Source organism: Salipaludibacillus sp. CF4.18, from assembly GCF_051262595.1.
GTDB lineage: Bacteria > Bacillota > Bacilli > Bacillales > Salisediminibacteriaceae > Salipaludibacillus > Salipaludibacillus neizhouensis.
In genome coordinates, this window is sequence record NZ_JBIMEV010000025.1 from 1 (window position 1) to 57,671 (window position 57,671).

The window sequence follows — 57,671 nt, forward strand, 5'->3', positions numbered from 1 at the left end:
CTTCCAAATAGACAAATGATACCTTTAACGTATTCTAAGTGTGAGAAGACATGCGTATGCTTTGGTGTATGATCTTTTTGTACTGATATTTTTTTAATCTCCCTACCTCTTCACTTATCACCCTTGATCACCAAGGATTACACCCATCATCCAAGCAAGCAGTTAGAATGATGCAGAGAACCGTCCCTTCGCTTCCAATCAAACAAGAGGAGGAAAAGATTTGGAACAAAACATGGAAAAGGATAAGAGGGAAATGCCTTTTTTACTCGCCATTCTTCCAGTGATCATTATGATTACGGCGATGCTTATTACGATTGTGGTGTTAGAGGGTGCCCCTCATATGCCTTTAATTCTCGGTACGGTTGTTGCTGCTTTTATTGCATGGAGAACGGGCTATACCTGGGATGAAATCCAGTCCAGCCTTTACAAAGGAATTAATTTAGCTCTGCCTGCAGTAGTTATTATTTTGATGGTTGGGATCATTATTGGTGCTTGGATAGGTGGCGGGGTTGTCGCGACAATGGTTTACTATGGCTTGCAATTAATTACCCCATCTCTATTTTTAGTGACGATTACCCTTCTTTGTATCATTGTATCGCTTTCGATAGGAAGCTCTTGGTCAACGATGGGCACCATTGGGGTTGCTGGCATGGGAATTGCTTTAAGTATGGGGATACCTGCTCCAATGGCTGCCGGGGCAATCATCTCTGGTTCCTACTTTGGCGATAAAATGTCTCCACTGTCTGATACAACGAATCTCGCGTCAGGACTGACGGGAACAGATTTATTTGCACATATTCGAAATATGCTTTATACGACCATTCCAGGGATTGTGATTGCACTTATTGTTTATTGGATGTTGGGAAGGAGATTCGGGGAAGGATCGATAGACTTACAGAGTATTGAGGAAACGATGAGCGCCATGCAAGCGAATTTCATTATTTCTCCTTGGCTGCTCTTAGTTCCCGCCATTGTTATCCTCCTTATCGCACTAAAGGTCCAGGCAATACCTGCACTCACTGTAGGAATTATCGCCGGATTTTTAAGTCATATTTTCATCCAGTCAGGTTCTGTCGCTGATGCGGTTAGCACATTGCAAGCAGGGTATGTACTTGAAAGTGGGAATGAAACCGTAGACTCGCTTTTTAATCGTGGTGGGCTTGAATCGATGATGTATACGGTTTCCCTTACAATTGTGGCGATGACTTTTGCGGGAGTAATGGAAAACACAGGTATGTTACGCGCTATTGTCAGTCGAATCTTAGCATTTGCCAGGACGAGTAGGAAGCTGGTTGCAGCCACGGTCCTATCTTCCTTTTTCACGAATGTTACAGCTTCAGAGCAATATATCTCTGTCATCGTCCCTGCTAGAATGTATGCCAAGGCATTTCAGGATATGAAACTTCATCCGAAAAATTTATCACGCGCCATTGAAGATGGAGGCACACTAACCTCTGTTTTTGTCCCATGGAATACATGTGGTGTATTTATCTTTGGAACGTTAGGTGTCCATGCGTTTGATTACGGTCCATATGCGATTTTAAACTTTGCCGTTCCTATTATTGCGATTATTTATGCCACGATCGGGTTTAATATAATTAAATTAACGGATACTCCAGCTAGTGAAAAAGGGGACGTGACAAGAACGATATAAATGAACGTTAAATACCTGCGTTATGATTTCTGGCGCAGGTATTTTATTTGTTCTGATGAATGGGCCCTCGGAACGCACCACCTCTGTCATGTACCGCACTTACCAAGGAATTACATGATCTTTTTTAGCTAGAACCTTACAACCATGTGCCTATAACATTTGCTCTCGTTTTTAAAAACAGATAAAGTTTATTTGGTTGTATTAAAAGAAACCTGTGTTGTATCCTAATCTAAAGGTGGTGATTACATGAGTGAACCAATCGAATTAACCGAAATAACAATACTCCAAAAGGATACTGCAAATAAAATACGTGAAGCAACTATCAGCGGATTTGATGAACCAGTATTGTATGGCGTGCATGGGGGAGTAAAGAAATTTTATGGGGTTGAACCTGAAATTGAATATCCTTCCACGCTTGATCATATTGTATCTGCTGCTGGAGGTTGACTAGTTGGAACCCTTTCTGGCGCGCTGGAAGCGCGTAAAATCCCAACAACAAATAATGTTTCAGCAAAAGTTCAAGGTACAATAGAAGCACCTGAAGGCGTATTAAAAATAACAAAAATCAGCTGTCATTACGATGTCAAAGTTCCAAGTGGAAAAAAGGATGCAGCTGAAAGAGCTTTGTCAGTTTTTGAACAATATTGCCCTGTAGCTCAGACCCTTAAAGGCGCTGTAGAATTTAAACACACATGGGTAGTTGAGGAATATTAATCAATTTCAAAAAGAGATTTACCTTATTAGAAGGTAAATCTCTTTTTTTGCCTTTAGATATTCACAATTAATATAACTCTTCTTCAAACTCTTTTATTTTAGCATTTGGATGTAAAAATTTTTCTGGATTAAATTCGTTTATTGTTCCATCCTTTTGCACTTTATTGACCCAATCAGGATTAACTAATGCTCCTGTACCTAGTGTAATAAGATCTGCTTCACCCTTTTTAATAATTTCTTCTGCTTTTTCAGGTTCATGTAAATTACCGTTAGCAAAGATTGGCACGTCTCCATACTTTTTGGCAAAAGCAGCTAAAGTTTTCCCATTTTCTTCAAAAGCAGGATTCATTGCATCATTTTCTGTGACATGAATAAAATCTGCTCCAGCTTTAGATATACTACTAAAAATAATTTCAGCGTCACTTTCCCCATTTGCCCATTTGTGGTCATAGTCGTTTACTTTCCCTTGCGAAATACGGATACCAACAGGGAATTCAGCTCCAACTTGCTCACGAACTGCTTGTAAAACTTCTACTAATAGACGAACACGATTTTCGATCGATCCACCATATTGGTCTGTTCTTTTATTTGTATAATCCGTTAAAAACTGGTCCAAGATATATCCGTTTGCACCATGAATCTCTATGCCATCAAACCCTGCTTGTTTTGCTCGCACTGCCGAATTGGCAAAGCTTTGGACCACTTCTTTTATATCTTCACTGGTCATTTCTTTAGGAATGGAAAATTCACCGCTACCACCATAAAAGCCCAGTTGTTCTCCTTTAGGTTTTACCGCAGAGGGACCTATCGTTTCGTTCTTATATCTATTCCCCTGTGATAACGCACCTGCATGCATAATCTGACAAAAGATTTTCGCTCCATTTTCGTGTACAGACTTAATCACTTTTTTCCATTCCTCAACTTGTTTATCATTTGCTATTCCAGGTTGATCATTATATCCTTGGCTATACTGTTCATCAGGATATGTACCTTCCGTAATGATTAAACCAAATCCACCTTTTGTAAACTTCGTATAATAATTTGCCATTTGGTTGGTGACCAATCCATCTTCTGTTGCACTTGTTCTCGTCATAGGTGCTAATCCTACTCTATTTTCAAGATCAACACTAGATATATTTAATGATTTTAATACATGTCTTTCCGTCATATTTACCACCTTCTCATCTATGTTGATTTAAATTTTTAAAATTTATTGACGCGTTTTTCCAAGAGTACCTAAACAAATAATTCTTCACCCCCCACCAATCTTTTTACCCATTTTTAATACCGCTAAATCATAGCCTTTTAACACCACCGCTATTTACATTTATTTTCTTCCTAAATCCATTTTTTAGTCATTTATTGATATGATTGAGAGTACTTTGGTAAATAGGAAATAGGAATATCCTATTTCCTTAGTATAAAAAATTCTCCGATTGATGGTGGAAGAAAGGATATAAATTTCGTAGTTCCACCGCATTACCATTCTTATAGATAATGAAATTTACGGGCTTATACAACACATGAAAAACGACCTATTATCACGTTTAGGTCTTTTTATTTGTCAAAAAGTCCGATTCCCTCCCCTTTAAGAATCCTCCTCTTCCAATGAAGCAGAGAACCGTCCCTATGCTTCTCGGAGTGTTTTAGCCATGATAGAGTCGGTTTGTTCTTCGTCCCCCATATAAAACGAGTGCGCTCCTGTTTGGACAAACCCCATTTTCTTATAAAAAGCAATGGCATTTTCATTTTTTTCCCAAACGCCTAGCCAGATTTTCTTTTTATTTCGTTCCACTGCAATGTCCATTGCTTTATTTAGCAGATATTTACCAAGCCCAAGTTTTTGAAAGTTGTTCTTAATATAAATCCTCTCGATTTCAAGCGTTTCCTCCCCCATTTCTTCAGACTGGGCATCATCGGTATTGACCTTTAAATATCCAGCTACTTCATTATTCACATAAACAAAAAAGAATTCCGAGGAGAATATAAACAATTCCTTTTCCAGCTGTTTTAAGTTAAACGCTTCTTCTATATAGGCTTTCATATTTTCAGGTGAATTCTGATCTTTAAATGTATCGTTGAACGTGTCGATACTTATTTCTTGGAGTAGTTGTAAATAGTCAATATTGCCCTTTTTTATATCTATAGTCATGTTTTCTCGCTCCTTTTATCCTCAATAAGTTCTCTTGTTCCCCTTTTTTACAAACTCCCAGTCTTTTTCTATATTTTTTCTTACTCTTTGAAGAAGGTTGAAAAGGCTTTCTGTTTCTCTTTCGGAAAAATCCGCTAATGCGACACTATTTGAATGCTCATTTTCTCTTATTATTAAAGGATAAACAGTTTTCCCTTTCTCCGTTGGAAAGAGTTTTTTATTTTTTTTGTTATGGTTATCTTCTTTCTTTTCAATAAAGCCATTCATCTCAAGTTTTTTTATCGCACGAGCTGCTGATGTTCGATCTACTTTTATCATCTCTGCTAATTTTTCTTGAATGATTCCTGGATTTTCACATATTCGCACAAGGTACGAATACTGTCCTTTTGTAAGGTCAAATTCTTTAAATTCTATATTACTTATAGAATCTAAGGCCCTTGCTATCATTCCAATTTCACGTAGGATTTCCTTCATCGTGACCCTCCTTTGTACATAATTTATTGTAAATGCAACAAAAAAGCACATATTAAATTTAACTTATTTTTATTGCATTTGCAACAAAAAGTAATCGGTATATATAGGAGAAACTAGTAAGTAAGCATAGAGATAATTCTCGAAATCCAGTCCATTTTCGATGATTGTTTATAAGAAAAACGACCTAAACATGAGTAATCATCACGTTTAAGTCGTTTTTATATAGCGAAACTTCCGATGGATCTTTTAAGAACGGGCCCTTTGCTTCGAATGAAGCAGAGAACCGTCCCTATGTATCCTAAAAACTAGTCAGTACCTGTATTCCCAATCCGTTGAAAAAGAAGCACAATCTATGGCTTCCTATTTTATTGTTGGGGCCAATTCTATTGCAGATTTAATTGCTTCTAGGAGACTTCTTTCATCAGCTATGTTTTTCCCGGCGATATCAAAGGCGGTACCATGATCTACAGATGTTCGGATCACTCCACCATTTAGTCCAACGGTAATATTAACACCCGCTTCAAGACCCATGACTTTAATCGGTCCATGACCTTGATCATGATAACAAGCTACAACCATATCGAAATCTCCTCTACCAGCACGGAAAAATAGCGTGTCTGCTGGATGTGGACCAGAAGCGTTGATCCCTTCCTCTTTCGCTCTTTCAATTCCAGGGATTAGTTTTGTTTCTTCTTCTCCATTACCGAAAAGTCCATTTTCACCGGCGTGAGGATTGATACCACAGACGGCAATACTCGGGTTAACAATTCCGGCTCTTGTTAATGTTTCGTGAGCAAGCTTTATAACATTATACGTTCTCTCCGGATTAATCATTTCAATTGCTTTAATTATCCCTACATGGGTCGTTAAGTGAATGACCTTAAGCTTTGGTGACGTAAGCATCATCGCAAAATCTTCTGTTTCTGTTAAAGTTGCAAGAATTTCCGTGTGACCTGGATACATATGCCCCCCTTTATGCAGAGCTGCTTTGTTTAATGGAGCAGTACATATAGCTTGAATTTTATTCTCTTTTGCTAAATCGATCGCTGTCTTAATATATTGAAAAGCTGCATTTCCCGCTTCCGCCGAAATCTCCCCAAACTTTAAATCACTAGACAGGAGGTCAAGGTCCATGCAATCGATCGTGCCAAACTGGAATTCAGCCTCTTCCAATTGATTAATGGAACGAATCGTAACATTTGAATCTGTGATTATGGCAGCTCGCTTAAGCATTTTTGAGTCTCCAATGACAAGGGGATGGCAATTGCCATATACTTCTTCCGTTGATAAACTTTTCACAATGATTTCTGGACCTATTCCAGCTGCATCACCCATGGTTATCCCAATTATTGGTTTCATTCACTTTCAACTCCTTGCAAAATTTTTGTTGATTTCATAAAGGTATCTTCTGTCCCAAATGCACCAGCCTTTGTAACGGCATAAATATTATTACGTCCGATTAATTTACCGATTGGAACACCCGTTTCTATTTCATCAATAAGTTGTATCCCGTTGACTTCGATGCTTTGACAAACTTGTTTTGCTGTATCTCCACCAGTCAAAATGATTCCTTTTATCGAAGTATCTTGGATCAATTTATCTGTTAAATAACCGAGTCGTTTAACAATTAAATTACTCACTTCTGTATTTGTTAGCCCTGCATTTTCTCCTATCAATTGCGCCTCTTTTATAGCTTCACTATCACCTGTTGAAAAAAGAGCAACGTGCTTACCTTTGCGAAAAATAGTCTTCGCTTTTTGATAGGCTATCTCTATTTCCTTTTCCCAACTTTGTTCTGAAATGAGCAAAGGAGCTGTTAATTCTACCCCTTCAACCAACTCATGACCTAAGAAGACTTCTAATTGTTTTCTTGTAATAGAACTAACACTACCCACAACTAGTAAAACAGGGTGATTGTTTTTTTCAATCGTATGATTTACTACTTTTTCTTCTATGTTATAAATTTCTGGTAGATAATTTGCAAGACCTGCAGATCCTAACCAGATAACGTTATATTCACAGTCATGAACAAACCTCGCAACTTTCTCTAAATCTTCTTCTGTTTCACTATCAAATACAAGATATGGAATATTTTTTTTTGCATATTCATCCATTTTCGCTTTTACACTACTAAAACCATTTCTTATTTCTTCATTTCTAATGTAACCAAAAGGACGATTTGTCTGTTTTTGAAAAACATGGCCAATATGTGAATCTTCTACAGGACATTTTGGATCATTGGCAATTTCTGATTCATTTACTGGAACATCATGTAAATATAAATGTCCCGATTTAATTTTTCTCCCATTTTTCGGATAAGCCGGCGCAATGATGACGAAATCAGGTTGGAACTCATCATAAACTGCATCCACCTCAATACCAAGATTTCCTCTAAGCGTCGAATCTATTTTTTTATAAATAACATCAAATTTGTTTTCTTTCAAAAAACCAGCTGCTTTTCGGACCCTGTCATATGCCTTATTTTGATCTATGGACCTACTATCCGTATCAATGACTATCGCATCATCTGTCCTCGTATCCGTATTCGATAAGTTAAAACGGACAGATGTTTGTAGACCGTATCGGGAAAGTTGTACACCGCTATCATTTGCACCCGTTAAATCATCTGCGATTATTCCTATACGCATGTCATTCACCTCTTATAGAAAAGCCCCAGTCAAGCAACTAGGGCATTCTTTTTGTTTTACCTAAACTTCCATTTTATTTACTTTCAACACTAACTGGGGTTTTATCTATATATTGTTCTAGTTTTCCTTTTTTCTCTAACCTTTTAACTATAAAGGCTATATATAAAGGTAACAAGATAGCAGTAGTCACTGTACTTGCTGCAACTTGAACTGTCGCTATATCCGCAACACTAGCAAATGAAGCATTAGCACCCGCAATAGCTGCGGGGGTAGCAACGGCGTTTCCAGCTGTAGACCCTTCGGAAGCACCCACAATTGGATTCCAATTAAATGCTTTAAAAACAAAATAACCTGCAGTACCAGTAAATAGAACCGTTACGATACCAAGCACCACACCACCGAGTCCACCTTCAATAATTGCGGTAAAGTTAATACCCATTCCTAACGCGAATGCAAAAAATGGAATTAACATGTCGCTTCCTTTGCTTAAAAATTCTCTCATTTCTGAATCTAAGTTTCCTAGAACCATACCGATAACAATCGGTAATAAAACAGAGATAAAGGAAGTAAGGGAAAATAAGCCGTCAACAAATCCCATTGCTCCAAAAATAGATAATGCTACCATCGTTAAGAACGGACCATCATTTAACGCTAAGATGGAATAAGCAGCCTTATCATCTTCTTTTCCGTATTGCCCAACAACTGCCATATATAATCCACCATTACTGTTTGTCATAGCGGCAATGATGGCAATTGGAGCTAATCCGAAAAATAGTCCATTTTCGCCAGCAAGATAATATGCAATTAACCCGAAAGTCGCACCAACAATCCATTTAACACTTAATAATGTTGCACCCTTTCCTAAGGAAACACCAACATTTCGTACATTAATTTGTGCCCCTGCACATAATAGAAATAATGCGATTAATGCCCCTGCACTGTCAACAAATAGTGCCTGTGTGAAATTTCCAATTCTCAGTAAATCTGGGGCTACCGTATTAATAAATGCTGCTAATAGCAACGGTACAACCATCATACCACCAGGAATCCTGTCTAATGTCGCTTTTATTCTCATCTTACTACCTCCTATAATATATGATTATGTCGCAAAATGAAACAGTTTTTAATAAAAAAATAATTAAAAACGTTTACATTTTATATTGTAAGATTGATAGTTTAAAAAAGCAATGGTTATTATACAAAAAATAAAATAACGTTGCAATAAGCAACGTTATTTTTAAAGTTAACCTTTTAATTTCCGCCATAGTGTTGTCCGGTTAATGCCAAGTCGTTTTGCCGCTTGCGATTGATTCATATTTTCTTCTTCTAGTACTTGAGCGATGATCTCTTTTTCAATTTCGTCTAACGGTTTCGTTAAATCGATCGTATTAACAAACGACTTTTTCTCGTTTTCCCTTAATCCCATTAATTTTACTTGTTCTTTTTCAATAAAATCGCTGTAAGTCATTTTAACAAACTCTTTTATTGTATCTTTCAATTCGGTGACATTTTTATAGCTCCAGTCCTTAAGATAGAGCTCTTTTAATACCTCTTGTCTTACCCCGACGATTTGTTTCCCATACTTAGCGTTATATTTGGCAATAAAAATTCGAATTAACTCTTCTAAATCTTCCATACGTTCTCGTAAAGGGGGGATAAAAAGAGCCTCAACTTCCATTTTTCGGATGAAATTTTTGTGAAGGATGTTGTTCTTAATCAACATATTAGGGTGTTGATTAAAAGCGAAAATAAACCTAACCCTCGATGTGTTATTCGCCATTTCGTCAATGACATGTTGATTTTCTAAAGACAAATATTCTACCCCTTTCAGATAAATAGTAGCCCTATCGAGGTGGTCAATCAAATGAACAATTCTTGAAATATTAGCGGTTGTTGAGTCATTGATTTCTATCTCAATGAAGTCTCCCTCCATTAAATCGCTTGCTGTATGAATTGAATGGGCAATAAACCTCTTCCCTGTCCCTTCTTCCCCATAGATGATTATGTTTTTTTCTAACTCTGCTAGTTTCTTCGCCTTTTCTAAAACGTCCATCATGTGAGGACTACTCGTTACTATTTGAGCAAATGACGTAGGAAAAAGGTGATTACGTAAGATTTGGATACCTGATTCCATTTCTTTATCCAACGGCTTTTTGTGGATGGTTACATAAAAAAAGTATTTACCTGCACGTTTAAAACGACCACCATTTATCGTTGTTGTTAAATGTTTAAAGTTAATGATTTCATTTGGAACATAAGTTTGTTCTTCTAATTGAATCAATCTTTGTAAAAATTGATTTACTTCTAGCGGAAGGTCAAACCTGGATTGCATTAAGTCCCCTTGCACTTTCCCAAAAAAGCTAGAAAATGCTTGATTACAATAGATAAATTCACCATTTTCATCCATGATCGCAATGCCATCTTGATAATTAGACAATAACGATTGAAAAATAGATAGTTGATTTCTTTTTTGTTCCAACACTTTAGCCATATCCAATACTTGATGAAATGCCTCAAGAACAGACTCCTTTCCAGAGGTTATCATCATTCCTTGTAATCCGTTTTCTTGAGCAGTTCTAACCGTAACGGTATCCCCTAAAATAACTTGCGCTCCTGCGTTTTTAGCTTCTAATACGGCGTTGTTCACTTCTTCTTCTTGGTCAATCGTTGTATAGGCAATCTGAATATCCAAAAGTTGCGCAATAGATAGTACACCCTCACAAATATTCGGAAATCCTATCAGCTGTACTTTCATTTTATAGTCTTTAATTAACGTTAAAGCTCTAATAATATCGTAACCTGACACTTTAATCTCGATGACAGGAATTTGTGAATATTGCTGAATTAACTTTGCTGTTCCCCCACGACTAATAATAAAATCAATATGTTGTTGTTCGTAATATTGAATAAGTGGAATGGATGCACTTAAATCCGCTTCTTTCACAATAACATCCAGTTCCGGTTGTTCCTTTAACAAAGTTAATGATAATTCTCTGAGCCCTCTATATGGAGCGATAAGTAAAACCTTTGTTTTCATGATATTCACACCCCTGTTGCATTTTGCTATAGTTCATTATAGCTTTCATAAAACCTTCTGTCTATGGAGATAGTAGCTCAGTTCACATCCTATGATATACACCTTAAACAAGAAGGTTATGAAGGGGTAGGAAAAGAATTTTGGAAGTCCCAGAACAAAACAAAGGGATGGAAGCAGAACTAGTCAAAAGATTTTCAAATTCAAGAGATATAAAAATAAGCATAAGCCCTTGGAGAGAAACTTCCGAGGGCTTAATTTTTTAGTTATCCATGTTTACTCGTATAGATGTACCCTGTTTCCTAATAACTACATTGAAATGAATTAGGGCCAGGAACTACAAAAAGACATTGTAGTTCCTGGCCCTTTGATAACAAGATCTTAACCAATATCACTCACTTTTCTGAAAAAAAGTTACTACTTCCTCCGCAGATGGTAAAGCACTAATCGCACCATTTTTCGTTGTGACCATTGCTGCTACGGAGTTTGCAAAGGTCCCCATAGTAACTAATTCTTCCGCTGTTAAGTCTGAAAGTTTTTTATCCATTAATGAAAATTGATATAAGAATGCGCCAATAAAAGAATCTCCTGCTCCCGTCGTATCAATCGACTGAACATCAAATCCTGGCACACTTATTTCCTTTTCATCTATAAAAAACGTCACACCTTCTTTACCTTTTGTTAGAATTAATAACTTGATAGGTTTAGACAGTAGATGGTTAATTCCTTCTTCTTCTGTATCTTTTCCTGTAATGAAGCTTAGTTCGTCATCGCTGACTTTCAAAACATCCGCATCAGGAATAAATTCTTGAATCGTTTGAGCATATAATGCTTGATCATCCCAAAGGTTTTTTCTTACATTAGGATCAAAAACTACTAATCCGCCTTTTTCCTTTACCTTTTTGATTGCTTCGATATGCGCATATTTCACTTCACTTTCAATCAAACTAACAGAGCAAAAGTGTAAGATATCATTGTCTGTAAAAGTAATCTTTTTTATATAGTCCCTTTCTAAAAGCATATCAGCACTAGGTTTCCGGTAAAAAGCAAATTCCCGTTCGCCACCCTGTTTTAACGCAACAAAAGCTAATGCCGTGTTGGCTTTATTCGTGTGCAACATGTGGGTAACATCTACGTTATTTTCAGCTAACACTCTTTTTAAGTAGTAGCCAAACATATCTTCTCCAACTTGACCAATAAAAGCACTCTTTCCTCCCAGTTTTGCAATAGTAGCTGCAACATTAGCAGGTGCGCCACCAGGTGCTTTTTTAAAACTGTCGACCTCACTCATAGAAACGCCTACCTCGTGAGGAATAAAATCGATTAGAGCCTCTCCAATTGTATATACTTTTTTCATCATTAAACCTCTATATCCCATTTATCTAGACGAACAATCTCTACTTCGCCTTCAGCGGTAATTTTTATATTATCCGCCTTTTTTGTTGGATATATAGTAGAAGTTAACGTGTATTTGCCCTGATTTGCAAACACTTCTATCGATGTCCAATCTAGGAAAACTTCTAAATCGATTTTATTATTTTCTGGCTTACAATAAACGGAGCGTTTATACACATGTTCCTCTTCATTACCCACAAGGTCAATACCACTGTTTATCCGATTTAGTTCTAGAATACTTGTTTCACAATCGTAGCTTAACAGTGTTCTTTCATCCTGATTGGAACGAACTTCTAAGTCAAATCTTTTTCCAGCTTTTACATCTAAAACTAATTCGATAGCACTAACTTCAGCGGATAACTCCTGAAACTCTTTTGTCTCATCTGATAGTTTAATAGTGTCGTAACTTTGTCTATTGGTATAGTGATTTTTGATTTCTGAAACAGGTCTTTGATAGACATGATTGTTTTTTATAAAAAGTTCCCTCGGTAACGTCATCGAACCAGCCCAACCATGCTGCTTAGTCTCCGTTGGAATGTTTCTTCCCCACATTTGCATCCAGGAAATCATGATTCTTCTATTTTTGTCATCTTTAATCGTTTGTGGAGCATAGAAGTCTAGACCATAATCCAATTCTTCAACGGTTTCTTTATAAAAAACTCCTTTTCCCCAATCCATTTCTCCAATAACAGCGAGAACGGAGTGTGTATTTAGGAATTTGTTTTCTTTTTTCGGTAATCCATCGACGGAGAACAGTAGAACATCCTTGCCATCTAATTCGAAAAGATCAGGGCACTCCCACATCGGTCCATCCTCTATTTCCCCTTTAAACATGACAGAAACAAACTCCCAATCTAGTAAATCAATCGATTTATATAGAAGAATTTGTCCTCCACCATCTTCTTTTTTAGAAGCGATTAAAGAATAATAGAAATCACCCTTCTTCACTACTTTCGGGTCCCTGAAGTCCTGTGGTTTTGCATTTTTCGGCAAATCAGCTTCAGTTATAACCGGGTTTTGTTCCACTTTCTCAAAATTAATGCCATCTGAGGAAACAGCTATACATTGTACTTGTCTTATATCTTCTTCTGTCTCTCCCTCAATATGCCCAGTGTACATTAAATAGAGTTTTCCATCTTTTTCGATAGCTGTTCCAGAAAAACAACCATCTTTGTCATAAGATTGATCTGGAGCTAGGGCAACGGGAACGTTTTCCCATTTAATTAAATCTTTACTTTTTGAATGCCCCCAATGCATGGGCCCCCATACCGCTTTATACGGATAGTATTGATAAAATAAATGATATTCACCTTTATAATAAATAAATCCATTTGGATCATTAATCCACCCAATCGGTGCCATAACATGATAATCATTTCTATAGTCAGCTATTATACGCTCTTTATTTTCCTCAATATAAGTATTCGCTTGTTTTAGTGTAAACATTATTGTCCCCCTGTAAATAATTCTCTCTACTTAATACCCGTTCCAGATCCACCGAGTCCCTGGAGTATATACTTCTGAGCAAATATATATACGATAATCAGTGGTATCGTTGAAATCGTAAGGATTGCCATTACCTGATTGGTATAAACAGGCTGGGTTGTATTTATATTTGTAATAGCCACTTGGAGTGGAAACTTGTCTGTATCTGTTAATACCATTAATGGCCATAAATAATCATTCCAACTAGCGATAAAGGATAGTATTCCAACAGTAGCAACTGCAGGTTTGGACATCGGTAATACAATTTTCCAAAAGACAATCCAATTATTTGCCCCATCTAATTTGACCGATTCTATAATTTCATCTGGCACCGACCTAAAAAAGTTTCTAAACAGGTAGATGAAAAACATGTTCCCAATCATCGGCAAAACAACCGCTAATCGTGTATTAAGAATTCCTAACGTGTGTGCCACCGTAAACTGGGTAATGATAATAGTTTCCACTGGTACAATTAACAACACTAGTAATACACCAAATAACAACTTCTTCCCTCTAAATTCAAATTTAGCAAAAGCAAACCCTGCCATCGCATTAACCAAAATAGAACCCACAGTGATTGTTACCGCATAGATAATACTGTTGATTACATATTGGGGAATATCAAATCTCGAAAATAATTCTTTATATGTTAGAAACCATTGAGAAACATCAAGTGAAGGGAGCAAAGATTGTACGCTGCCCATATCAAGATAAATCTCAGCTTCAGGCTTCATGGAAGAAACGATCATCCATAACAAAGGAAAGATAAATATACATGCTAACAAAATCAGAAAAAAGTATTCGATTGATTTCTTAAGTTTCTTGTTCATTAGATGTCATCCTCCTTCGTTAACCTACTTTGTAGCAGTGTTACAATACCAATTATTATTCCGAAAATAACGGTCATCGCACTCGAGTATCCAATCATTCGATCCGAGAATCCCGATTGATAAATATAATAGACCGGTGTCATGGTAGAATTCATTGGTCCACCTTGTGTCATAACCATCGGTTGAATGATTAATTTAAATGCAGAGATCAATGTCGTAATCATAATTAGAACAGAAGTGGGCTTTAACAAAGGCAACGTAATATAAAAAAAGTTTTGCCATTTGTTAACACCATCAATTTTCCCTGCTTCATAAACTGTAGATGGAATATTTTGAAGACCCGCTAGAAAAATTAACATTTGATAGCCTGCGCCCTGCCAAGCGGAAACAAACACAATTGTCAACATCGCTTGCTTTGGACTGCTTAAGAATGGCTGAGCTTCAATGCCGATATTTGCTAGTAAACTATTAATCAAACCTTCTGATGGATTTAATAGATATAACCACAGTACGGATATAACAACTAATGACAGAACTACTGGAGAAAAATAGGCTACCTTGAAAAAAATATTTCCTTTTCTTGGTTTATTAATTAATAACGCTAATCCTAAAGCCGCTCCTACTTGAATTGGTATGACAAAAGCAACAAATAGGACGATGTTTTTTAAACTTTGAATAAAAATTGGGTCTTTAAAGATTGCAATAAAATTTTGCAATCCGATAAATTGACGCTGATCTGGCGTTAATAAATAATAATCCGTAAAAGCATAATAAATGGCCATTAAGGCAGGTATAACTAGGAATGTCCCTAATAATATCAATGCAGGTGCTAAAAACGAATATGCTGCTAAATTCTCCCTTTTTGTATTCATCAGTCAAAACTCCTTTGAAAGATTCCGACTTGGATACATCCAAGTCGGAGTAGCCTATCTTATTTCAACGCTTTTTCCATTTGACCGGTCTTATCATCTAACAATTTCTGTACATCACTATTTTCTTCATAGTAAGCGACATCGCTAACTGTTTGTTGGAAAACTCTACTTACCTGCGGATAGTTAGGTAAAACTGGTCTAGCATGTGCCGATTTTTGGTTCTGTTGAATTAAGACATTCATTTGAGGAGAAACTTTATCTTGCACTTCTTCAACAACGGAATGAGCTGCCGGAAGAACACTATTCGCTAAAGTAACTTCCGTTAAAGACTCTGTAGAAGTCATGAAATCAATCAATGCACCAGCTGCTTCCTGTTTTTCCGATGAAGAAGCCATCGCATATTGCCAGCTGCCTGATGGAGAAACTAATTCGTTTGTATCCGGAGAAGTCGGGTATGGCATAACACCATATTCCACATCTGGATAATCCTCCATTTCAGCAATGGTCCATGAACCACCGAACTTCAATGGGTACTCACCAGTATGGAACCCTTTTTCAACTGGAGTAATTGTCGTGTATCCCTCTTTAACCATATCCTGTATAAAACTAAAAGCTTTTACTGAATTTTCATCATTAAAATGGCCTTCCGCTGTCGATCCATCTTCAGACACTAAGTTTCCACCTTGTGACCATAAGAATGGTGAGAATGCATACATTAACCACTCACTTTTATCATCAAAAGCCATATCAATTGCAGCAGTGTCGTAAGTATTAACTAACGTTTCACTTAGCTCCATAAATTGAATCCAATCCCATGGTTGATCCACTGTTGGTAACGTTGATAAATCAATACCTGCATCTTCTAGCATTTGTTTATTATAGAAAATTCCAACACCAGATTCTGAGTACCCAACTGCATATAATTGTTCATCATAGGTTCCTTGTTGAATAATACTTGGTAATAAGTCATCTTTATTTGTTATATAATCACCAATTGGTGCAATCATTCCGGCCTCTGCATATGCCGCAGTATTAGGTCCATCCAAAGTTATAACATCTGGTAATGTATCTGTTGTTAAAGCGGCATTAATTTTATCTTCGTATCCGCCTCCAGCTCCACTCCTCGGAATAAACTCAATCTTAGCAGTGTATGTGCCTTCATTCTCTTCATTAAATCGATCAATAGTATTTTGCATTGCTTCCCCTTCAGGAGTTTCATCTGAAGTGTGGACCCAAATAGATACTTCATTTTCACTAGCACCTGATGATTCATTTTCGCCACCACAAGCTGTACCAATAATTGCCACCAAAATTAAAATAGTTAAAAACATAACTTTTTTCATGTCTAATTACCTCCCCTTATAGTAAATGTAAACGCCTACAACGAAATTATATGTCATCCGGTTTCATATGTCAACCGGATGACATATAATTTTAAAAAAATTTAAAATCTCTTGAAAAGTCTCAAATAATGGACCACCTAGCTGTTAGGTTGTCTCGCCTTCTATCAATCTAACAGGTAGGATCGTTTCCATTTGACTATGATCGCCTTCTTCATTTATTTCTTTAATTAAGATTTCAATCGTTTTTTCAGCAATCTCTTTTATTGGTTGTTGGATAGTACTTAATTCAGGTAGGAGTAATCTAGTTGTCTCTGTCCCGTCATAGCCAATAACTTTAAAATCGGAAGGTATGTTTACTTTCCTTATTTTTGCTTCTCTCATCACTGCTGAGGCAATCAGATCATCACTGGCAAAAATACTATCTACTTGTGGATTTTCATCGAATAATTGCTTAATAACTGCTTGATTATTTCCTTCTGTTTCATAGGTAATAGGAGTCAATTGATTGTCTCTCATAACATCCTCATATGCCTTTCTTCTTAAATTAGCAGGGGTCTCTAATAAAATCGGACCATTAATATGAATGATGTTTTGACAACCCTTATTAATTAATAACTGTGTGGCTTGTCTTCCACCATCATAATTGTCACTTGAAACAACAGGAATATTTCCTGATAAATAACGATCAACCCCAACAACTGGGAGAGTAGGTATATCGTATTCCTTTACTCCTCGATTATGAGCACCGGCTATGATTCCGTCCACTTGATTTCTCTGAAGCATCCTCAAATAACTTCTCTCTTTATCTTCTTGTCCTTGACTATTACACAACAAAATCTTATATCCTAAAGATGCTGCTGTATTTTCTATATGAAAAATAAGCTGTCCATAAAAAGGATTCGTTGTAGTAGGAAAAATAACACCAATTAAGAATGTTTTCTTTATAAACAACGACCTTGCAACATCATTTGGAAAATAATTAAGTTGTTTCATCGCTTCATCAACTTTTTTTCGAGTCTTTTCTCCTATATAACCTCGATTATTCAAAACTCTAGAAACAGTTGTTGGTGAAACACCAGCAACTTTTGCAACATCTGAAATTTTCGGCTTCACATTAAACTTCTCCTATCTGCTATTTTTCAAAATATGTAACGGTTACATTTTCGCTAAGTCGATGCTAATCTTACCATATTTTCAATTAAAAGTGGTAGCCAATACAAAAGACACCTATAGTAAAGGTGCCTGAGTTCGGTGTTTTTCTAAAAAAGGGCTAGGTACCGCAAATGGAGATTTTTCCACGAACGAACTGTACGTCATCTGTTCTTGGACTTAAATTAGCCTGTTCAATATTTAACGATTATCAGGTACAACGTGTGCTAAAAATTCCTAAACAATCGCACCTCGATTAATGTTTTTCTATTGCATAGTATTGTTGTATTGTGTAGTAAAAGATCTTCTTAAAAATGACAAGTCTTATTTCACTAAAGAATGAGCAAGTTAAATAATCCTTCAAAAAGCATCAGGTTGAATGGTTCCTTGATCGAATGCTTTACAACTTAGCCAAGTGGGGCCAGGTTCCGAACTTTCTATCGTTTATTGAAGGAGCTGGAGAATTCCTTGGGGGAGCTGGTTAGCCTGTGCAAGCATCGCTGTGGCCGATTGATTTAGGATATTATTTCTCGTGAAATTTGTCATTTCCAAGGCCATATCTGCATCTCGTATTCTGGATTCAGCAGTAGTTAAATTCTCTCCATAGTTAGTAAGATTAGTAAAGATATATTCCAACCGATTTTGCTGAGAACCATACCTTCGCAATTGCTTGATCCACTCTCTCTAGCGCTTCACTTGCCAATGTTCGATCCAGCACGGAAAGATTATCTATACCTAGCGCTTCCTCCCTCGCATCTGTAAGTATAATTTCCAGATTATCTCCTGCATTAGCTCCTACTTGAAGCAATAGATCATATCCCTGTTCCTGCTCTCCCTCCCAGGTAATGCCATATTAGGGGGTACTGACTGGCCATAAAATGTATTAACCGAGAAAGTTCCTCCACTGGATACGGTTCTTTCTTCCCACTGAATACTATATCCACTGTCACCCACTGGTTCCCCTCCAGTATAGTTCCAATTGTTTACTGAATCGTAGGAGCCAATTGCGAACTGGGAAGGCACTTCGATCACTTCAAACTCTCCCGTAGTCTTTAAATATCCTTGCGCCTGAAATTCTGCGTTTCCTCCACTACCAGTATTCTGATTGTATACGGTAAACTCTGCAGGAATCTCCTCTCCTAAAAATACTGTTCCTGAGGAAATCGCTTCATTATTTACAAGAAAGGGAGCACGATCATCATTTCCAAGCATCGTGTCAATATGAAACTGAAATCCAATCTCCTTGTCTTCCCCGGATGTATTATTTAGTTCGTAGGTGATTTCATACTGATCTTTGTTTCTGCCAACGATTTGCACAAGCTGCTTGATCTCTACTTCTTCAACTAAAAATACAGTTGTATGTATACCATTTTCCTCTGTTGTATCCACATGTAAATATTCATCAATATTATAATCAGTATTTCCAATTCTGATAGATGGCTGGGAAGTCCCTCCGGATCCATATATTAACCGCTGTTGATTGTCAGCTTCAGTCGTAGGATACCCTTCTTCTGTTGCAAAGTTTAATTTTCCTTCAGGAGTAACCGGGTTAGCCGAAAGAACATTTTGAGGAGAGATTTCGGTTTCTCCGATCGGTTCTCTGGTAGTGGGTCTTGTTCCATTTAATAAATGAATGCCATTAAAGGCTGTTTCATTCGCAATGGTATCTATACCCTCCGTCAGCTGATTTAATTCTTTTTGAATTTGCTCCCTGTCCGACAGAGTATTAGTATCATTTAATGCCTGCACGGTTAGCTCCCGCATTCGCTGGAGTTGCTCATGGATGGTAGAGAGCCCGCCTTCTGCCGTTTGAATGAGAGATACTCCATCAAGCACATTTCGTTCCGCCTGCGCTAAACCTCTAATCTGAGCACGCATTTTCTCGGAGATTACCAGGCCTGCCGCATCGTCTGCCGCCCGATTAATTCGAAGACCGGAAGACAATTTTTCAAGTGTCTTAGAGGTTTGCATAGTATTTTGTGATAAGTGTCTATAAGTATTGAGCGCGGGAATATTATTATTTATTTTCATAGAGACCTCTTTTCAACGTATTGCATACCTCTTATTAATATCGGTTTATTACAATTGGATATTAATATACAGTATAGAATTATTAGTAATTTTTCTGGTTCATTTTCTCGTCAGGTCCAGGACAATAAGCCAGAAAGAAAGCTCAACTGGAATCACACTATCGTAGTTTAAGTATGTTCAATCGCTGAGACACCCTTGAGATCACTAATCAGACTTCGAAACTTTCGTCTTCCCCCTTCTAAGAATTCATCCAAATCCTCTTCCTTTTCATCATGAAGATCAATCCGGTTGACCTCCTATCGGCGTAATCCCTGATTTGTTGATTTTCTTAAGTTCCGCCAGTTCAGTACTCCTCCAAAAGATTGATAATTAAACAACCAAATCATCTTATCGGCCCGATGCAAAAAAAACCATTCCGTTGAATTCGTGTGATCCCCTGGCGACCATTACGTTCGGCTGTTAATTGATCCAATCATGTTTTATCAATAGGACTCATTCAAATCTTGTTGGATCTCCGAAATATCCTGTGAAATCAGATGTGTAATCAGCCTTGATCGTTAGAAGTTTTTCCATTTGTTAAAACCAAACCTAGATTGTTCTTCCACCCCATATCAAATCAAAATACTCTCTAATCCTATTGCATATATGTATGTTGATTACAAAATTCCACTCATTCTTTAACCTCTTGAAAACCAGCCACTCTCACCAATTACCCAAGCCCTGCAAGTGAAGCAGAGAACCGTCCCCAAAGTTCTTTTAGACATAAAAAATCCCCCCTTCAAGTATCCAGATTTTTTATTTTTTAATCTGTCTACCTAAAGGGGAGCATATCAACCGTCCCTATGCTTCATAGCCCTATCTCCTTCTATTTAAGTCTAAACTTACTTACTTGATTGCTTAGTTTCTCTGCAAAAACAGATAAGGAATTCGCACTTTTAGCAATTTCCTCTATTGACGTTGTTGTTTGTTGTACCGATGCTGATGTTTCGTCAACTCCAGCCGCAGACTCCTCTGATATAGATGCAACAGTTTCTATAGAAGTGTTCATTTCTTTTGTGTTTTCTGTGATACTCACAAGACTAGTTGACATTAATCCTATTCTTTCTACCATACTTGTGACAGCTTCATTAATTTGTTTAAATTTTTCACCTGTTATCTTTGTTTGAATGGAACCTTCCCCAACTTGACCATATCCGTTTTCCAATGCATCTACCAAACCTTTTGTTTCTGTTTGAATAGTCAATACAATACCTGTTATGTCAGTCACAGAAACAGAGACTTGATCTGCAAGTTTTCTCACTTCATCGGCAACCACCGCAAATCCTTTTCCATGCTCACCAGCTCGCGCGGCTTCAATTGCTGCATTTAAAGCAAGTAAATTTGTTTGTTCTGCAATAGTCTTTATTACATCTACAAGCTTAGAAATTTCTTGTGATTGTTTATCTAATCCTTGTACTTTGTCTACTGATTCTTTAACAATCGTGTTAATTGAAGCCATTTGTTCAATAGAGGTTTTTATTAGCCTGCTTCCTTGATTGCTCATATCTAACACGTCATTGGATGAATAGGATACACTTTCTCCAGTTTTGTTTAATTGATGTATTTCAATCGTAAAGTTTTCCATCGTTTTAGCTAGATCCATTGCCTTATTAGCTTGAGACTCTGTACCACTAGCTAACTCTTGCATCGTTGAAGCTACTTGTAAACTACCTTCTTTAATTTGATTTGAGGATTGCGTTAATTCCTCACTCTGACTTGAAACTTCTTCTGCCACCTGAGAAACCTCTAGAATCATTTGTTGAAGGTTATCTTTCATTTTTTCAGCAGAGACCGTTAAATCGTATAATTCATCTCTAGACTTAGGCTTGTTAATCGTTGTATTTAAGTTACCTTTTGCTACATCTTCCATGAAAACTTTCAATTCTTGAACAGGTCGAGTAATTCTATTAGCGAATATTAGCGCAACAGCTAAACCGATTACCAAAGCAATAATTAAAGGAATCATTGTATCCTTTAGGAACTCCATTTTCATGGCGCTAATAGTAGCCGAAATATCTTGGGATACTTCAAGAATTGCTACGTGCTGATCACCAGTAGGATTCATTAATGGAGAATAGAAATGCACCGTACTTGTTTCATTGTCTACAATTTTATGGGTGTCACCTGCTAAAACTTTATCGTAGACTACTTCAGAAATGACAGGTTGTCCAAGTTGATCGGATAAACTTTCATCAGAAGAAGCTACAAGTGCTTCTGTATTATAAATGGAAACATTGCCACCAATCATTTCGGACACTTTATTTAACGACTTGTCCTCTAATTCTAATCCGGTTTGCATTGTACCTATTATAGTTGATCCATCTTTAATTGGAACGAATGCTCTTACCGCTAATCCCGAAGTACCTGCTGCGAATCCAGTTACTTCTTTACCATCCAATGCTGCAATAATAGAAGCGCTGTCACTCTTATCGTCACCATATTTACCCGGCTCATGCCCTCTTGTGAATACGATACCGTTTTCATCCCCAAATTCAAACTTATTGATTCCTACTGTTTCTTCTAACACCTTGAAGACAGATGCAACTTTTGCATCGAGAGAAACTCTATCCCCTTCTTTGAACGAAGCTAGGAAATCTTCATGTCTAGCATATCGACTCGCTTCAACTAAACTTTGCTCTGCCTCATTTGCGAAATAAACTTCCGCTGACTTTACAGCTGTATTGATGTTAGCTGCAACCTGATTGGTTTTTGCCTGACTATAAAGCATATATGAACCGACAGCTAATGGTACCATTGCTACTAAAGACACTAGGGTTAATAACTTAAACTTTAACGATTTAATATTCATTTTTTTCCTCCATTTAAGTGACGAATAAACTTGATTCTTATAATTAAGTACATCACAATACTTCTCAATAAAGAAAGTCCAACTAAAAAGACTTCCCTAAATCAAACCTTTTAGATTGGAAGTTTCAATAAAAGTACATTTTTGACAAGGATTGATTTTCCCTCTTTGAATTATGTAGTACGTTAACTAAATATGCTAGTCGACATCGTTTATAAAAACTTTATTATTTATAGCTTCCTTCCGTCGTTTTTCCTGGTGAATCTTTTATATCAATTCTGATTATAATAGGAATTCTTGCTTTTCCTTTCACTTTTGCCTCACCGCCAATTATAGACCTCCACTAGTACGAATACCTTTCCTTAAACCTCAAAATACTCCCAAAGAACCCCTCTTTGAATCTAGACCATGTGTAATTTATAAATGCTAACCCAGCAGTCTTTAGACCTGTGGCTTTGCGTCTTCACCTTTTGATGAATTTACCGTTATCAAATAGGTATCCATTTTATAAATAGGTATATTAACCTTATATAAGTCGATGTTATTTATAATTAACATGAGTATTATATCACTGGTCAGTTGATAAACATAGTACTATTTTCTATAACAACACTACGTTTTTAAGCCAAATTTAATCACATTGGACTAGATAGTGGTCATATAGATTCTTCAATTCTAAATACTATGGCAATAAAGGAATAGCCTCATCTCATTAATTATTTCTATAATTGTAGTGTCTAAAATTTCCCCTTTTAAATTCCGATTGTCTTTTTATGTAGGGAATGGAAATTTATTAACCAAAGTGGGCTATTACGTTGTGACTTTCTAAAAACAAATAATGTTCTCGATTGCTTCATCGGATAAGCGAATATCGGATTACTTTAACCCCCATGGTAGGAACCATCCTGCAAATAATAAGGACTTAGAAAGGTATTTGTCGCACGATTTTAATTGTAAGGGGCACACAGATTCCTATACAATAATTAGTAGATTTAAAGTAGAAATTGGAGAGTCTAATAGGATAAAAGAGGTGATCTTTGTTGGGAAAGTTGAGTAAAATTGTAGCTTTATCAGTGATGGTTTTCACACTGTTTTTTGGGTCTTTTGTTGTCCCGTCCGGAGTATCTGCAAAGACGATGAAGCATGACACGTTGTATTATGTGGCATTGGGAGACTCACTAGCGGCTGGATACACACCAACATTTCCTGGTGGAGATCCTTTCGACGACAGTGGTTATCCCGAGTATTTGAAAACCCGTCTAGAGCAATCCAATTATACTACCGAGTTAAATAACTTGGCAGTAGGCGGTAACCAAACTACCGATGTTCTTGCACAGTTAGGTGATCGAACCATCATTTCAGAAATTCAACGGGCTAATATTATCACTTTAAACATAGGCGCAAATGATATTTTACAATTACTTTTGTCTGGTGCAAGTGAAGAAACGATACAAGATGCTACAGGAAAAACATTGTCTAATATTGCTCAAATACTCGGAACCATCCAAGCCTTTAATGAAAAAGACGCCAACATTTATATCATGGGATATTATAATCCAGTAGTATTGTATGATATACCTGATTTTCAGAAAGAATTAATTAATAGTATTGTTGTAGAGTTTAACATGGCACTGGAAAATTTAGCATCAACAATGGGGGTTCATTTTGTTCCTACAGCTAATCTGGTAGAGAAAAATGCAGACTCTTACCTTACATCCTATGATATACACCTTACAAAAGAAGGTTATGAAGGTGTAGGAAAAGAATTCTGGAAGTCCCTGAACAAAACAAAAGGATGGAAGCAGAACTAGTCAATAAAAATAAGCATAAGCCCTCGGAGAGCAACTTCCGAGGGCTTTTTTTAGTAATCCCTTACAACTATTTACTAGACGTGACTGACGCATGTTAAATACTATTTTTAAGATGTACTAGCGGGACCTGCATCTCCATTTGCACCAATAACTATGAGGTAATTTTAAACGTGCAAGGGTAATGCGAAGACCCTTGATCCCCCTATTAAGAGGTAACTTCAGCTAAAAAAAACAGCTCTTTTCAGAATCTCTAAAGAGCTTTGATATCATTTAACTCATCTACTGTACAGGCAAAAGAAACAGTTTCTTTAGAAGGGGAACAACTTGTTGCTAATCGTACACTAGTCCCTCTACGTTCTATTTCGAGGAATTAGGGGCCTCTGTTAAGTGGAATTCGCAAAACCTTATTGATACTATTATATCTAGTGATAAAGTAATTAATGTATATTTACCACGAACATCTTTCTCTAACGAAGAAAAAGCATTAAATCTAGTGAATGCTTATTTTAATATGATAGTGGTTTGTCTTATTCAACAGAAAACCTTCATGGTGGGGAATTTTTCCTTGTTGAGGCTTACGCTGATTTCGGAAGTGGACTTTTGACATTAGTTGATGCTTTTATTATCGTGCCAGATATGTATTCAGATGATTTATACATACAAGATGTTTTATCTGAGGACTATGACGGTATCTGGTATATCGTGGATGCAATTAAAAGTGGAAAATTCTCGTAACCTATACAATTAGATTAGATGAGCCATAATGGTTCGATCGAGGGACAATCACAAGCATTGCTCAAAGAAGGCAAGGCCATATCACTAGTTCGCCTTCTATTAAGTTATGCCAAAGCCAAAATCACCACACTGTCACATTATCTGCAAACCAATATAAAACTGCCAAGCCGTGCAAATAATGCACAGAAGCAGGAAATTTTATTTTACTTGATATTAAAACTTTAAAACTATCATGCTTCCTTTACAATGTTCATATTGTCTTAACAAAGGATTGGGTCTTGATATAGGGATTTTCACTATTTTCATTTCCTATCTTTTTATTGAAGTAAAGATATCAATAAAAGGGCTAGTAAATTGCCTCACCTTCTCCGACAAGATGTGATTTTTAATGACTATAGTACTAAGGGGAACAAGCCCAGTTTTGCTTTACAACGTCTTAATGGCAGCTACACACTACCATAATAATAGATTGATAGAGTTTAGTTAGAGAGAGCAAACAAGAAACGTCATCATTCTATAAGGAAGGAGGAAAAAGACTCTATTTTCATATGTTAGTTAAAATTAAATTTATGGAGGCTGGATAGATGTTAAAAAAATCGATGGTTGCAAAGTTAAGTTTGGCATTACTGATTGTTGGCTTAGGGGTTAACGAGGGATGGGCACAGGCAGGTCCACCGGAGCATGCTGGAAAACCCGCTCAACCAGGTCCACCTGATCATGCAGGTCCAAAGGAAAAGAATGAAAAGGTTGAAAATGTGATTTACTTCATTCCTGATGGCTACTCTGCTGGTTATAATGTAAACTATCGTCACTATAAAGAGGATGGAGCCCCTGTCTGGGATGAATTTCTCACTGGGATGATGACCACTCATTCTAAAGATAATCGAATAACAGATTCCGCAGCAGCTGGAACCGCAATGGCTACTGGTGTGAAGACCAACAATGGTTTTGTCAGTCAAACTTCTGAGGAAGATGACTTAGTGACAATTCTTGAAGCCGCAGATCAAGCCGGTAAATCTACAGGCTTAGTCGCTACTTCTGCGATTTCCCATGCTACTCCAGCGGTATTTGCATCGCATGTGAATTCTCGTAACAATCAAGAGGAAATTGTCCGTCAGTACATTGATCAAGGCGTGGTAGACGTGTTTTTAGGCGGTGGTTTGCAGTACTTCCTCCCAGAGAGTGAAGGCGGAAGACAAGAAGAGCGTCACCTCGTTAATGAAGCGATAGATCAAGGATATCAATTCGTAGAAAAGCGAGAGGACTTACTAGCAATTGAAGAAGGGACTATTCTTGGTTTATTTGCAGATGGTGCCATGGAACCTGAATTGCACCGAGAAGAAACAGATCAACCGAGCATGGCTGAAATGACTAGCAGTGCAATCGACGTGTTAAGCCAAAATGATGAGGGATTTTTCCTTATGGTGGAAGGTAGTCAAATTGACTGGGCAGGTCATGCCAATGACGCGGCATGGGCCATGAGCGATACGGCTGCGTTTGAAGAAGCTGTAATTGACGCCTTGGAATTTGCCGCTCAAGATGAGGAAACGCTCGTAGTAATTGCGGGTGATCATGATACAGGTGGTATGACACTAGGAGGGTATAATAGTAAAGGTTCAGATGTCGAAATCCTTCATGATGTGACTGCAACAGGAGATCATATGGCCGGACAACTAAACAGTGACCGTAGTAATGTAATAGACGTGGTGGAAGAATATGCGGCAATCACCCTTACAGACAAGGAAGCTCAAACTATTCAGCAATCGGATAAACCCGGCCTTGCTATTAATCAAATTATCAGTGATTATGCGGGAGTGGGATGGTCTACAACGAGTCACACAGGAATTGACGTTCCTATTCATGCATATGGCCCCGGTTCTGGTCGTTTTAGAGGGGTAATCGATAATACGGACGTGCCAAAGGCGATGGCAGACCTACTTAAACTACCAGCATTAAATGAAGAATAAACACTATAATAAACCATAAACAAGATCATAACATGTTAGCATTAGAACGTAACATATATCCCTTAAAAATAAATACCTTCTGTAACTTGCTACTTTCGTAATATAAGGTTAACCAAAATTTTCAGGTTGACCCTTTTTATATGATTTTATTACAACAATAGCCGGGTTAGAACGTCTCTGCTAAATTTGTGAAAAATGAGGTTGCATCTGAATTCTCTCCTTTGGCTTTTGTGTGGTAACTAAAGCTTAACAAAGAAAGAGGATCAGGTGCTTTTTTTGTGCTCATACCTCACCTCCTGATCTGGTAGGGGACACAAAAATTATAATAGTTTCTAAAAAGGACTGTCCTATTAAAATTTTCTAGGACAGTCCTTCATTGTAATACCATTAGTTTTTGAGTTAGATAGATGCTGTAATGTCTACCTTAGTTGCCCGATAAATATAAACCAATTTGAGCTAGAATAGCACTCCCAACATAAGTCCCTGTAAAAACAAACACTGCTACAAGCGCTATTTTCCAAGATGTTTTCCTCAAATCTACCAATCTATCAGCTACTGATATACGACTAAACCTGTTACATCTAAGCTTTCTCCTTTTAAATAATTTGTTTTCATATCGCTTTCGTCTGCTACTAATCCTGTTACTTTCTTCGCATCGACATCAATGTCAAAATCCGACACCGTCACCTCTGCATCACGTGCTACATAAAACCCAACGTACACCTGATCTTCAAACAGGTTCTCTACCGTCATCGTTTCACTTTGCCCATTTGCTGTTACAACAAAGGTATTCCCAGACTTTCGAATGGTTAGACCGTACTCTTCACCGGCTGCAGGTAGGGTTATCTGTTGAAAAGGCTCTAATTTTAATTGAGATTCTCCCTGCTTATAAAAACCTTTCATAACTGTATCAAGGGCACCTACTGCCACATAGTCAGCCGTTTGTGTGCTTGAGTCACCATGTTCACCAATTTCATCTCGAATCATTAAACCAAATGATTTTTGGTTTGGTGTACTAATATTGCTATCGCTGTTGAAACTGTTCACAGCTGCTTTTGTGTTGATTTCAAAATTTGCATCTGCAGGGACTTCTTTGTAATAAAAGGATATGCCTTCATTACTACTCGCCACTTTCCCTCCCGATGCGAAAAGAGTGACGGACTCGTCGTCGTTCAACGTTGGATTTGGGTTACGATCTGTACTTGTATTCGAACCAAAAGCACTAAAGCCCCAATCTCCAAGCTCCACCTTGCCATCATCTATATCTAAGTGAACATCACTAAACGTCACGGTTGTGTTTCTTGATGTGAAAAGGCCAGCAAAGTTAATTTCGCCTTCATAGCTTTCGAGAGTCTGTATTTCATCGTTGATTTTTAGAATATAGAGATTACCAGACTTCTGAATGCTAAGGTCATATTCTTGCTCAGCAGCAGGGGCAATCGCATTAAATTCGAAACCCTCTTTTTGAATCGATGACTCTGCATATTTGTGGAAGCCCATCATCTTTTGATCTAGAGCACCTACTGCTATGTAATCTCCAGTAAATGTACCTACGTTTTCATTCTCCAATACATTTCCGCGAAGCATCAAACCAAACGATACTTGGTTATTCGCTGTCCAAGCATCTACATGAGCTGTTGCCTTTAATTCAAAATTCTCGTTAGTCGGAACATCCTTGAAATAATAAGCGATGCCTTCCGTTCCACTCTCCATTTTCCCTTTATCATTGGAACTACGAACGGTCACTATATCATTATCATGTTCTGTAATTTCGAAGTTTTCATAGGTGTAATTTCCTTGTCCACCATTATTCCCAAACACGCTTCCCTTCCAGTCACTTGAGACCGAAATCATCTCATTCTCGGCTTCCGCGTCTGCCCCTTCAGCAAAGACAGCCACGTTTATCGGGGATATCACTAAGATAAAAATCATGATCATTGCTAGAAATTGTTTCTGTTTTCTCCTCATTTCAGAACCCTCTCCTCATCAAAAAAGTATAGTTGAGCTTCCTTAACAGTGAACCTCCTTTCTTCTTTACATAGCTTTTCTTTTGCAAGCTGTATGTTCATTCATGAAAACAAGTAACCTTCCATCTCAATTAGCCAGTTTCATAAAAATAGAGAACAAGGTTAAATTTTGTTTAGCCGGTATAGTTTAGGGTGAAAAATCATGAGTTAGGTAGATAATATAAATAACAACGTTGTTATTTATATGTAAAATTAATCTACTTTCATCTGGTAAGCTCGTCCTTTTTAACAACGTTGTTATTCACTCTAAATTGTAACCGCTTCCTCACTTCTCTTCAACGTGTATTTAGACACAGTATACAAGACTCATAAGTATTCCAAAAATAAATGGAAACAAAAGAAAGAGTCCAACCATTGTATAGAATCCTTCTTTTCCTTTCTAAAATCGGAGAAACATGAATTAAAAACTGTAACCAAGTTAGAAGAAGAAAAAAATATATTTATTTTTATTTTCACTATTAAATGATGCACAGAACCGTCCCCATGTTTCCTCCCCCTTTTTTCTTATCCATCTGTACTTGTTATGTGAAAGAGAAAATAACAGAAATGGTGGGATGAGTAGAATGAAAGAATTGAATCGTTTCGTGTTAAGAGAAGATGGATTGACGACTGAAGAGATTGATCTTGCAAAAGAGCACATTAGAGAATTGTGTACGTTTATTAAGGAAGAAAATAAGCGGCGCGAGGAACCAAATTCTGACCCAGAGGGATGGTTTACCGTAAGGGTAAATGATGAGACTCAAAAAGAGGAACTGAAAAATAGGCTCCCTTCCATGTTTCGAAATGATATCAACTTGCTCTTGAAAGCTGGATGGTTAGAAGAGAGTTACAATCCACTAGTGAATTGGGAGGGCCTGAAGCAATACAGAGTCGATCTCGTTAAAATCGATAAAGACGTGGAGGAGTTTTGTCGATACTTATTTATAGTGGCGATGATTTGAAGAAGCATTTAATTCACAAATGATACTTTAGGAAGGTTTATCGAGTGGAGAATGTGTGGCCCATTTTCATTTGATCAAACAAATAGCCAACAGCGGCTCAAAACTAACTAATCACACTTTCACCATCTCTTCAGACCAACACAATACAAACCTTGCCATGCGCTCTTCTTCACGCATGGCAGTTTGCTATTTACCTCCTTTACTAAACCGATAAACTCTTTAAAAACCAGCGATTACCACCATTATCCTAGCCGTGCAAATGAAGCAGAGAACCGTCGCCTGCTTCACTTTAGACCCTTAACGAACCGCGGAAACCTCTTGCACCATAGTAGGATTCTGCTCCATTGTGGTACATAAAGACAGTGTCATAGCGACGATCACAAAAGATGGCGCCCCCAAGTTTTCTAATATTAGCAGGTGTTAGCACCCAGCTCGAAGTTTTCATATCGAAATTTCCAAGTTTCTGCAGCTCCCGGTAGTCTTCTTCCGTTAAAAGTTCAATGCCCATGGCAGTTGCCATATCCATAACACTATTTTCCGGTTTGAATTTTTTCCTTGATTCCAGCGCTTCACGGTCGTAACAAACACTTCTGCGACCTTTAGGACTTTCCGCGGAACAATCATAAAATATGTATTCACCCGTCTTGTTATCATGGCCAACAACATCTGGTTCACCGTCAGTAACTTCCATTTCATGAAGCGACCACAGTTTTTCCGTATTAGCTTCGAGTTTAGCTTGTACGTTAGCCCATTCAAGACCATTATGCCGGTTCATATTTTTCGCAAAACGGGCTTCCAAAGTTCTTAGTAGTTCTTCACGTTGTTCCTGTGACAACTCCTTATTGCTCTTTGTCATAATATTTCCCCCTTGGTTTTATCACAATGGAACTATTGATTTTCTGCTAGTTGCTTAATTACCTTTTTTGATTCAGATGCAAATTCTACCGAAGCATCATAATATTTTTGACCATCTTTTAGAAGTGAAAAATCACCAATTTCAATTTTTAATAACGTACTGCCATTTTGGTCTTCTAACTGATATAAGTACGCCACATCGCCTTCATTCGGTTTTACTTCCCAATTCGACAAGTATAAGGCAATTTTTAATTCCTTCATTTCTTCTGCTTTTATGATTGTTGTAACAGTCTGTCCACCGTTAGGATTTTCCCAAACCACTTTACTTCCCTTAGTCATATTTTCACTAGGATAGTTTTCCGGAAGTTCGTCCCACTGTGCCACATACTTTGGATTAATAAGAACCTCCCATACTTTTGAAGGCGTTGCCTCTATAAGAACTTCTTCTTTTACAATCAATTTCTTGGTCATTATATCTACCTCCAAGTAACTATTCTTGTTTAGCTGACTGCCCCTTCAAAGGACTACCGCTTCAGCAACTCTAGATCTTTTGTAAGTACCCGATAAGGAACAAGTAAAAAAGTTAGTTTTCCATGTTATTTAAGAAGATTTAGTTGCCAAGAAACTCCGAAACGATCATTTAGCCAACCGAACTTTTTGCTGAAACCATAGTCATCTAATGGCATAAGTGCCTGTCCACCTTCATTTAGCTTCTGAAAAAGTCGATTAATTTCCTCTTCCGTATCACAAGTAATATAAATAGAGAACGATGGTGTAAAGGAGAACTCATGTGTCACATTACTGTCAATGCACATAAATTCTTGCCCTTTTATCGTAAAAGTAGCTTGCATTACAGTACCTTCGTCTCCTGATTCATTAGCTCCATATCTAACGATGTTTGTAATTTCTGAATCCTCCATTAGTGATGTATAAAACTCCATTGCTTCTTCTGCTTTACCTTGTTGAAACATTAAGAATGGCATTACCTTTCCCATTAAAAATCCACTCCTTTTCTTTATCTATTCTCTTAAGTATATTTTCTTTAAACACTTCAATCAACTCCTAGTCCCGTTCAATTGTGGCTGCTGTTCATTTCCATAAGCACAACACAAAGGAAAGAACACTCATAAACATTGCTTTAGCAACATTTATGAGTGTTTAAATTGTTTGTTTTTATTCTCCGTTTTACTTTTATAATTCTTCCCCGTTTGTTTTGATTACATTTTGATACCAATGAAAACTTTTTTTCTTGCTACGTGCTAAAGTACCGTTACCTTCATCGTCTAAATCTACATAAATGTAACCATACCGTTTTGACATTTCACCAGTTGATGCACTGACTAAATCAATACATCCCCATGAGGTGTAACCAAATAATTCTACGCCATCTTCAATGGCTTCTCCCATGGCTTTGATATGTGAACGAAGGTAGTCAATTCTGTAATCATCATGAACACTTCCGTCTTCTTCAACTTTGTCATAAGCACCAAGTCCATTCTCCACTACGATTAACGGGAGTTGATATCGATCATATAGTTCGTTCAATGCAACTCGGAGACCTTCTGGGTCAATTTCCCACCCCCAATCACTTGCTTCCAAGAATGGATTTTTTACACCACCAATAAGATTTCCTTGTCCGATTTCTTCTGGTGTTTTATGTTTCTTATCTGTGCGAGACATATAGTAACTGAACGAAATGAAATCAACTGTACCTTCCTTGATCATTTCTAGATCTCCGTCTTCCATCTCAATCTGAATCAAATTTTCTTTGAAGAATCTATGACTGAATTTTGGATACTCTCCGCGTACATGGATATCTCCACAAAAATTGTTAAATAGTCTTGACTCTTCTAACGCATGCATCGCATTTTCTGGATTGGAATCATACGAATAAACAGGTGCATAAATTAGCATACATCCAACCTGTGAATCAGGTATAATTTCATGAGCTAATTGAACAGCTTTTGCACTTGCAACAAATTGATGGTGTAAACCTTGGAAGCTTTCTTGAAGACGTAGTTCATCACTTGTAGCTGAAAAACCAAGTCCGAAAAGTGGCATATGTGTCGCTCCATTGATCTCATTAAATGTTAACCAGTATTTTACTTTATCTTTGTAACGAGTGAAAACTGTTTCTACATAGCGATCGAAAAATTCTACTAACTTTCTATTCTTCCAACCGCCGTATTCTTTGATAAGGTGTAATGGTGTTTCATAATGTGCTAATGTTACTAAAGGTTCAATGCCGTATTTATGAAGCTCATCGAAGACACGATCATAAAATGCTAATCCTTCTTCGTTTGGTTCCAACTCATCTCCATTTGGAAATATACGACTCCATGCAATACTCATTCGGAATGTTTTAAATCCCATCTCTGCAAAAAGAGCAATATCTTCTTTGTAGCGATGATAAAAATCAATTCCTAAGTGATTTGGATACACATATTTTTCTTTATCGATTTCAAAATCAAACCCAGACTGTGATAATAGTTTTAGTCTCGATTTTCCACCTGGGAGCACATCGGCTAAATTCAAACCTCTACCACCTTCATCATATCCACCTTCAAATTGATTCGCAGCAGTAGCGCCACCCCATAAAAACCCTTTTGGAAACTCATACTTTTTTGTCATAATAAATCCTCCTGTTTTCTGAAAATATACCCTCAGATGTGATTATTGATCCACTGGAATCACATCTGATACCGATTCACCTAATAAAGTTACTAGATTTTCTTTCACATTTACATCTTTTGCAGTTGTTGTTACCAAATTAGTATAATTACCATAATTGGTAATGATGATTGGTGTAATGACTTCATACCCTGCTTCTTTAATCATTTCGATATCAAAATCTAACAATAAATCTCCCACTTTTATTACGTCACCTTGTTTAATGTGAGAAGTAAAATGCTCCCCATCTAATTGAACGGTATCAAAACCAACATGAATTAAAATTTCACCACCGTTTTCTGATGTGATTCCAATCGCATGTTTCGTTTTAAATAATGTGGTCACAACTCCATTAACTGGTGCAAAAACCTTTCCTTCCGTTGGTAGAATGGCAATTCCTTTACCGACAGATTCTGATGCAAAGACTTGATCAGATACCTCGCTTAACGAAATAATGTGACCTTTTATTGGACTCACAATTTCTTCACTTTTAATCACTTTGTTATTTGGTGTTTCTTCTGTTTGTTCTTTGCCGAATCCACCAAAGAAGTAAGTTAGAACGAATGCTAAAATGGAACTTACTACTACAGCCACAATGGAACCTGTAAATGCTGTGTTTAAACCTTCTTCAGGGTGAATAAAACTTGGAAATTGGAATATTCCCATTCCGCCTAAAATCCAAGCAGTAGTGCCAAAGTATCCTAAAATACCCCCACCAATTGCTGATGAAATGATTGTGAAAATAAACGGTTTTTTAAGTGGTAAAGCAATACCGTACAAAGCCGGTTCTGTTACACCGAACAACGCCGAAATGAATGCTGGCATACTAAGTGATTTTGTTTTTTGATTTTTTGTTCGAATAAAAACAGCTAATATCGCTGCCGCTAATGCGAATGAATGTGCAAACATCATTGATAATATTGGCATATTACCAATAGTTGCTAAGTTGTTCATACCAATTGGAACAAGTCCCCAGTGCAAACCAAACATAACAAATACTAACCAAAAACCACCAACAATTGCACCTGCGATAACTGGACTCAAGTCATATATCAATACAGTACCTTGTCCTAATAGTTGACTTGCCCAAGTAGCAATCGGTCCAATAACAATAAATGTTAACGGAACAATAACAATTAGTGTAAACATTGGCACTACAAACATTTTTACCATCGCTGGTGTTACTTTAGCTAAAAACTTTTCTACTTTTGCTGCAAAGATAGCAGCTATGATAATTGGTATAACGGACATAGAGTATGTCATTAAAATAACTGGGATACCCAAAAACTCGATGTATACTGGTGATTCAAACATGGTTCCTGCAAACAACATATACAATGGTTCTCCTGCCGCCGGAACAGCTACAAGTGCTGGATACACGAGTGCCATGGCTATAACGATACCTAAAAACGGGGTTCCACCAAATTTCTTCATTGCTGTATAACCTAGTAGGATTGGCAAGAAGTAAAATAGTGCATCACCTGTTGCGTTTAATATTTGATAAGTTCCGCCTGTATTATCCATCCAACCAAGTTCAACAAATAAAGCATTAAATCCTTTAATCATACCGGATGCTGCTAGTACACCAAGTATCGGTGTGAAAATACCCGCTATCATATCAATAAAACGATTGAAAATGCTTCCTTTTTCTTCATCTTCATCCACTGGTGATGCTGAGTCAAATCCACCTTCTGAAACAACCGCTTTATAAACATCAGGTACATGGTTTCCAATAACAACTTGATATTGCCCACCACTTTGCCTAACAGTTACAACACCATCAAGATTGTTCAATGCTTCTGTGTTCGCTTTACTTTCATCCTTTAATTTAAAGCGAAGCCTTGTAATACAATGTACAACACTTTTAACATTTCCCTTGCCACCAACTAACTCAAGTATTTCTTTTGCTAGTTTTCCATAATCCATCCCCAACACCTCCATAAAGTTTTAAAATATTATTTTTGCTTTTTGAGGATATTTAAGAAATAAAAAAACCTAAACCAGATTATTAGGCGCAAAGTGCCCAATAAATAATGGTTTAGGTTTTGCCTGATTGAACAGTAACAATCCTAAATATTCTCATTTTGTATCCGCTTACAAATTAAATATATCATGAAAAAACAACTTGTCAACGGTTATATTTTTAAAAAGTGATATCGCTTACACAACTCTTATTACTAATACATTTATTTTTATGCTATGCTCTATCTCAAATAATCAATACGATCTCCCACAATCAGTGACTTGGCTAATATATTCCCAGGTCCTGGAATGCTCTGACAAAACCCCGATCATTCTATAATAAAAATGAAAGGTTTCAACTTAAACGATATGATTACCTGAGTATTGCTCACTAATATAAACCTCGCCATGCGTGAAGCGTTATTCTTCACGCATGGCGAGGTTGTTACGTATCTCTTTACTGTATCCGATAACCTCTTAAAAACAGCGGCTATCGCCATTACTCAAGCTATGTAAATGAAGCACAGAACCGTCCCTATGTTTCCTTTTTTTGACGATACAGATCGATTGATTTATATCCTTGTGATAAGATATCAACCATTTGTGCTTGGCGTTTATCACGGGTTTTCTGTTGCTTAGCAGAAAATATATAACGAGCCCAATCCCTTTGGTAACCCGGTGTTAGTTCCTGATAAAACTGACGTTCATTTGGATAATCTGTTAATAATTTTTCTATATCTTTTATATGATCCTCATAATCTGATACACACTGACTTGCAGCGGAAGACTTTTTCGCTTTCTTCTTTTCACGCTTCAATCCAACGACAGTAAATACATCATCCATACTCACCATCCGCGAGAATTTCACATCGCTATTTTCCACATATCCGTCTTCGCCTACGTTTATTGCCCGAAAAATATCATCTCTGTGAATGAACGTATCATACCGCTTGTTTCCTTTTTTCGGATAGGCAAAAAATACGTATCCTTTTTCAAGTAATTGTTCCTCATCGATAATCTTATGAGTATAATTCACCATCTCATCCATCGTTTCGACAAAAATGAAAATAGCATCATGGTCTCCAGATAATGTCGTCTTATATCCGTTAAACAAATCATAATCGCTTGGTTGATGAAGCACGGTCAGATCTTTATATTTACTCAGGTTTAATTTATCAATAATTGTCATTTGGTCAAATCTCCTTTAACCGCATTGTTCCTAATTGGTTCAGTTTCACCCTTATCTGTAGTCCCAAACTAGTAATTACTTCTCTAATTAGCTTTTTAATGCATCCAAATCTTAGCGGAATCAAGATCAAGCAAACCTGTGTAAGCCTTTTCTTTTGATACCTTGAAGGTTCTCTTCACTTCAAAGCGAACTCCCCCTTATAAACCTTTTTTTAAAAGTATAGCATACTACCAAGGTTGGTTATTTTTGAATTTAAAACGATCTTGCTTCTTCATCGTTCTTCTCACTATCTTTCTTTAGACAATCAAAGCATAAAAGTAAGCCATCATTTGAACGACACCATTTAAAAAACCACTTCGACAATAAATAACTTTCTCACAGTGAAAACACTTTCCTACTTTTTCATCCATCAACGTTTAGTCCCAGCGGATGTATGTTAAGAACGAGAAGAGTAACTTTGTCTTCGTCACGTTGAAAGTAACGGGCATTCGTTTTAGGAACATGCACATAACTTCATTTTTTTGAGGAATCCTTATAGTAACCAACCATATAGGAAGAGCGGTGTTAGATTGAAAAAGGCATTTTCTGAACAGGAGTGGGTGTATCAATACTACTTGTCTGGAAAGAAAAAACCTGTAATTCTTGGTACCAAAGGAACGTGGGTTATTGGAGGTAATAAAGCAATCATTCTGATAGCCTTTAGCTTCCCTGATATGACGGCTTTAAAAACGATACATTGTATTTCAAATAAGCACCCGATTAGAGAAGTTAAATATAAGGATCTTCGCTACTATGCTGTAAATATTGTAGACCAAGATAAGGTTCTAGCGATAATAAAATCATGGAACTGTTAAGAGTTAGTGTATTCATCGCAAAAATCGGAAAGAGTATACGGATAAAATCATAAAGGAGGGAAAAAATTGCAAAACGACTGTCCTGAATTGTGGCCGGAAGAACCGACACCACATGACCTAGTGAATTGCGGAAAATGCGGACTAGATAAACATGGAACAAGAATGGTTTGGGGAGAAGGTAATCCTGAAGCGCCTATTATGGTTTTATTAGATAACCCTGGAGCACGAGAAGATAAGGAAGGTAATTCATTTGTATGTGGAACAAGACAGACATTACAAAAAGCTGTAACGACTGTTGGTTTGAGTTCAGAAGACCTTTATATCACTTATATTCTCAAACGTAAGCCTGTCCGCTCTTATGATAAGGAAGTAGTTAGACAAACTTGTATGTCCTACCACCTTGAACAGCAACTTAAAGAAAAAAAGCCGAAATTTATTTTTTGCTTAGGAAATACTGCTGTGCAGTCTTTTTTTGAAGATCCTTTAGCTGAGGTAAAGTCTTTACGTGGAAAATTGCATCAAGTAAAAGAGTATCAAGTTGCGGTTGCTTACCATCCATTAGCAGTAAGACGTAGACCGAACTTATGGGCCCTCTTCTTGGAGGATTGGAACTTCCTCGCTGATCGTTATGTTGGTACAGGTTAAGTTTCAAGAAACCACAAAAGCGACAGAGCTTTAGTTGGGGCATATTTCTACGCTCCACTAGAATGTCTAGTGATTTGTACAATGTGAATCCCTTACCACTATTATATAATTATAACCACAAATATAAATTAACCCAATCATTATTTACACATCATTACTAGTTATTAGGCTGCCAAAACATTATTAATCGTTTGCCTTATACAGCTGACTATTTTTCATTGAAGAAAAACTGGTAAACAACCTGGCATTCACTGTAATTAGCCAATGTAAATGAAGCAGAGAACCGTCCCCATGCTTCCCTAGCGAGGTTCAGCGTGCGCCTCTAACCAAAAAGCAATCTCTTCCATCCCGACTGCGCCTCTGGCTACATCGACAGTGAAGTCTTCGATTTCTTGATTGTATACTTTCTTCAGTTTGTACCCATTCTTTTTTAAAAACAATTCCGTAACAGCAAAAGATGTTCGCTTATTACCATTGTAAAAGGCATGGTTTCTTGAAACGGACTGGAATAACACCGCTGCCTTTTCCCAAAGCGAAGGATACGCATCTTCTCCTACAATAGTTTGTTTCGGTCGGTGGAGAGCCGATTCCAACAACCCTTCGTCTTTTACACCTGCATGTTCACCTTCACCATATCGCTTCATAATTAAATAATGGATAAGCACGACATCTCGATACGTTAAATACTCCATTGCTTAACGATCCTTCAAATTACGGAACACCTCGTCATGTTCTTCAAACGTTTCCGCAAGCATTTCTAATAATTCCGGATCTACGCGATCCTCTAACTTCTTTTTTTTCTCCAACATAATACGATTGTTGCTATCCACGGTAAACTGCAAATCATCGCCTTTCTCTAGCTTTAAGGCATCAATGATGGACTTTGGAATCCCCACGCCTAGGCTATTTCCCATCCGACTCACTTTACGAACTTCTTTGTTCTTCATGTTTATCACACTCATTTCTAAAATCTCCTCTCTCTATTGTAGTCTATTCGAAAATAATATATACGTACGATTGTAAGTACATCATTACACACCAGTACTCACAATTCAACTAAACATCATTTACATCATCAAACCATTACAAAACTGCCATGCGTGAACGCACCTCTTCACTCATGGCAGTTTTGTTATTTTTTCTTTTACTGCACCGATAACTTCTTAAAAAACCAGCCCCTATCACACTACCCACGCCATGAAAATGAAGCACGGAACCGTCCCCATGTTTCCTGATAGGAACGCGTTTTATGGTTCAAGAATACGATAGGTTATTAACCAAAAAGGGTGATTTACTATGTCGACGGAGTTACCTGTCTGTATTGAACCAGTTAAGATTAGCTACGGACCAAATAAAACAGTTCTATTTCCTAAGGTAATTGGAATGCATGACTACCAATTTGAAAGATATATTAATCAAACAGTTATTAATCAAACGCAGCAGCTGATAAATGAACAAATTGACAATATGCCAACTACAGTAGTAGAAATGATCGGGTCATATGAAATTAAAAATAACCAACGCCAGGTTCTGAGCTTATCAATCTCCAATTATACGTACCATCACCAGGCTGCTCATGGGATGACGTATATTAAATCTTTGACGTTCGATCTGCAAAACAGAACGAGGGTTGAACTTAAAGATTTATTCAGAACTGAAAGTGATTATATCAACCGAATTTCAACCTTAATTCGTGCGCAAATCCAGCAACGAGATATTCAGCTTCTCGACACCTTCACATCCATTGAACCAAACCAAGACTTTTACATTGCTGACAAAACTCTTGTTATCTATTTTCAGCTCTACGAAATAACTCCGTATGTATTTGGATTCCCCATGTTTCCAATTTCAGTATATGAATTACAGGATATTATTGATGAAGATGGTCCGCTCGGTCGGATGGCTGTTAGTAATTAATTAGCCCATTCATATAGAAGTTTTAGGAAATAATCTAATTTCATGTCTCACCGGCCTATTCAATTTATCTACCAAGCGGTTTTCCTTCCCTCAATTAAATTATCTTCTAACATACATTTCATTAAAGGCATCATCAAGATGAATAGATCTTTGATCGATGACCCCATTAAATATATTCGGCCGATTATGGGTTAAACACTTGGAACTTTCAACCGTCCCCAATCCTCCCCCTTGAAACGACCACACTGTCACAATCCCTTCAAACCAATACAAAACTGCCATGCGTGAAGCGTGCTTCTTCACGCATGGCAGTTTGCTATTTTTCTTTTACTTCTCCAATTACCTCTAAACACCACCCCCTCTCACCACTACACTACCCACCCCGTGCAAATGATGATGAAGAGAAGAACGAAATCGCTGTGCGATGGCTAAAATCAAAACCTCAGTGCTATCTATCTAAATATAACGTATAATGAAGATATTAAATGGTAAATAAGAGGTGAAAATAAGGTTATTTATTAAAACCCCTTTTTTCGACGTTAATTCTGAAATTCCTGCTACTAACTTTGAATATTTTATGAACTTTTAATAATGAATTTTTGTGCCTGAGAAACGCGACTTCCTTCTTCTGGACAATCAAAAATTTTGCGTGCTTATCCACTGTGTGAAAAACGACCTGAACGTGAGCAATCATCACGTTTAGGTCGTTTTAATTTGGCAAAACTTCCGATTGATCCCTTTAAGAACCGTCCCCCGCTTCGGATTCACGATATAAATCACGCAAAAAATGGCGTAATGTATTAATTTAAGTTATTATAGATAATAATAGTAAAATAAATATCATAGGAGGTCTTAACTTTGAAGAAACCATACAACTTACCATTCCTCCCGATTACCTTTGATCCTGAAACGGAACTTTTGTTTTATAAAAAAGTAGTTGAGGCAACAGCAGAGTTAGAAAGGTTAAAACAAAAACTTCATTATTCAATAGTAAACGAATCTTTTATTCAACTTATTACACTACATGAGTCTGTTCAATCTACAAGAATCGAAGGAACTCAAGTTACATTTAGTGAAATGCTTGAAGACAATGTGGAGGAAGAACCGGACTGGGAGAAAATAGAAGTTCGAAATTACCAACGTGCATTAAAAATGGGTGTGGACGCGATCCAAACTGGTTATCCAATAACAGAACGACTCATTCGTGACATGCACATAGAGCTTATGAAAGATGCACGGGGGTCAACTAGTTCATCTGGTGCATACAGAAAAATCCAAAACTTTATTGGACCAACAAAAAATATCAAAGATGCATCATACATCCCTCCTGAACCACAACTAATGGATGATTATATGACAAACCTTGAAAGATATATCAACGGACATCCGTATCAAGCTAAGGAAGCTGAAACGTTACATTCTTTAATAAAAGTAGCAGTTATCCATGCACAATTTGAGTCCATTCACCCCTTCCTAGACGGGAATGGAAGACTGGGTAGAATCTTAATCGTATTATATCTCCTACAATCGGAACTGATCGACTCCCCATTCTTTTTCTTGAGTGAAGAGTTAGAGAAAGAAAGGTTCAAATACTACGCTATGTTAGATGCTGTACGTGCATCTGGACACAAAGAACCTGACTGGAAAAGTTGGATTGTATTTTTCCTTGATGCTACGATACGGATGGCTAAACACCAATATAGAAAATTAGATGAGGCTGAAAAATTATTTAATGAAGGTCTCTCTAAAATTGAACAACCAGCTACTAAAAAAGTTTGGGGAGCTTTATTCTCTAGTCCAGTAGCCACCGTTCACCAACTTCAAAAAACAACAGACTTAGCAGCTCCAACTATTAGGAAAAGTCTGAGGCAATTAGTTGAACTAAATATGATATTTGGTAATGATAGAAAAAGAAATCGCAAATTTTACCAGTATGACTTAATTAGAATTATGTCTGATTAAGTTACCAACAAAAAGCACAGGGGACGGAGGGAGTTTTTGCGATCCAAAAGGAAGCAAAATTCCCGTCTCCTCTCTTCTCTCTTCTTTACAGACACCTTTCGCTTTATCGCTTTTCAGAAGGTACCTAATATCCGATTTCGAGATATGGATAAATGGTGCGATAAACATAGACGTAATCCTGAATCAATAACAAAAGGGAAATTAGAACAATTTAAAGTACAGTAACATCAAATGATAAGTAGTTCTCAGTCTAATTGAGAGAGATGAAATGAAGCATAAGCCCTCGGAATATACTTCCGAGGGCTTATTATTTAGTTTTTTCATACCTATTCACAGAACAACCAAGTATCGATATTGAACACTTTAAATTCCTGGGAGCATCAGAATTTTAAAGTTATGCGATACATTTCTGCATTAATGCTTTAGCTGAGTGGGGGTCAGGCCGTATTCTTCACGCATGGCAGTGGTGCTATTTTTTCTTTTATTTCTCGATAACCTCATAAAACCCAGCCACTATCACCACTACTCAAGCGGTGAAAATGAAGCAGAGAACCGTCCGGGACCAGTGAAAAAGTCGTTATTTTTGAAAAGCGGTCTATTTTTAGGGTACATAAATGTGTCTCCCTATATAACAAACGTGGCTTAGGAGCTATTCTATGGCCTTGTTTTTTAATTACATTTTTTCACTTTGAAAAAGTTGGACTTTATCATCGGTCCCGAACAGTCCCTATGCTTCCCTATTCGAATTTAATATTAACATTCTCCCAACATTCCTAGCTGTGTTTTTTAAATTTTCATAACCGGTTTCTAGAGCTTCTTCCAAACTTACAATACCTGGTACGATACTGAAAACTGCATCGATTCCGTTCTGATATACATTCGAGTAATTATCAGTCAAACTGCCAGCGAATGCAACAACCGGAACACCATATTTATTTGCAACCTCTGCTACGCAAATAGGCGTTTTACCATGAATTGTTTGATGATTGATCCCCCCCTCTCCTGTAATGACTAAATCGGCATTACAGACTTCCTTTTCTAAGTCTACTGCATCAATTACCAATCTCCCTCCACTTTTTAATTCTGCATTCAAAAAAGCAAGTAATCCAGCACCTAAACCTCCTGCTGCCCCTGCTCCTGCTGTGTGTTCAATGTCTTTCTCTAAGTCCCTTCGAATAACCTCTGCAAAGTTCGCTAAATTTTTATTTAATTTTTCATTTATTTCCTTGGTTCCTCCTTTTTGTGAACCATATATTGCAGCTGCTCCATTAGGTCCTGTTAATGGATTATCGACATCACAAGCAACCTCAATTTTTATGTCTCTTAGTCGTTTATCCAGTCTACTTAAATCAATTCTTTCAAGCTCTTCAAGTCCGCCGCCACCTAAATTAATTTCTTCTCCGGTGGCATTTAATAAATTCCCGCCCAAGGCTTGTATCATACCGGCCCCACCATCATTTGTTGCACTTCCCCCAATTCCAATAATGAGATGGTTAATACCTTTATCTATAGCAGACAAAATCAACTCACCTGTTCCCCAAGTTGTTGTAATAAGAGGATTTCGCTTCTCAACTGGTACAAGTTGAATTCCAGAGGCAGACGACATTTCAATAACTGCTGTTTTGCCATTACCAAGTAAACCGTAAAAGGCATTAACTTCATTCCCTAACGGCCCTTTTACAGAAAGCTTCTCCATTTTTCCTCCAGTTGCATCAATTAGCGATTGAACTGTTCCTTCGCCACCGTCCGCCATAGGAATCTTTACAAAAGAAGCCTCTCTCTCCTGAAAAGCTTCTTTAAGTCCTTCTTCTATAGCATTTGAAGCTTGAAGCGCAGTTAAACTTTCTTTAAAAGAATCTGGTGCAATAACAATTTTCATGGATCATCAACCTTCTTTAACTTAGTCATATAAGTACTTTTCATTTATTTGTTCTCAATATTGTGTCTGATAATAGTTACTATAATGATTACTTTGGAACTACAAGCTAATAATTCTAACGCTCCTATTTTTAATAAGAACGTTAGAAGATATAATACCTATAGGACATACAACGGTGCAATCAGCTAAAGATAAAGTATTCATATATTTAGGAATTATCAGATATTACATGGCGTAGAGATCATTCAAGAAACTCATTACCGAACCTTAATCATTATCTAGTGATCACCATATACCTTACAATATTCACTACACACGAATAATCCGTATTTGTGTTCCTCAAAACAACCTTTATGAAACTGGAGTTATTGGTTCTTCTCCTGATAAAACTTTTATTAAATTATTAGAAGCTAACTCTGCCATTTTTAATCTCGTATTAATACTTGCACTTCCTATATGTGGTAAGGTTACGACATTTTTCAATGTTAATAAAGGATGATCTAAAGAAACAGGTTCTTTTTCAAATACATCTAATCCAGCGCCCCAAATAACCCCATTCTTCAACGCGTTATAAAGAGCGCTTTCATTTACAATGCCACCACGTGCGGTGTTTACTAGCACAGCCGTGCTTTTCATCATCGACAATTCTTTCTCACCAATAAGGTGATAAACATTGGGGCTATAAGGAATAAGAATACATACAAAATCAGATTCTTTTAATAAACTATTTAGATCCCGATATTGAATACCTAATTCTCTTTCCTTTTCAGGTTTCGGCTCTCTATTATTGTATATGATATTCATATCAAACCCTTTTGCTCTTTTAACTAGTGCTTCACCAATTCTTCCCAAACCAATAATCCCCAAAGTAGCTCCATGAATATCTTGCCCAGTTAATTGCATAGGTGACCATGTTTTCCAGTTACCTTCATTTAAATAACTAGAAGCTTCAACTATTCTCCGTGCAGCAGTCATTAGAAGTGTAAAAGTTAGATCTGCAGTAGTTTCAGTTAACACTCCTGGAGTATTTGTAACGATGATATTTCTTTTTTTAGCTTCCTCAACATCTACATTATTATAGCCCACTGCCATATTACTAATTATCTTTAAGTTCGGTGCTTTATCAAGTAATTCCTTATTAATATCCTCAGTTAAAAGACAAAATAGACCATCAATATCCTTCACGTTCTCTAACAACACATCTCTTGGAACCGGGACATCCTCTTCTTGCCACATACTTATTATAAAGTACTCTTCTAAATTATTAATAATTTCTTTTGGTAATTTTCTAGTTATATAAATTTTTGGTTTGTCCATCACTTCACCACATTTCAAATTAAATTCTAGTAATTGGCTTTTTTAAAAAAAGTTTTTAATAATGGATATAGTTCATTGAACAAATGATAAAGTTCATTATAACGTAGTACACTTTCTTTCTGTGGCGTAATAATATCAACCGTTTCATTTTTTATTTGACATTGTGCATCTTCAAAAGAATTAAAATATGATACTGCGACACTAGCAACAAGGCATGCACCATACACTCCAGTTTCAGAGATACTTTTGATCTCAATAGTCTCATTTAACACATTTGCTTTAATTTGTGCCCAAACCCTATTCTTAGAACCTCCACCAATTGCTTGAATGTTTCGAAAATCGGTCCTATACTCCGATTGGATTATTTCGTATATTTGACGTAATCCAAAAGCGCACCCTTCCAAAATACCTCTAAACATATCTTCCTTTGTTGTATTTAAATGGAGACCAACATATACCCCTCTGGCATTTGGATCCCAAATAGGAGATCGCTCTCCCTGCATATAAGGTAAGAAAAAGACACCATTAGAACCTATTGGTGACTGTTTGGCAGTCTCCTCAAGAATATCCTTTTCACTTAGAAATGTGTTACTATACCATTTAACCGCCGCTCCAGGCGTAGACATCGCACCATGGGAAAGCCATTGACCTTTGATAATATGACATCGATTTAAAAAGCGAATATCCATATTAGTTGAATTATCTGTACAAACAGTTAAAACATTAGAGGTCCCTATTGACTCAAACAACTCATTAGGTTTTATTCCTAATGCTAAGGTAGAACATGCAGTATCTGCACCTCCTGCAATTACAGGTATTTCCTTCATTAGATTAACATCTGAAAAAATGTCACTAAATCCGATTACTTCAAGGGGATCAACTACTTTTGGAAGAATCGATTGATCTATTCCGATTATTTCACATAATTCCTTAGACCAGTTATACTCTACCATATCAAAAATTCCAGAAAATGAAGCCTGGGTCCAGTCCATTACAAATTCACCGGTCAACTTACTTAAAATAAACGTGGACAAATTCCCCCATTTATAGGTTTTATTATAAAGGTTTATTTCATTATTTTTGCTCCATAATAAAGTTGTTACAGAAAACATTCCTGGCTCTAGTCGGTTTTTAGTGATTTTTTGTAATTTTTCATCCCCCACTAAATCCCTGATTAATTCTGCTTCCTTTTTACTTCTTTGATCTAAATACATGATCCCGTTACCTAATGCATTCCCCTCTTCATCTAAAAAAACAGAGGTATTACAAAATGTAGATAGTGAAATTGCATCTACTGAACCTTGTTTACTTACTTTTTTAAATACTTCAAGCAAAAGTACCTTCGTTTTTTCCCAGACTTGATTAACATCTATTTCTATCTGTTCCTTTTTAGGGTAAAGAAGGGAGTATGGACTATAACAAATAAAGTCCAATTCTCCTTTTTTATCCATAGCTCCAACTTTTATTCCACTCGTTCCAATATCGATACCGATTACATGGGACATAGGATCACCTTATAACTTAATATTTTATTGGTTTATTAGATCTTTATATAATTCATTGGCTTCTTTAACTGTACCATTATTATGAATGATATGTTTGAAGGATTTAACAATTGCTGTTGGGTTACTGTTATTCCAAACAACACGTCCAAATGTAATTCCTGTTCCTCCTGCATCTATTACATCATGAATCATTTGGAAATAATCTTCGAGGTTATTACCAATATCTCCTCCTGCTACTACCACTTTTGAAGGTGTAGAAGAAACCACTTTATGGAAGGATTCTGGATCACCTGTGTACTTAGTTTTTACGATATCGACTCCTAATTCAGCACCTAACCTTACCGCATAAGCTGCGTGCTTCCAATCGTTTTTCTCTTCAAGTGGAATTTTATTCCCGCGAGGATATATATGTGCTATTACTGGAATACCCAAAGCATGAGCTTCACCGGCCATTAATCCAAGATTGCGAATTTGTTCTGGTTGATCATCACCACCAACAATACATCCAATTGATATGGCATCAGCCCCAAGGAGTATTCCTTCTTTTACATCAGTAACAATAGCATCAGAATTAGGCTGCCACGGTGAAAATGTCGAACATTTCAAAATAAAACCCGCTTTTCCTACATGTTCGCGGAAACAACTATCAGCAATTCCCTTGTGCATGGTGATGGCGTCTGGACCTCCGGCAACAATTTCACTAACTTTCCTTTCAATTGGCATTAATTCTTCAAAAATACCTCTAGCCACTGCTTGATCCACTGCTACTGCCAATAATTTCCCATCATTCTGATTCAATAAACGGCTCATACGAATTTCTTTTCCTAGTAATGACAAACTAACCAACTCCTCTAATTTTTTTGTTTTTTTCTATTTATCTATCAAACTGAATTAAACAGTTATGATTGATTTCATGCCTTCACCACTACTAACATTTGTTATTGCTTCATTAATAGTATCTAACGTATAACCAAATGAACTAAGAATTTCAGTATTAATAAGTCCTGCTTCAATGAATGAAAGTGCATTATGATAATCAGAACGAGTTAGAGCAGATGTTCCATTTATATTAATTTCATTGTAATGAATAAGATTAGGATCAATTTCTGTTAACTCCCCATTAGTGAAACCTGCAAATAAGTTTAATGTTCCACCTTTCTTTAACAACTTTGCACTACTATTCACCAAAGATGGAACTCCAATAGCCATAATGACAACATCTGCTCCGAGTTTTGCTGTAGTAGTCATAACAGTTTCTTCTAAAGATTCTTTAAGTGGATTAATGACAATATCTGCTCCAGCTTCCAGTGCTCTTTCTCTTCTATGTTCAATTAACTCACTTAAGATAACTCGTTTAGCCCCAGCAATTTTAGCAAGCTGTACATGCATTAATCCTATCGGACCACCTCCAATAACAACAACTGTATCACCCATTTTGACTTTTGCTTTTTTTTGTCCATTTATACAACATGCGAGAGGTTCAGAAATAACTGCTCTTTCAAATGTTACTTGATCTGGTAATTTCACTAAGTTTTCAGACTCAACAGCAGCCTTAGGGATTCTAATATACTCAGCAAATCCTCCATCAAATTCATAACCAATAGCCGTTCGATTAGCACAAACATTTTCCATTCCATTTAGACAGTAATGACACTTTTTACAAGAAATTACCGGCATAATACCAACGCGATCATTAACCTGATATCCTTCTACTTTTTCTCCTACTTCAACAATTGAACCTACCGTCTCATGACCAATAATGGACGGTGTTCGAACTCCCTTTGTTTTTTTACCTTCAAAAATACGAACATCTGTCCCACAAATTGCACTCGCTGCTACCTTTACCAGCACTTCGCAATCAGTTATCTGTGGTTTTTTTACTTCTTCTACATCCATTTGATTTGGACCATGAAAAACTGCTGCTTTCATTTGAACCACTCCTATTTAATCTGATTTTCCTTGATATAAAAAATTGTGGTGGTAATTACCTTCATCATAACACACAATTATATGAAAAAACGTACCAAGTTTATTAAATTCCATTTTATTGACCAAACCATCCCAACGGTACAGTGATTAATTGTGGGAATAAAATAAAAATTAATAATATACCAAGTGTAGCTAGAATTAGTGGGGTTACTCCTTTTGTTAAATCTTCCATTTTAAGCCCGGTAATATTGCATACAGCATATAAACATACACCTATAGGCGGTGTAATTAAGCCAAATGATAACAATATAACCATCAAGATAACGAAAAAGACTGGATCAATACCAACTACTAAAATTGTAGGCATTAAGATTGGAACTAAGATAAAGATAGCTGCTGTAGCATCCATAAACATGCCAACCACAATTAAGAAAACAAATAAAATTAATAAAATGACTAATGGAGATTCACTAAACTCTGTAATTGAAGTTGCTAACCTAGATGGTAATCCATCGTATTCAAATAACCAGCTAGCTGGTTTAGCAGTGACAGCTATAAAAAGAATTGTTCCAGTTAAACTTGCTGTTCGATAAAAAATACTTGGGAGCTGTTTAATTTTAATTCCCTTATAAACAAAAATTGATATAATTAATGTATATAATACTGCAATAGCCGCAGCTTCGGTGGGAGTGAAGAAACCACTTAAAATCCCTCCTAACAAAATAACTGGAGCCAATAAAGCTGGGAATGCATTAATAAATTCTTTCATTAACAACTTGAAGCTGAATTTTTGGTGAACACCAATATTCTTCTTTTTACAATAAAAATAATTATAAACCATTAGTAGAAATGCAATAATCAGTCCTGGTACTAATCCACCTATTAACGCAGCACTAATAGAAACACCTGCTATTGACGCTGCAACCACCATTAGTATACTTGGTGGTATAATCGTAGCTAGCATAGATGATACCAATGATAGCGAAGCCGCATACTGTATTGGATAACCACTTCTAGTCATTGCATTAATAGTAATTCTACCAGTACTTACAACATCAGCTACGGAAGAACCCGCCATTCCTGAAAAAATTAAACTAGCTAGGATGTTTACATGACCCAAACCGCCAGTTAACCACCCAACTAAACTCTTGGCAAAAGAAAAGATACTTTCGGCAATCTTTCCTTCATCCATGATGATGCCCGCTAAAATAAAGAGTGGAACGGCCACCATTATAAAGCTATTCATTGAGCTATACATAGATTGGATAACAATGCTCAGTGGTACATCTGTAAAAAATAAAACAGTAATTCCTACCGACAACCCTAAAGATATTGCAATTGGAATACCCAAAATCATTAGAACTAGAAAGGATAATAATAGGAAAATAGACATCAAATCACTCCTACAGTAAATCTATGTCATATAACAAAGATTGAAAGACATTAAGTATTCCTACAACAGCAGCAAATGGTATACTTAGACCAATTAACCACATAGGAAGTGCAAGAACTGTACTTGTTTCATTCATATTGCCTTGCTGTATAATTAAATTAATTCCAGCAACTAACATAAATAAAAAGAACAGAATAGTACCACCCGTATAAAAATAGATTGATAATTTTTTAAATATTTTTGGTAGTACATTTAAAAAGACTGTCACTCTAGCAGATTCACCTTTTCTAAATCCTATTCCTATTCCCAAAAATATCATCCATATAAATATATAGCGTGTTAATTCCTCCGTCCACGGAGCTGAGTTACCTATCAATCTTCCGGTTATTTGCCAGATTACTACAATAAATATACCCACCGCTGTCAAGGCAGCTAAAGCATCAGAGACTTTATTTAAGATATTAAAGAATGGCTTAGATTTATCTCTCAACTGTTCCAATACCATTACCAAAACTCCCTTGTTTTATATTAAGGAGTACCTCCGAAAATTCCACCAATCGTAAGCGCTTACTTTTCGGAGGTTTTACATCCTTAATGTTTATTTATTACTCACTCTTCCCTACAAAATCAAGCACTTCTGTAAAAAATTCATCATTTTGAATAACCTCTTTAAATTCTGGATAAGCCTCGATTGAAACATCTACAAATAACTGTTGCTGTTCCGGTGTTAATTCATTCACTTCCATACCTTCTGATTCCAATTCTTCCACTGTAGAAGCAAACTCTCCTTGATCAAAGTCCCATTTCCAACCTTGCAGCTCGTTTGAAGCATCTGTTAGTATTTGTTGTTGTGAAGATGATAGTTCATTAAATTTTTCATCGTTAATCCCAACGATCCAACCATCAGCCATATGATTCGATATTGTCAGATAGTCTTGAACTTCATAAAAATTCGTAGCTAAAGCTACATCTACTGGATTTTCTTGTCCATCAATTGTTTTCAGTTGCAATGCATTATAAACTTCACCGAAGTCCATTGGAGTTGTCACAGCACCTGTTCCTTGAAAGAATTCAACCCATAGTGGATTGTTTGGTACTCTTAGGCTTAGTCCCTCAAGATCTTCTGGCTCATTAATAGGATTTCGTGAATTCGTAATTTGCCTAAAATCACGTGTCCAATATCCAAGACCTTCAATTCCTAAGTCTGATATACTATCCAATAGCTTATCCCCTGGCTCTTCATTAAGAAAGGATAAGAATTGATCACCATCATCAAATATATAAGGTATACTAATGGCACTAAACTCTGGTTTGAAATTCGCATAAAGCGAAGTTGATAAAACTAGCATATCAATACTACCTTCACCTAGTTGTCTAACACCTGCTGAAGGATCTGCACCATATAAGGTTCCATTAGCATGAACTTCTATTTCTATTGAACCCTCACTTTTTTCATTTACTACCTTGGCGAACTCCTCTGCAGCAACAGTTATAGATGAAGAGTCCGGATCAGGTGTTGAAAGATTCAAAGTTACCGTTTCTTCGTTATTCGAGTTCGCTTCTTCCGCATTATTTCCTGCATTTGTTTCTTCTACATCATTTCCTGCATTTGTCTCCTCCTCATTAGTTTCTGCATTTGATCCTTCTACCTCAGCGTTACTTTCAGAAGAACCATTGCAAGCCCCTAAGATAAATACCATAGACACAATTAGAATCAACGACCATAATGTTTTCATTCCATTTCCCCCTTCGTTTTTTGAAAGCGTTTGCTGAAAACTAAAAACTTACCTCTGAAAATTCTGAATTCTTTGGTGTTAAGATAACCTTAACACATGGTGGTAATTATCTTCAAGATATTTTTAAAAAAAAGAGAATTTTTTTTCATATTTTTTTATCTACGGTAGATCTTGTTGTTTTTTGTAATTTTTTTTCATAGTATTCATACTTTTGATTTCTTATTCCAGCAACTAAAATATCTATGATCGTTAATTGCGCTATCCTCGATATCGCATCTGTCCGATATAATTTTTCCTTAGCTGCAGTATGTAATACAATATCGGAAATTTTTGTCATTGGAGATCTAGATGCATTGGTAATGGAGATTAAAGTAGCACCAGCATCTTTTGCCAGCTCCATTGCGTTTAATACATCCATATTAGATCCTGTATGGGAGATTCCTAACACAACATCGCCCTTTGATAATATACTTGCAGACATTGTTTGTAAGATAGAATCACTATAAGTAATTACCTTAATACCGAGTTTTAAAAGTTTATGTTGTGCATCTTTTGTAACTACTCCTGACGCTCCTGTTCCATATATTTCAATTAAATTAGCATTCATCAAGGTGTTTACAGCCTTCATTATCTCTTGGTCGCTACACACTTCTAAGGAGTCATAAAGTACTTGTATATTTGATTCAAAAATTTTCTTTTTTATGATCGCAATATCATCTTCCTTTTCAACTACTTCATTACCTATCTCCTTTTCTGGTGTCATTACTTCTTTAGCAAGATGTATTTTTAAATCTTGAAATCCTTTGTAACCCAGTCGTTTACATAATCTAACCACTGAGGACTCACTTGTATTACTTCTTTCTGCTACTTCCGTTATTGATTGGTAAATAATTTCATCCTTATTATCTTTAATAAACTGAACAATTTTCTTTTCTGAATCCCTTAAATTATTGAAAGTTGCATCCATTCTTGAAAAAAAACCAGGATTATTATTTACATTCAATTCTTTCACGAAATCTCCTCCTTTAAGGTTTGTAATTTCACATTATTTTATTATAACACTACACTCCATTAATGTATTCAGGTGATTCAACATCAAGTTTAATTAAAAACCTGAAAAATTGAACATACATGTCAGCTAATCAAATTAGCTCCTCAGACTGAGTTCTTCTGCCTCTCCTCAAGAAAACTAAACTCTCAAAGAAATCATTCTTTACCATTGCATGATTTTCTAAAGAATTGATTTATTCGGTCGCATCTTCTTACTATTACATTATATAGTCTTCCATTAAAAAGAAAAGCTCGTTCTTCTCTAGCGGAAAGGATACCAGTCGTTCCAAAATTCTGCCATGGAAGTCGCGTTTTAATAACAATGTGATTTTGGAAGCAAATTCAAGATCTTATAACCAGCTTTCTTCACAGCTAAAATAGTTGGCACAAGCTCTTAAACTGATTTAATCTTTCCATTCAGAGACAACAAGCCAAGAAAGACACATTACTTCGAATATCTTCTAATATTTCTACCTCTGATACTTTTATACAAGAATTTCCTGTAATTATCGAAATACCTTGCTATAATTACTCATCTAAGAAAAACGCGTAGCGTCTTATTTAAAACAAAAGCTGCTGCTTTCTTAACCATAAATTTTTAAAGCTGTAAGTAGCGAAGGCAGCGACTGCGGGATTAGCAACGACTAAAGACCCTCCAGGGCGAACTTTCCCGTGGAGGCTGAAGTCGTTGTCCGTGGAAAGCGTCCGCCTAGAGCCACTTTTATGTCTTAAACTTAATCTTTTAAAGCAAAATATACCTAGGAATGGATATACATAAGGTACTAATGGTGACTTAAATAGTTGTGTTTCACTTTTAAACAGTTCAAAAGTAGAATACAGATAATGCTTATATTTATGTTTAAAGTATACGACTTTATCTTTCTGCTAAGTAAGCGGAAGCTCGGTAGGGTATGATAAACAGACTAACTATCTAATAAATAAAACCATCGATCCTATCGACAAGGTTTTAATCTTTTAGGGGTCAAAGTTATATCTCTAAATCGCCTATCTATGACTACATAGATTAAGGCTCCGCTCTACCAACCTTATATGGAGTATTTGGAATTTAACTTGCGATTTCCCCATTTTACATTTTCAGATACATTTCTCGCCTCTTCTTGAGCAATCGTACTAAAATGGTTAATAAAAGCTCACTTTTTTCGTCCAGGTCGCCGTGGAGCTGATTAGATTAAAATTTAACTATATTGTTTGAAAATAACCAAGTTTCTACTATTGTATAAACGGCTATTTTCACTCCTCAACCCTACTAGTTTCTCGTTTCATTTCTAATTGCTAAATTCACCAAATAAAACGCAAAAAATGGCCCACCTCCCTGTATGGAGATGAGCCTAGTAAGTCGAGTTTCTTCTATTTTGCATCGATTCTTCGGACACCCCTTGCTACCTCTTCTACAATGTGCCACCGATACTGATCAACTGTGCGATACCTAATTCGCTTTCTGATAATTTCCTTAATAGCCATATTGGGAGTGACAGGCACCATTGTCAACCCTATACTTCAGGAAAAAACAATACCTTTTTATCCTTTCTTGTCTTAAACCTTGATAACTGACCACACTGTCTCAATATCTTCAACCAATACAAAACTACCATGCGTGAAGGGCACTTCTTTCTGCATGGCGTTTTGCTATTTACTTTTACCGCTCCGATAACCCCTCAAACCAGACACTTTACCAGTACTCAACCCGTGCAAATGATGCAGAGAACCGTCCCCATGTTTCCCTACTCCACTGCTACTGGGGTTAAATTCCTGTTCTTTGGTGGACTTAATTCTATGATTACTTCTTCGCCTACATGAAAACGTGATGAATAATCGCTATGAATATTTAGTAATGTTCCATTTACATCAATACTGTAATGGATTTCCTTCCCCTGAAACATCGCATTCTTGACCGTCCCGATTAGACCCTCGCCTTTTTTCTTCAGAGAAAAATGCTCGGGTCGAACAGGGAAAATCCCATGCTTTTTTATACCATCTGGTACATCCATCGATGTCCAAAGAACAGATTCGTCATGAAACGGTTTAAAGCTGTTATTGATCCATTTCCCTTCGATGATATTTGCTTTTCCAACAAATTTAGCAACAAACGGAGTCTGAGGTTTGCTATAAATTTCTTCAGGACTGCCTACTTGTTCAATATGCCCATCCTTCATGACTACAATTTTGTCTGCCATTGCTAAGGCTTCTCCTTGATCATGAGTGACATATGCTATCGATGTATTCATCATGCGATGGATTATTTGAATTTCTTGCCGCATCTCCATTCGTAGCTCTGCATCTAAGCTACTTAATGGCTCATCCATTAATAGTAACGCCGGCTTAGGAGCAAGTGCTCTTGCAATCGCAACACGCTGCTTTTGTCCGCCAGATAATTCATTCGGCATTCGATCTCCGTATTCGGCCAAACCTACCATTGAAAGCATCTCCGTTACTCGACTTTCACTGCTTTTCTTCACCTCTGCTGTGGCAAAATTATGATGTTGGAGAGGAAAACGCACTTGCTCCTTTACCTTTAAATGAGGCCATAAAGCAAAGGACTGAAAAACCATACCGATATTCCTTTTTTCAGGTGGCACAGTTTTATTAGGACTTGCCACCTGCCACCCATTCATAGTAATTTCACCTTCCGTCGGAGAATCAAACCCTGCTAATAATCGCAGCAATGTTGTTTTTCCACATCCGGATGGCCCTAATATAGCCACAAATTCACCGTCTTCGATCGTTAGGTCAATGGAAGCTAATGCAGTCGTTCCCCCGAATTTCTTCGTTATTCCTGAAATTACAGTACTCATAGCTTTGCCACCCTTCTTTCATACAGCTTTTGGAAGCCTAATAATAAAACAGTTAAGGCGAGCATCGTTAACACAACAATAGTGGAAAATGCCGTTGAATATGTCGTATAGCCTGATTGTTCAAAGTTAAATATCATTAAACCGATCGTTTCTGACCCACTGGACCAAAGTAATGCCGATACGGTTAACTCAGTCAACGTTGTCAGCATAACCAGAAACGCTCCACTCATCAAACCAGGCAACAGTAGTGGTAGCATGATAAACCGCCATTTCGCAAAAAAACTAGCACCTGCTGCATGAGCCGCTTCTTCCATAGATGGAGCAATTTGAGACATCGCTGTCATGCTCCCCCGGACTTGCAATATCATAAATCTAGTCACATATGCAATAAATAGTATCCAAATACTCCCATATATCCCTGGATTCCAACCAGGAATAGGCTGCATCCATGTTAAAATCATTGCGAGACCAAGTACCATGCCTGGTAATGCATATGGAAGACTTACCGCAAGCTCGATAACCTTACTAATCATTGTTTTTTTCCTTAATCGATAATATGCGATCGCCGTTCCGATAACTAGACATATCGCCCCTGTACCAACAGCAAGCTTTAAGCTGTTAAAAATCGATCGTTGCACCTTCTCATTTTCGAATAAAATAAATTGATAATGATCAAATGTTAGGTTCTCTAAAGCAAAAGGTAATCCGTATGCCCGAATAAGCGATGCACCAAACATAGAAAATAGCGGAACAATACTAATCAGAATTAGAAAACCCCATAGGAGTACCTCCACGTAAATACGATAACGACCTAATGAAAACCTCGCCTGTGAATCTATTTCACTATTCTCTCCTGTTTTCGATCTTCTGAGTAATAGCCATTGAATAAGCGTACCAATTATAGCAGCGATACCTAATATAACTGAAAAGGTTGCTGCTCTCGCAAACGCACTTGGTCCAAACCCTACAATCTCCTGATAAATAATTGTACTTAACACAGGAATGTTAGCAGGGATCCCTAAAAAGGCAGGGATTCCAAAATTATCAAGATTCGCTAAAAAAGCTAATAAGCCTCCACTTGCAATGCCAGGTAACGCTAATGGTAATGTTACTTTACGAAACGTCGTCCATCGATTACCTCCGGATGAGCGTACCGCCCATTCTAACTCTAGCGGAATACGTCGCAGTACACTCATCGTCAGTAAAAAAACAAGTGGATAATGGGATAATCCGAGGACTATAATTATCCCTGTGTAGCCATATAAATTTAGCGGCTCTAGATTTCCTGGTAAAAACGCAAGAAATTTTGCGAACAACCAATTCCCACTTAAAAATTGTGTCCATGATAATGTAATGATATAGGATGGGATAATGAAAGGTAATAGTACGAATACATGTAACCATTTTTTAGCACGAATATCACTATACGCTACGAGATAAGCAACAAAAATTCCTAATGTGACAGATAGAAGAGTCGAAAAAGCAACAATAATCCCTGTATTCGATAATATTTTCCACGTACGTGCTTCCTGAAGCACGGTTGTATAGTTTGAAAAGATATGAGTCTCTTCGACTGAAAAACTCAAGGCTACTAGCTTTATAATTGGCCATAAAAACAAAAAGAAAATAATAACAAGAGACAGGAAAAGCCAAAAGCTTTTTCCTGTTTTAGTAAATAAGGAGAAGAAGGAAGACCCTTGTGGGAGTCTTCTTTGAATTGGTTGAGTCATCATACATGCACCTCTTTATTATTCTCCAAAAATATCAACAAACCGTTGCTTGTCCTCTTCACGAGTCGATAATAGTTCTGTTACATCAGCTGAGATAACCTCCATTTCATCAATTGTTTTCAAACCTGGTGGAGCTGGAACTCCTTCACGAATTGGAG

At 36.9% G+C, this 57,671-nt stretch carries 49 protein-coding genes, 1 pseudogene and 1 riboswitch (1 of these 51 running past the window's edge); of the genes and pseudogenes, 11 read left to right on the forward strand and 39 right to left on the reverse strand.

What is annotated here, in order from left to right:
• Window positions 1-232 precede the first annotated feature (232 nt).
• The 3 genes and pseudogenes from nhaC to ACHABW_RS14875 form a co-directional block, all read left to right on the forward strand.
• Window positions 233-1,654 carry a Na+/H+ antiporter NhaC gene (nhaC, locus tag ACHABW_RS14865; protein ID WP_435756289.1) on the forward strand — a complete coding sequence of 474 codons (1,422 nt, stop codon included), beginning with the start codon at window positions 233-235 and terminating at the stop codon, window positions 1,652-1,654.
• 246 nt (window positions 1,655-1,900) lie between these two features.
• Window positions 1,901-2,101 (forward strand): hypothetical protein, encoded by a 201-nt coding sequence (locus ACHABW_RS14870; RefSeq protein WP_435756183.1) that lies wholly within the window; start codon window positions 1,901-1,903, stop codon window positions 2,099-2,101.
• Between the two features lie 21 nt (window positions 2,102-2,122).
• Window positions 2,123-2,368: pseudogene (locus ACHABW_RS14875) on the forward strand (OsmC family protein); the annotation flags it as partial.
• Between the two features lie 67 nt (window positions 2,369-2,435).
• Here the strand turns inward: ACHABW_RS14875 and ACHABW_RS14880 are convergent.
• The 17 genes from ACHABW_RS14880 to ACHABW_RS14960 form a co-directional block, all read right to left on the reverse strand.
• Complete coding sequence (locus tag ACHABW_RS14880) at window positions 2,436-3,536, reverse strand: tRNA-dihydrouridine synthase (protein WP_435756185.1); 1,101 nt, start codon at window positions 3,534-3,536, stop codon at window positions 2,436-2,438.
• Window positions 3,537-3,995: 459 nt separating this feature from the next.
• On the reverse strand, window positions 3,996-4,520 hold the full coding sequence (locus ACHABW_RS14885; protein ID WP_435756187.1) for a GNAT family N-acetyltransferase: 525 nt from the start codon (window positions 4,518-4,520) through the stop codon (window positions 3,996-3,998).
• Window positions 4,521-4,541: 21 nt separating this feature from the next.
• A complete protein-coding gene (locus ACHABW_RS14890) occupies window positions 4,542-4,994 on the reverse strand; it encodes a MarR family winged helix-turn-helix transcriptional regulator (RefSeq protein ID WP_435756189.1) in 453 nt (150 codons plus the stop codon).
• A 360-nt stretch (window positions 4,995-5,354) separates the two neighbouring features.
• A complete protein-coding gene (pdxA, locus tag ACHABW_RS14895) occupies window positions 5,355-6,353 on the reverse strand; it encodes a 4-hydroxythreonine-4-phosphate dehydrogenase PdxA (protein ID WP_435756190.1) in 999 nt (332 codons plus the stop codon).
• Window positions 6,350-7,642, reverse strand: a complete 1,293-nt coding sequence (locus tag ACHABW_RS14900) for a four-carbon acid sugar kinase family protein (protein WP_435756192.1) — start codon at window positions 7,640-7,642, stop codon at window positions 6,350-6,352. The genes pdxA and ACHABW_RS14900 overlap by 4 nt, the downstream gene beginning before the upstream one ends.
• 73 nt (window positions 7,643-7,715) lie before the next feature.
• Window positions 7,716-8,717 (reverse strand): 2-keto-3-deoxygluconate permease, encoded by a 1,002-nt coding sequence (locus ACHABW_RS14905; RefSeq protein ID WP_435756194.1) that lies wholly within the window; start codon window positions 8,715-8,717, stop codon window positions 7,716-7,718.
• Between the two features lie 168 nt (window positions 8,718-8,885).
• Window positions 8,886-10,679 (reverse strand): PrpR N-terminal domain-containing protein, encoded by a 1,794-nt coding sequence (locus tag ACHABW_RS14910; RefSeq protein WP_435756196.1) that lies wholly within the window; start codon window positions 10,677-10,679, stop codon window positions 8,886-8,888.
• Window positions 10,680-11,067: 388 nt separating this feature from the next.
• Window positions 11,068-12,036 (reverse strand): carbohydrate kinase family protein, encoded by a 969-nt coding sequence (locus tag ACHABW_RS14915; RefSeq protein WP_435756198.1) that lies wholly within the window; start codon window positions 12,034-12,036, stop codon window positions 11,068-11,070.
• On the reverse strand, window positions 12,036-13,517 hold the full coding sequence (locus tag ACHABW_RS14920; RefSeq protein ID WP_435756200.1) for a glycoside hydrolase family 32 protein: 1,482 nt from the start codon (window positions 13,515-13,517) through the stop codon (window positions 12,036-12,038). The genes ACHABW_RS14915 and ACHABW_RS14920 overlap by 1 nt, the downstream gene beginning before the upstream one ends.
• A gap of 26 nt (window positions 13,518-13,543) precedes the next feature.
• Window positions 13,544-14,386 carry a carbohydrate ABC transporter permease gene (locus ACHABW_RS14925; protein ID WP_435756202.1) on the reverse strand — a complete coding sequence of 281 codons (843 nt, stop codon included), beginning with the start codon at window positions 14,384-14,386 and terminating at the stop codon, window positions 13,544-13,546.
• Window positions 14,386-15,258: a carbohydrate ABC transporter permease gene (locus ACHABW_RS14930; protein ID WP_435756204.1), complete on the reverse strand. Its 873-nt coding sequence runs from the start codon at window positions 15,256-15,258 to the stop codon at window positions 14,386-14,388. Before ACHABW_RS14930 ends, ACHABW_RS14925 begins: the two co-directional genes overlap by 1 nt.
• Before the next feature lie 59 nt (window positions 15,259-15,317).
• Complete coding sequence (locus ACHABW_RS14935; RefSeq protein WP_435756206.1) at window positions 15,318-16,601, reverse strand: ABC transporter substrate-binding protein; 1,284 nt, start codon at window positions 16,599-16,601, stop codon at window positions 15,318-15,320.
• 144 nt (window positions 16,602-16,745) lie between these two features.
• A complete protein-coding gene (locus tag ACHABW_RS14940) occupies window positions 16,746-17,714 on the reverse strand; it encodes a LacI family DNA-binding transcriptional regulator (protein ID WP_435756208.1) in 969 nt (322 codons plus the stop codon).
• Window positions 17,715-18,194: 480 nt separating this feature from the next.
• On the reverse strand, window positions 18,195-18,416 hold the full coding sequence (locus ACHABW_RS14945) for a flagellin (RefSeq protein ID WP_435756210.1): 222 nt from the start codon (window positions 18,414-18,416) through the stop codon (window positions 18,195-18,197).
• Entirely contained in the window at window positions 18,367-18,558 is a 192-nt protein-coding gene (locus ACHABW_RS14950; protein ID WP_435756212.1) for a hypothetical protein, read from the reverse strand. The genes ACHABW_RS14945 and ACHABW_RS14950 overlap by 50 nt, the downstream gene beginning before the upstream one ends.
• The gene (locus ACHABW_RS14955) at window positions 18,546-19,781 is read right to left on the reverse strand and encodes a flagellin (RefSeq protein ID WP_435756214.1); all 1,236 of its coding nucleotides are present in this window, start codon (window positions 19,779-19,781) and stop codon (window positions 18,546-18,548) included. The genes ACHABW_RS14950 and ACHABW_RS14955 overlap by 13 nt, the downstream gene beginning before the upstream one ends.
• An 865-nt stretch (window positions 19,782-20,646) precedes the next feature.
• A complete protein-coding gene (locus tag ACHABW_RS14960) occupies window positions 20,647-22,629 on the reverse strand; it encodes a methyl-accepting chemotaxis protein (protein ID WP_435756216.1) in 1,983 nt (660 codons plus the stop codon).
• A gap of 419 nt (window positions 22,630-23,048) precedes the next feature.
• A riboswitch (cyclic di-GMP riboswitch) is annotated at window positions 23,049-23,120 on the reverse strand.
• 546 nt (window positions 23,121-23,666) lie between these two features.
• Between ACHABW_RS14960 and ACHABW_RS14965 the strand changes: the two genes are divergently transcribed.
• From ACHABW_RS14965 to ACHABW_RS14975, 3 genes are all read left to right on the forward strand, one after another.
• Window positions 23,667-24,437 (forward strand): GDSL-type esterase/lipase family protein, encoded by a 771-nt coding sequence (locus tag ACHABW_RS14965; protein WP_435756218.1) that lies wholly within the window; start codon window positions 23,667-23,669, stop codon window positions 24,435-24,437.
• A gap of 522 nt (window positions 24,438-24,959) precedes the next feature.
• On the forward strand, window positions 24,960-25,172 hold the full coding sequence (locus tag ACHABW_RS14970; RefSeq protein WP_435756220.1) for a hypothetical protein: 213 nt from the start codon (window positions 24,960-24,962) through the stop codon (window positions 25,170-25,172).
• Window positions 25,173-25,756: 584 nt separating this feature from the next.
• On the forward strand, window positions 25,757-27,139 hold the full coding sequence (locus tag ACHABW_RS14975) for an alkaline phosphatase (protein ID WP_435756222.1): 1,383 nt from the start codon (window positions 25,757-25,759) through the stop codon (window positions 27,137-27,139).
• Between the two features lie 552 nt (window positions 27,140-27,691).
• Here ACHABW_RS14975 and ACHABW_RS14980 read toward each other — a convergent pair.
• The gene (locus tag ACHABW_RS14980; RefSeq protein WP_435756224.1) at window positions 27,692-29,107 is read right to left on the reverse strand and encodes a hypothetical protein; all 1,416 of its coding nucleotides are present in this window, start codon (window positions 29,105-29,107) and stop codon (window positions 27,692-27,694) included.
• A 622-nt stretch (window positions 29,108-29,729) separates the two neighbouring features.
• On the opposite strand from ACHABW_RS14980, the gene ACHABW_RS14985 reads away from it, so the two are divergent.
• Window positions 29,730-30,107, forward strand: a complete 378-nt coding sequence (locus ACHABW_RS14985) for a hypothetical protein (protein ID WP_435756226.1) — start codon at window positions 29,730-29,732, stop codon at window positions 30,105-30,107.
• A gap of 289 nt (window positions 30,108-30,396) precedes the next feature.
• On the opposite strand, the gene ACHABW_RS14990 is transcribed toward ACHABW_RS14985, so the two are convergent.
• The 6 genes from ACHABW_RS14990 to ACHABW_RS15015 all read right to left on the reverse strand — a co-directional run bounded on the left by ACHABW_RS14990 (window position 30,397) and on the right by ACHABW_RS15015 (window position 36,783).
• Window positions 30,397-30,963: a DUF4256 domain-containing protein gene (locus tag ACHABW_RS14990; RefSeq protein ID WP_435756228.1), complete on the reverse strand. Its 567-nt coding sequence runs from the start codon at window positions 30,961-30,963 to the stop codon at window positions 30,397-30,399.
• Window positions 30,964-30,995: 32 nt separating this feature from the next.
• Complete coding sequence (locus tag ACHABW_RS14995) at window positions 30,996-31,433, reverse strand: SRPBCC family protein (RefSeq protein ID WP_435756230.1); 438 nt, start codon at window positions 31,431-31,433, stop codon at window positions 30,996-30,998.
• A 125-nt stretch (window positions 31,434-31,558) separates the two neighbouring features.
• A complete protein-coding gene (locus ACHABW_RS15000; protein ID WP_435756232.1) occupies window positions 31,559-31,957 on the reverse strand; it encodes a VOC family protein in 399 nt (132 codons plus the stop codon).
• 196 nt (window positions 31,958-32,153) lie between these two features.
• Window positions 32,154-33,593, reverse strand: a complete 1,440-nt coding sequence (locus tag ACHABW_RS15005; protein ID WP_435756234.1) for a glycoside hydrolase family 1 protein — start codon at window positions 33,591-33,593, stop codon at window positions 32,154-32,156.
• Window positions 33,594-33,635: 42 nt separating this feature from the next.
• Window positions 33,636-35,558 carry a beta-glucoside-specific PTS transporter subunit IIABC gene (locus ACHABW_RS15010; protein ID WP_435756236.1) on the reverse strand — a complete coding sequence of 641 codons (1,923 nt, stop codon included), beginning with the start codon at window positions 35,556-35,558 and terminating at the stop codon, window positions 33,636-33,638.
• A 571-nt stretch (window positions 35,559-36,129) separates the two neighbouring features.
• On the reverse strand, window positions 36,130-36,783 hold the full coding sequence (locus tag ACHABW_RS15015) for a YdeI/OmpD-associated family protein (protein WP_435756238.1): 654 nt from the start codon (window positions 36,781-36,783) through the stop codon (window positions 36,130-36,132).
• Window positions 36,784-37,352: 569 nt separating this feature from the next.
• On the opposite strand from ACHABW_RS15015, the gene ACHABW_RS15020 reads away from it, so the two are divergent.
• Entirely contained in the window at window positions 37,353-37,637 is a 285-nt protein-coding gene (locus ACHABW_RS15020; RefSeq protein ID WP_435756240.1) for a hypothetical protein, read from the forward strand.
• Between the two features lie 66 nt (window positions 37,638-37,703).
• A complete protein-coding gene (locus ACHABW_RS15025) occupies window positions 37,704-38,282 on the forward strand; it encodes a uracil-DNA glycosylase (protein WP_435756242.1) in 579 nt (192 codons plus the stop codon).
• Window positions 38,283-38,581: 299 nt separating this feature from the next.
• Here the strand turns inward: ACHABW_RS15025 and ACHABW_RS15030 are convergent, their stop codons facing one another.
• A complete protein-coding gene (locus ACHABW_RS15030; protein ID WP_435756244.1) occupies window positions 38,582-38,974 on the reverse strand; it encodes a type II toxin-antitoxin system death-on-curing family toxin in 393 nt (130 codons plus the stop codon).
• A 3-nt stretch (window positions 38,975-38,977) separates the two neighbouring features.
• On the reverse strand, window positions 38,978-39,244 hold the full coding sequence (locus tag ACHABW_RS15035; RefSeq protein WP_435756246.1) for an AbrB/MazE/SpoVT family DNA-binding domain-containing protein: 267 nt from the start codon (window positions 39,242-39,244) through the stop codon (window positions 38,978-38,980).
• Between the two features lie 334 nt (window positions 39,245-39,578).
• Here ACHABW_RS15035 and ACHABW_RS15040 point away from each other — a divergent pair, with 334 nt between their 5' ends.
• Window positions 39,579-40,199, forward strand: coding sequence for a DUF3298 domain-containing protein (locus ACHABW_RS15040; RefSeq protein ID WP_435756248.1), 621 nt, complete (start codon window positions 39,579-39,581; stop codon window positions 40,197-40,199).
• A 99-nt stretch (window positions 40,200-40,298) separates the two neighbouring features.
• On the opposite strand, the gene ACHABW_RS15045 is transcribed toward ACHABW_RS15040, so the two are convergent.
• Entirely contained in the window at window positions 40,299-40,481 is a 183-nt protein-coding gene (locus tag ACHABW_RS15045) for a hypothetical protein (RefSeq protein WP_435756250.1), read from the reverse strand.
• Between the two features lie 576 nt (window positions 40,482-41,057).
• Between ACHABW_RS15045 and ACHABW_RS15050 the strand changes: the two genes are divergently transcribed.
• Entirely contained in the window at window positions 41,058-42,161 is a 1,104-nt protein-coding gene (locus tag ACHABW_RS15050; RefSeq protein WP_435756252.1) for a Fic family protein, read from the forward strand.
• Window positions 42,162-42,888: 727 nt separating this feature from the next.
• Here ACHABW_RS15050 and ACHABW_RS15055 read toward each other — a convergent pair.
• From ACHABW_RS15055 to ACHABW_RS15110, 12 genes are all read right to left on the reverse strand, one after another.
• The gene (locus ACHABW_RS15055; RefSeq protein WP_435756254.1) at window positions 42,889-44,040 is read right to left on the reverse strand and encodes a glycerate kinase; all 1,152 of its coding nucleotides are present in this window, start codon (window positions 44,038-44,040) and stop codon (window positions 42,889-42,891) included.
• Between the two features lie 351 nt (window positions 44,041-44,391).
• The gene (locus tag ACHABW_RS15060; protein ID WP_435756256.1) at window positions 44,392-45,357 is read right to left on the reverse strand and encodes a 2-hydroxyacid dehydrogenase; all 966 of its coding nucleotides are present in this window, start codon (window positions 45,355-45,357) and stop codon (window positions 44,392-44,394) included.
• Window positions 45,358-45,383: 26 nt separating this feature from the next.
• Entirely contained in the window at window positions 45,384-46,862 is a 1,479-nt protein-coding gene (locus tag ACHABW_RS15065) for a xylulokinase (protein WP_435756258.1), read from the reverse strand.
• A 24-nt stretch (window positions 46,863-46,886) separates the two neighbouring features.
• Entirely contained in the window at window positions 46,887-47,699 is an 813-nt protein-coding gene (locus tag ACHABW_RS15070; protein ID WP_435756260.1) for a class I fructose-bisphosphate aldolase, read from the reverse strand.
• 54 nt (window positions 47,700-47,753) lie between these two features.
• Entirely contained in the window at window positions 47,754-48,791 is a 1,038-nt protein-coding gene (locus ACHABW_RS15075) for a zinc-dependent dehydrogenase (protein WP_435756262.1), read from the reverse strand.
• 115 nt (window positions 48,792-48,906) lie between these two features.
• Window positions 48,907-50,184, reverse strand: a complete 1,278-nt coding sequence (locus ACHABW_RS15080; RefSeq protein WP_435756264.1) for a TRAP transporter large permease — start codon at window positions 50,182-50,184, stop codon at window positions 48,907-48,909.
• A gap of 10 nt (window positions 50,185-50,194) precedes the next feature.
• Window positions 50,195-50,689: a TRAP transporter small permease gene (locus ACHABW_RS15085; RefSeq protein ID WP_435756266.1), complete on the reverse strand. Its 495-nt coding sequence runs from the start codon at window positions 50,687-50,689 to the stop codon at window positions 50,195-50,197.
• A gap of 100 nt (window positions 50,690-50,789) precedes the next feature.
• A complete protein-coding gene (locus tag ACHABW_RS15090) occupies window positions 50,790-51,920 on the reverse strand; it encodes a DctP family TRAP transporter solute-binding subunit (protein WP_435756268.1) in 1,131 nt (376 codons plus the stop codon).
• Between the two features lie 145 nt (window positions 51,921-52,065).
• Complete coding sequence (locus ACHABW_RS15095) at window positions 52,066-52,932, reverse strand: MurR/RpiR family transcriptional regulator (RefSeq protein ID WP_435756270.1); 867 nt, start codon at window positions 52,930-52,932, stop codon at window positions 52,066-52,068.
• Between the two features lie 1,780 nt (window positions 52,933-54,712).
• Window positions 54,713-55,783 carry an ABC transporter ATP-binding protein gene (locus ACHABW_RS15100; protein ID WP_435756272.1) on the reverse strand — a complete coding sequence of 357 codons (1,071 nt, stop codon included), beginning with the start codon at window positions 55,781-55,783 and terminating at the stop codon, window positions 54,713-54,715.
• Window positions 55,780-57,516, reverse strand: a complete 1,737-nt coding sequence (locus tag ACHABW_RS15105; protein WP_435756274.1) for an ABC transporter permease — start codon at window positions 57,514-57,516, stop codon at window positions 55,780-55,782. The genes ACHABW_RS15100 and ACHABW_RS15105 overlap by 4 nt, the downstream gene beginning before the upstream one ends.
• 15 nt (window positions 57,517-57,531) lie before the next feature.
• Window positions 57,532-57,671, reverse strand: the 3' end of a protein-coding gene (locus ACHABW_RS15110) for an ABC transporter substrate-binding protein (RefSeq protein WP_435756277.1). It continues 946 nt past the right edge of the window; the window shows 140 of its 1,086 coding nt (coding positions 947-1,086); its start codon lies beyond the right edge, outside the window — the gene reads right to left on this strand; it ends in the stop codon at window positions 57,532-57,534.

Bases quoted from the DNA above. Each gene is read 5' to 3' on its own strand.
- ACHABW_RS15015 (WP_435756238.1), bottom strand. From the start codon at position 36,783: ATGACAATTATTGATAAATTAAACCTGAGTAAATATAAAGATCTGACC.
- ACHABW_RS14920 (WP_435756200.1), bottom strand. From the start codon at position 13,517: ATGTTTACACTAAAACAAGCGAATACTTATATTGAGGAAAATAAAGAG.
- ACHABW_RS14925 (WP_435756202.1), bottom strand. From the start codon at position 14,386: ATGAACAAGAAACTTAAGAAATCAATCGAATACTTTTTTCTGATTTTG.
- ACHABW_RS15080 (WP_435756264.1), bottom strand. From the start codon at position 50,184: ATGTCTATTTTCCTATTATTATCCTTTCTAGTTCTAATGATTTTGGGT.
- ACHABW_RS15085 (WP_435756266.1), bottom strand. From the start codon at position 50,689: ATGGTATTGGAACAGTTGAGAGATAAATCTAAGCCATTCTTTAATATC.
- ACHABW_RS15045 (WP_435756250.1), bottom strand. From the start codon at position 40,481: ATGGCAGTTTTGTATTGGTTTGAAGGGATTGTGACAGTGTGGTCGTTT.
- ACHABW_RS15065 (WP_435756258.1), bottom strand. From the start codon at position 46,862: ATGTCCCATGTAATCGGTATCGATATTGGAACGAGTGGAATAAAAGTT.
- ACHABW_RS15030 (WP_435756244.1), bottom strand. From the start codon at position 38,974: ATGGAGTATTTAACGTATCGAGATGTCGTGCTTATCCATTATTTAATT.
- ACHABW_RS14915 (WP_435756198.1), bottom strand. From the start codon at position 12,036: ATGATGAAAAAAGTATATACAATTGGAGAGGCTCTAATCGATTTTATT.
- ACHABW_RS15005 (WP_435756234.1), bottom strand. From the start codon at position 33,593: ATGACAAAAAAGTATGAGTTTCCAAAAGGGTTTTTATGGGGTGGCGCT.
- ACHABW_RS14935 (WP_435756206.1), bottom strand. From the start codon at position 16,601: ATGAAAAAAGTTATGTTTTTAACTATTTTAATTTTGGTGGCAATTATT.
- ACHABW_RS15040 (WP_435756248.1), top strand. From the start codon at position 39,579: ATGTCGACGGAGTTACCTGTCTGTATTGAACCAGTTAAGATTAGCTAC.
- ACHABW_RS15000 (WP_435756232.1), bottom strand. From the start codon at position 31,957: ATGGGAAAGGTAATGCCATTCTTAATGTTTCAACAAGGTAAAGCAGAA.
- ACHABW_RS15075 (WP_435756262.1), bottom strand. From the start codon at position 48,791: ATGAAAGCAGCAGTTTTTCATGGTCCAAATCAAATGGATGTAGAAGAA.
- ACHABW_RS15060 (WP_435756256.1), bottom strand. From the start codon at position 45,357: ATGGACAAACCAAAAATTTATATAACTAGAAAATTACCAAAAGAAATT.
- ACHABW_RS15010 (WP_435756236.1), bottom strand. From the start codon at position 35,558: ATGGATTATGGAAAACTAGCAAAAGAAATACTTGAGTTAGTTGGTGGC.
- ACHABW_RS14870 (WP_435756183.1), top strand. From the start codon at position 1,901: ATGAGTGAACCAATCGAATTAACCGAAATAACAATACTCCAAAAGGAT.
- ACHABW_RS14955 (WP_435756214.1), bottom strand. From the start codon at position 19,781: ATGAAAATAAATAATAATATTCCCGCGCTCAATACTTATAGACACTTA.
- ACHABW_RS15090 (WP_435756268.1), bottom strand. From the start codon at position 51,920: ATGAAAACATTATGGTCGTTGATTCTAATTGTGTCTATGGTATTTATC.
- ACHABW_RS14980 (WP_435756224.1), bottom strand. From the start codon at position 29,107: ATGAGGAGAAAACAGAAACAATTTCTAGCAATGATCATGATTTTTATC.
- ACHABW_RS14905 (WP_435756194.1), bottom strand. From the start codon at position 8,717: ATGAGAATAAAAGCGACATTAGACAGGATTCCTGGTGGTATGATGGTT.
- ACHABW_RS15055 (WP_435756254.1), bottom strand. From the start codon at position 44,040: ATGAAAATTGTTATTGCACCAGATTCTTTTAAAGAAAGTTTAACTGCG.
- ACHABW_RS14960 (WP_435756216.1), bottom strand. From the start codon at position 22,629: ATGAATATTAAATCGTTAAAGTTTAAGTTATTAACCCTAGTGTCTTTA.
- ACHABW_RS14985 (WP_435756226.1), top strand. From the start codon at position 29,730: ATGAAAGAATTGAATCGTTTCGTGTTAAGAGAAGATGGATTGACGACT.
- nhaC (WP_435756289.1), top strand. From the start codon at position 233: ATGGAAAAGGATAAGAGGGAAATGCCTTTTTTACTCGCCATTCTTCCA.
- ACHABW_RS14900 (WP_435756192.1), bottom strand. From the start codon at position 7,642: ATGCGTATAGGAATAATCGCAGATGATTTAACGGGTGCAAATGATAGC.
- ACHABW_RS14930 (WP_435756204.1), bottom strand. From the start codon at position 15,258: ATGAATACAAAAAGGGAGAATTTAGCAGCATATTCGTTTTTAGCACCT.
- ACHABW_RS14910 (WP_435756196.1), bottom strand. From the start codon at position 10,679: ATGAAAACAAAGGTTTTACTTATCGCTCCATATAGAGGGCTCAGAGAA.
- ACHABW_RS15100 (WP_435756272.1), bottom strand. From the start codon at position 55,783: ATGAGTACTGTAATTTCAGGAATAACGAAGAAATTCGGGGGAACGACT.
- ACHABW_RS14885 (WP_435756187.1), bottom strand. From the start codon at position 4,520: ATGACTATAGATATAAAAAAGGGCAATATTGACTATTTACAACTACTC.
- ACHABW_RS14990 (WP_435756228.1), bottom strand. From the start codon at position 30,963: ATGACAAAGAGCAATAAGGAGTTGTCACAGGAACAACGTGAAGAACTA.
- ACHABW_RS14975 (WP_435756222.1), top strand. From the start codon at position 25,757: ATGTTAAAAAAATCGATGGTTGCAAAGTTAAGTTTGGCATTACTGATT.
- ACHABW_RS14995 (WP_435756230.1), bottom strand. From the start codon at position 31,433: ATGACCAAGAAATTGATTGTAAAAGAAGAAGTTCTTATAGAGGCAACG.
- ACHABW_RS15035 (WP_435756246.1), bottom strand. From the start codon at position 39,244: ATGAGTGTGATAAACATGAAGAACAAAGAAGTTCGTAAAGTGAGTCGG.
- ACHABW_RS15105 (WP_435756274.1), bottom strand. From the start codon at position 57,516: ATGATGACTCAACCAATTCAAAGAAGACTCCCACAAGGGTCTTCCTTC.
- pdxA (WP_435756190.1), bottom strand. From the start codon at position 6,353: ATGAAACCAATAATTGGGATAACCATGGGTGATGCAGCTGGAATAGGT.
- ACHABW_RS14890 (WP_435756189.1), bottom strand. From the start codon at position 4,994: ATGAAGGAAATCCTACGTGAAATTGGAATGATAGCAAGGGCCTTAGAT.
- ACHABW_RS14880 (WP_435756185.1), bottom strand. From the start codon at position 3,536: ATGACGGAAAGACATGTATTAAAATCATTAAATATATCTAGTGTTGAT.